At 72.6% G+C, this 55,942-nt stretch carries 54 protein-coding genes and 1 tRNA gene (1 of these 55 cut by a window edge); 21 read left to right on the top strand and 34 right to left on the bottom strand.

The features are described from left to right. Nucleotides 1-140, top strand: partial view of a LysR substrate-binding domain-containing protein gene (locus MNZ29_RS05525; protein WP_242353503.1) — the final stretch only. 805 nt of this gene lie to the left of the window's left edge; only the last 140 of its 945 coding nucleotides appear in the window; its start codon lies beyond the left edge, outside the window; its stop codon occupies nt 138-140. On the opposite strand, the gene MNZ29_RS05520 is transcribed toward MNZ29_RS05525, so the two are convergent. Further along, nucleotides 100-723, bottom strand: coding sequence for a LysE family translocator (locus tag MNZ29_RS05520; RefSeq protein ID WP_242333764.1), 624 nt, complete (start codon nt 721-723; stop codon nt 100-102). The genes MNZ29_RS05525 and MNZ29_RS05520 overlap by 41 nt on opposite strands. Nucleotides 724-830: 107 nt before the next feature. Between MNZ29_RS05520 and MNZ29_RS05515 the strand changes: the two genes are divergently transcribed. Next, entirely contained in the window at nt 831-1,259 is a 429-nt protein-coding gene (locus MNZ29_RS05515) for an OsmC family protein (RefSeq protein WP_242353501.1), read from the top strand. Nucleotides 1,260-1,293: 34 nt separating this feature from the next. Here the strand turns inward: MNZ29_RS05515 and MNZ29_RS05510 are convergent, their stop codons facing one another. Further along, nucleotides 1,294-3,213 (bottom strand): PKD domain-containing protein, encoded by a 1,920-nt coding sequence (locus tag MNZ29_RS05510; protein WP_242353499.1) that lies wholly within the window; start codon nt 3,211-3,213, stop codon nt 1,294-1,296. A gap of 189 nt (nt 3,214-3,402) precedes the next feature. Then, the gene (locus MNZ29_RS05505) at nt 3,403-4,614 is read right to left on the bottom strand and encodes an acetate/propionate family kinase (RefSeq protein ID WP_242333772.1); all 1,212 of its coding nucleotides are present in this window, start codon (nt 4,612-4,614) and stop codon (nt 3,403-3,405) included. A gap of 258 nt (nt 4,615-4,872) precedes the next feature. Between MNZ29_RS05505 and MNZ29_RS05500 the strand changes: the two genes are divergently transcribed. Continuing rightward, on the top strand, nt 4,873-5,364 hold the full coding sequence (locus tag MNZ29_RS05500) for an RsbRD N-terminal domain-containing protein (protein WP_242333775.1): 492 nt from the start codon (nt 4,873-4,875) through the stop codon (nt 5,362-5,364). A 35-nt stretch (nt 5,365-5,399) separates the two neighbouring features. Here the strand turns inward: MNZ29_RS05500 and MNZ29_RS05495 are convergent, their stop codons facing one another. Then, nucleotides 5,400-5,861, bottom strand: a complete 462-nt coding sequence (locus tag MNZ29_RS05495; protein ID WP_242333778.1) for a YiiD C-terminal domain-containing protein — start codon at nt 5,859-5,861, stop codon at nt 5,400-5,402. Between the two features lie 59 nt (nt 5,862-5,920). Continuing rightward, complete coding sequence (locus MNZ29_RS05490; RefSeq protein ID WP_242333781.1) at nt 5,921-6,934, bottom strand: NAD-dependent epimerase/dehydratase family protein; 1,014 nt, start codon at nt 6,932-6,934, stop codon at nt 5,921-5,923. A gap of 92 nt (nt 6,935-7,026) precedes the next feature. Between MNZ29_RS05490 and MNZ29_RS05485 the strand changes: the two genes are divergently transcribed. Continuing rightward, complete coding sequence (locus MNZ29_RS05485) at nt 7,027-7,956, top strand: LysR family transcriptional regulator (RefSeq protein ID WP_242333784.1); 930 nt, start codon at nt 7,027-7,029, stop codon at nt 7,954-7,956. A 113-nt stretch (nt 7,957-8,069) separates the two neighbouring features. After that, nucleotides 8,070-8,987: an NAD(P)-dependent oxidoreductase gene (locus MNZ29_RS05480; protein ID WP_242333787.1), complete on the top strand. Its 918-nt coding sequence runs from the start codon at nt 8,070-8,072 to the stop codon at nt 8,985-8,987. A 101-nt stretch (nt 8,988-9,088) separates the two neighbouring features. On the opposite strand, the gene mdh is transcribed toward MNZ29_RS05480, so the two are convergent. From mdh to MNZ29_RS05450, 6 genes are all read right to left on the bottom strand, one after another. After that, complete coding sequence (gene mdh / locus MNZ29_RS05475; protein ID WP_242333790.1) at nt 9,089-10,039, bottom strand: malate dehydrogenase; 951 nt, start codon at nt 10,037-10,039, stop codon at nt 9,089-9,091. Nucleotides 10,040-10,078: 39 nt separating this feature from the next. Continuing rightward, nucleotides 10,079-12,313: an NADP-dependent isocitrate dehydrogenase gene (locus MNZ29_RS05470; protein ID WP_242333793.1), complete on the bottom strand. Its 2,235-nt coding sequence runs from the start codon at nt 12,311-12,313 to the stop codon at nt 10,079-10,081. A gap of 509 nt (nt 12,314-12,822) precedes the next feature. Continuing rightward, nucleotides 12,823-13,716: a 5'-3' exonuclease H3TH domain-containing protein gene (locus MNZ29_RS05465; RefSeq protein WP_242333796.1), complete on the bottom strand. Its 894-nt coding sequence runs from the start codon at nt 13,714-13,716 to the stop codon at nt 12,823-12,825. Between the two features lie 166 nt (nt 13,717-13,882). Then, the gene (locus MNZ29_RS05460) at nt 13,883-14,872 is read right to left on the bottom strand and encodes a hypothetical protein (RefSeq protein ID WP_242333799.1); all 990 of its coding nucleotides are present in this window, start codon (nt 14,870-14,872) and stop codon (nt 13,883-13,885) included. Nucleotides 14,873-15,271: 399 nt separating this feature from the next. After that, complete coding sequence (locus tag MNZ29_RS05455; protein ID WP_242333802.1) at nt 15,272-15,631, bottom strand: VOC family protein; 360 nt, start codon at nt 15,629-15,631, stop codon at nt 15,272-15,274. Nucleotides 15,632-15,820: 189 nt separating this feature from the next. Further along, nucleotides 15,821-16,510 (bottom strand): NAD-dependent epimerase/dehydratase family protein, encoded by a 690-nt coding sequence (locus MNZ29_RS05450; protein ID WP_242333805.1) that lies wholly within the window; start codon nt 16,508-16,510, stop codon nt 15,821-15,823. 233 nt (nt 16,511-16,743) lie between these two features. Here MNZ29_RS05450 and MNZ29_RS05445 point away from each other — a divergent pair, with 233 nt between their 5' ends. The 3 genes from MNZ29_RS05445 to MNZ29_RS05435 all read left to right on the top strand — a co-directional run bounded on the left by MNZ29_RS05445 (nt 16,744) and on the right by MNZ29_RS05435 (nt 19,325). Next, nucleotides 16,744-18,285 carry a S41 family peptidase gene (locus MNZ29_RS05445; RefSeq protein ID WP_242333808.1) on the top strand — a complete coding sequence of 514 codons (1,542 nt, stop codon included), beginning with the start codon at nt 16,744-16,746 and terminating at the stop codon, nt 18,283-18,285. Nucleotides 18,286-18,290: 5 nt separating this feature from the next. Further along, nucleotides 18,291-18,677: a hypothetical protein gene (locus MNZ29_RS05440; protein ID WP_242333811.1), complete on the top strand. Its 387-nt coding sequence runs from the start codon at nt 18,291-18,293 to the stop codon at nt 18,675-18,677. Nucleotides 18,678-18,788: 111 nt separating this feature from the next. Next, entirely contained in the window at nt 18,789-19,325 is a 537-nt protein-coding gene (locus MNZ29_RS05435) for an SRPBCC family protein (RefSeq protein ID WP_242353496.1), read from the top strand. 79 nt (nt 19,326-19,404) lie between these two features. Here the strand turns inward: MNZ29_RS05435 and MNZ29_RS05430 are convergent, their stop codons facing one another. Beyond that, nucleotides 19,405-20,475, bottom strand: a complete 1,071-nt coding sequence (locus tag MNZ29_RS05430; protein WP_242333817.1) for a PAS domain-containing sensor histidine kinase — start codon at nt 20,473-20,475, stop codon at nt 19,405-19,407. Between the two features lie 210 nt (nt 20,476-20,685). Here MNZ29_RS05430 and MNZ29_RS05425 point away from each other — a divergent pair, with 210 nt between their 5' ends. The 8 genes from MNZ29_RS05425 (at nt 20,686) to MNZ29_RS05390 (ending at nt 27,781) form a co-directional block, all read left to right on the top strand. Continuing rightward, nucleotides 20,686-21,840, top strand: coding sequence for an ABC transporter substrate-binding protein (locus tag MNZ29_RS05425; protein WP_242333820.1), 1,155 nt, complete (start codon nt 20,686-20,688; stop codon nt 21,838-21,840). A 201-nt stretch (nt 21,841-22,041) separates the two neighbouring features. Next, nucleotides 22,042-22,467 carry a DoxX family protein gene (locus MNZ29_RS05420; protein WP_242333823.1) on the top strand — a complete coding sequence of 142 codons (426 nt, stop codon included), beginning with the start codon at nt 22,042-22,044 and terminating at the stop codon, nt 22,465-22,467. A gap of 168 nt (nt 22,468-22,635) precedes the next feature. Then, nucleotides 22,636-22,712 (top strand) — tRNA-Met (locus tag MNZ29_RS05415). Between the two features lie 335 nt (nt 22,713-23,047). Beyond that, nucleotides 23,048-23,200, top strand: coding sequence for a hypothetical protein (locus MNZ29_RS05410; RefSeq protein WP_242333826.1), 153 nt, complete (start codon nt 23,048-23,050; stop codon nt 23,198-23,200). 206 nt (nt 23,201-23,406) lie between these two features. Continuing rightward, complete coding sequence (locus MNZ29_RS05405) at nt 23,407-23,724, top strand: hypothetical protein (protein ID WP_242333829.1); 318 nt, start codon at nt 23,407-23,409, stop codon at nt 23,722-23,724. A gap of 1,282 nt (nt 23,725-25,006) precedes the next feature. Further along, entirely contained in the window at nt 25,007-25,669 is a 663-nt protein-coding gene (locus MNZ29_RS05400; RefSeq protein WP_242333832.1) for a hypothetical protein, read from the top strand. Between the two features lie 153 nt (nt 25,670-25,822). Beyond that, nucleotides 25,823-26,917, top strand: coding sequence for a class I SAM-dependent methyltransferase (locus tag MNZ29_RS05395; RefSeq protein ID WP_242333834.1), 1,095 nt, complete (start codon nt 25,823-25,825; stop codon nt 26,915-26,917). 375 nt (nt 26,918-27,292) lie between these two features. Beyond that, complete coding sequence (locus MNZ29_RS05390) at nt 27,293-27,781, top strand: hypothetical protein (protein ID WP_242333836.1); 489 nt, start codon at nt 27,293-27,295, stop codon at nt 27,779-27,781. 309 nt (nt 27,782-28,090) lie between these two features. On the opposite strand, the gene MNZ29_RS05385 is transcribed toward MNZ29_RS05390, so the two are convergent. Together MNZ29_RS05385 and MNZ29_RS05380 are read right to left on the bottom strand one after the other, a co-directional pair. Beyond that, nucleotides 28,091-28,657 (bottom strand): TMEM165/GDT1 family protein, encoded by a 567-nt coding sequence (locus MNZ29_RS05385; protein WP_242333839.1) that lies wholly within the window; start codon nt 28,655-28,657, stop codon nt 28,091-28,093. 300 nt (nt 28,658-28,957) lie between these two features. Next, on the bottom strand, nt 28,958-29,341 hold the full coding sequence (locus MNZ29_RS05380; RefSeq protein WP_242353494.1) for a hypothetical protein: 384 nt from the start codon (nt 29,339-29,341) through the stop codon (nt 28,958-28,960). Nucleotides 29,342-29,457: 116 nt separating this feature from the next. Here MNZ29_RS05380 and MNZ29_RS05375 point away from each other — a divergent pair, with 116 nt between their 5' ends. The 4 genes from MNZ29_RS05375 to MNZ29_RS05360 all read left to right on the top strand — a co-directional run bounded on the left by MNZ29_RS05375 (nt 29,458) and on the right by MNZ29_RS05360 (nt 33,528). Further along, nucleotides 29,458-29,955 carry a hypothetical protein gene (locus tag MNZ29_RS05375; RefSeq protein ID WP_242353492.1) on the top strand — a complete coding sequence of 166 codons (498 nt, stop codon included), beginning with the start codon at nt 29,458-29,460 and terminating at the stop codon, nt 29,953-29,955. Between the two features lie 111 nt (nt 29,956-30,066). Beyond that, nucleotides 30,067-30,480 carry a DUF1801 domain-containing protein gene (locus MNZ29_RS05370; RefSeq protein WP_242333917.1) on the top strand — a complete coding sequence of 138 codons (414 nt, stop codon included), beginning with the start codon at nt 30,067-30,069 and terminating at the stop codon, nt 30,478-30,480. 327 nt (nt 30,481-30,807) lie between these two features. Beyond that, complete coding sequence (locus MNZ29_RS05365) at nt 30,808-32,094, top strand: Hsp70 family protein (RefSeq protein WP_242333848.1); 1,287 nt, start codon at nt 30,808-30,810, stop codon at nt 32,092-32,094. 255 nt (nt 32,095-32,349) lie between these two features. Beyond that, nucleotides 32,350-33,528 (top strand): sensor histidine kinase KdpD, encoded by a 1,179-nt coding sequence (locus MNZ29_RS05360; RefSeq protein ID WP_242353490.1) that lies wholly within the window; start codon nt 32,350-32,352, stop codon nt 33,526-33,528. On the opposite strand, the gene MNZ29_RS05355 is transcribed toward MNZ29_RS05360, so the two are convergent. The 14 genes from MNZ29_RS05355 to guaB form a co-directional block, all read right to left on the bottom strand. Then, nucleotides 33,529-34,368, bottom strand: coding sequence for a metal ABC transporter permease (locus tag MNZ29_RS05355; protein WP_242353488.1), 840 nt, complete (start codon nt 34,366-34,368; stop codon nt 33,529-33,531). It lies immediately after the preceding gene. Further along, nucleotides 34,365-35,141 carry a metal ABC transporter ATP-binding protein gene (locus MNZ29_RS05350; protein ID WP_242333856.1) on the bottom strand — a complete coding sequence of 259 codons (777 nt, stop codon included), beginning with the start codon at nt 35,139-35,141 and terminating at the stop codon, nt 34,365-34,367. The genes MNZ29_RS05355 and MNZ29_RS05350 overlap by 4 nt, the downstream gene beginning before the upstream one ends. Continuing rightward, nucleotides 35,138-36,037 (bottom strand): metal ABC transporter substrate-binding protein, encoded by a 900-nt coding sequence (locus MNZ29_RS05345; RefSeq protein WP_242333859.1) that lies wholly within the window; start codon nt 36,035-36,037, stop codon nt 35,138-35,140. Before MNZ29_RS05345 ends, MNZ29_RS05350 begins: the two co-directional genes overlap by 4 nt. Nucleotides 36,038-36,046: 9 nt before the next feature. Next, entirely contained in the window at nt 36,047-37,360 is a 1,314-nt protein-coding gene (locus MNZ29_RS05340) for a hypothetical protein (RefSeq protein ID WP_242333861.1), read from the bottom strand. A gap of 103 nt (nt 37,361-37,463) precedes the next feature. Then, a complete protein-coding gene (locus MNZ29_RS05335; protein WP_242333864.1) occupies nt 37,464-37,730 on the bottom strand; it encodes a hypothetical protein in 267 nt (88 codons plus the stop codon). A gap of 80 nt (nt 37,731-37,810) precedes the next feature. Beyond that, the gene (locus tag MNZ29_RS05330; protein WP_242353486.1) at nt 37,811-38,983 is read right to left on the bottom strand and encodes a CaiB/BaiF CoA-transferase family protein; all 1,173 of its coding nucleotides are present in this window, start codon (nt 38,981-38,983) and stop codon (nt 37,811-37,813) included. A 2-nt stretch (nt 38,984-38,985) separates the two neighbouring features. Then, a complete protein-coding gene (locus tag MNZ29_RS05325; protein ID WP_242333870.1) occupies nt 38,986-39,321 on the bottom strand; it encodes an SCP2 sterol-binding domain-containing protein in 336 nt (111 codons plus the stop codon). A gap of 98 nt (nt 39,322-39,419) precedes the next feature. Then, nucleotides 39,420-39,815 (bottom strand): response regulator, encoded by a 396-nt coding sequence (locus MNZ29_RS05320; RefSeq protein WP_242333872.1) that lies wholly within the window; start codon nt 39,813-39,815, stop codon nt 39,420-39,422. Between the two features lie 88 nt (nt 39,816-39,903). Continuing rightward, a complete protein-coding gene (locus tag MNZ29_RS05315) occupies nt 39,904-41,718 on the bottom strand; it encodes a long-chain fatty acid--CoA ligase (RefSeq protein ID WP_242333875.1) in 1,815 nt (604 codons plus the stop codon). Between the two features lie 10 nt (nt 41,719-41,728). Next, on the bottom strand, nt 41,729-42,544 hold the full coding sequence (locus tag MNZ29_RS05310; RefSeq protein WP_242333878.1) for a tetratricopeptide repeat protein: 816 nt from the start codon (nt 42,542-42,544) through the stop codon (nt 41,729-41,731). Between the two features lie 32 nt (nt 42,545-42,576). Continuing rightward, complete coding sequence (locus tag MNZ29_RS05305) at nt 42,577-43,815, bottom strand: hypothetical protein (protein WP_242353484.1); 1,239 nt, start codon at nt 43,813-43,815, stop codon at nt 42,577-42,579. Beyond that, nucleotides 43,803-45,596, bottom strand: a complete 1,794-nt coding sequence (locus tag MNZ29_RS05300) for a hypothetical protein (protein WP_242333884.1) — start codon at nt 45,594-45,596, stop codon at nt 43,803-43,805. The genes MNZ29_RS05305 and MNZ29_RS05300 overlap by 13 nt, the downstream gene beginning before the upstream one ends. 159 nt (nt 45,597-45,755) lie before the next feature. After that, on the bottom strand, nt 45,756-47,312 hold the full coding sequence (gene guaA, locus MNZ29_RS05295) for a glutamine-hydrolyzing GMP synthase (protein WP_242333887.1): 1,557 nt from the start codon (nt 47,310-47,312) through the stop codon (nt 45,756-45,758). A gap of 117 nt (nt 47,313-47,429) precedes the next feature. After that, nucleotides 47,430-48,893: an IMP dehydrogenase gene (gene guaB / locus MNZ29_RS05290; RefSeq protein ID WP_242333890.1), complete on the bottom strand. Its 1,464-nt coding sequence runs from the start codon at nt 48,891-48,893 to the stop codon at nt 47,430-47,432. Nucleotides 48,894-49,130: 237 nt separating this feature from the next. Here guaB and MNZ29_RS05285 point away from each other — a divergent pair, with 237 nt between their 5' ends. Further along, nucleotides 49,131-51,446, top strand: coding sequence for a TIGR02266 family protein (locus tag MNZ29_RS05285; protein ID WP_242333894.1), 2,316 nt, complete (start codon nt 49,131-49,133; stop codon nt 51,444-51,446). A 23-nt stretch (nt 51,447-51,469) separates the two neighbouring features. Here MNZ29_RS05285 and MNZ29_RS05280 read toward each other — a convergent pair whose 3' ends face one another. The 6 genes from MNZ29_RS05280 to MNZ29_RS05255 form a co-directional block, all read right to left on the bottom strand. Further along, complete coding sequence (locus MNZ29_RS05280) at nt 51,470-52,150, bottom strand: DedA family protein (protein ID WP_242333897.1); 681 nt, start codon at nt 52,148-52,150, stop codon at nt 51,470-51,472. 167 nt (nt 52,151-52,317) lie between these two features. After that, nucleotides 52,318-52,776, bottom strand: coding sequence for a cyclic nucleotide-binding domain-containing protein (locus tag MNZ29_RS05275; protein WP_242333899.1), 459 nt, complete (start codon nt 52,774-52,776; stop codon nt 52,318-52,320). Beyond that, on the bottom strand, nt 52,773-53,300 hold the full coding sequence (locus MNZ29_RS05270; protein WP_242333902.1) for a gamma carbonic anhydrase family protein: 528 nt from the start codon (nt 53,298-53,300) through the stop codon (nt 52,773-52,775). The genes MNZ29_RS05275 and MNZ29_RS05270 overlap by 4 nt, the downstream gene beginning before the upstream one ends. Further along, nucleotides 53,300-53,698 carry a VanZ family protein gene (locus MNZ29_RS05265; protein ID WP_242333905.1) on the bottom strand — a complete coding sequence of 133 codons (399 nt, stop codon included), beginning with the start codon at nt 53,696-53,698 and terminating at the stop codon, nt 53,300-53,302. The genes MNZ29_RS05270 and MNZ29_RS05265 overlap by 1 nt, the downstream gene beginning before the upstream one ends. Further along, nucleotides 53,695-55,077, bottom strand: a complete 1,383-nt coding sequence (gene miaB, locus MNZ29_RS05260) for a tRNA (N6-isopentenyl adenosine(37)-C2)-methylthiotransferase MiaB (RefSeq protein WP_242333908.1) — start codon at nt 55,075-55,077, stop codon at nt 53,695-53,697. Before miaB ends, MNZ29_RS05265 begins: the two co-directional genes overlap by 4 nt. 45 nt (nt 55,078-55,122) lie before the next feature. Further along, on the bottom strand, nt 55,123-55,942 hold an 820-nt coding region (locus MNZ29_RS05255; protein WP_242353481.1), incomplete at its 5' end, for a TonB C-terminal domain-containing protein.

Below are 55,942 nucleotides of genomic sequence, written 5' to 3'. Positions count from 1 at the left end.
AGCTCCGATCCACCGCGCGCGTGGCGACGGTGCTGCGCTGGCTCGAGGCGCTCGTCCTCGCGAGCGAGGGGCCGGCGGGGGCGGCGGAGGCGCGCGCGCTCAGCGCCGAGCCATGGCCAGACGCACGCCGAACCCGATGAGCACGAGCCCGGTGAGGCTCTCCAGGGCGCGGGTCGCCCTCGGGTGCGCGAGCGCGCCGCGCATGCGGCCGACGAACAGGGTGACGAGCGACAGCCAGATCATCCCTTCCGTGAAGTGGATGCCGGCGAGGAGGATCGACTTCGCCAGCACCGGGTCGCCCGGGCCGATGAACTGCGGCAGGAACGCGAGGTAGAAGACCGCGACCTTCGGGTTCAGGACGTTGTTGAGCATCCCCTCGACGAAGGCGCGGTGGGCGCCGACGGGCTCGAGGCCGGGCGCCGCCGCGGGGACGCCGCGCACGGCGCTCCAGATCGCCTGGAGCCCCAGGAAGACGAGGTAGGCGGCGCCGGCGAGCTTCACGAGCTCGAAGGCCCTCGCCGAGCGCACGAGGATCACGGAGAGCCCGAGCGCGGAGAGGGTCGCGTGAACGAACAGGCCGGCGCAGACGCCCAGCACCGTGAGCATGCCGGCGCGCCGCCCGCGGACGAGCGCGCTGCGGACGACGAGCAGGGTGTCGGCGCCCGGGGTGAGTGTGACGAGCGCGGCGATGCCGGTGAACGCGAGGACGCGGGCGTCGAGCATCCCTCTGCCATACACCGGCGACCTCGAGCGGGGAAACCCCGCCCCGCGCGGCGCTCGCGCCGGTTAGACTCGCCTTCTGTTTCCAGGCTTCCTACCGAGGAGCGCCCATGTCCGGCGTACCGATGACCGCAGCGATCCAGGGCCTCACCTGCCAGCTCGCCCACGGCCCTTCCGGCTCGAGCCTCACCACCGTGCCGCCCCGCGACAACGGCGGCGACGGCTCGAGCTTCTCGCCGACGGACCTCGTGGGCGCGGCGCTCGCCGCGTGCGCCCTCAGCACGATGGCGCTCGTGGCAAAGCGCGAGGGGCTCGCGTGGGGCGACGCCCGCGCCGCGGTGGAGAAGCGCATGACGCCCCCGCCGCGGCGCATCGGCGAGCTCGTGCTCGCCATCGACATGCCTCGGGAGGCGCGCCCCGAGGAGCGGGCGCGGCTCGAGGAGATCGCGCGCACCTGCCCGGTGGCGCGGAGCCTCCACCCGGACGTGAAGGTGCCGATGGAGTTCCGGTACCCGGCCGGCGACGGCCCCGTCCGCTGAAGCTGGACGAGGCCGTCCCGGGCGAGCGGGCGCGTCAGTACGCGACGACGCCGTACGGCGCGAGCAGCCCCGAGCTCGCGTCCACCTCGAAGAGGACGAAGCGCCGGGTGCCGTCCCTGGAGAAGAACGCGAACCGGCCGTGCGCGAGGAAGCCCTTGCCGCCCACGCCGACGCGCGGGAACGCGACGGTGTCCTGCCTCGCGAGGAAGTCGTCGCCGAAGACGCGGAGCTCCGTATCGCCCGCCGGCTGCGGAGGATACGTCCACGAGTCGACGGCGGGGATGGCGAGGACCTGGCCCGCGGCGAGCGAGTGGTCCACCCAGCGCACGCGCGTGGTGGCCTCCAGGGCGCCGGCGTAGGTCATGTCCGCGCCCGACGTCGAGCCGGTCGTCGTGTTCGAGTGGAAGGAGTTCCCGCAGGCGGTGAAGATCCGCAGCCCGTCCTCGGAGATCCAGAGGTCGCCGCACATGGCGTAGTCGCCGTGGTACGGCGAGTCGTAGAGGTACTTCGCGGTGCCCGCGGCGATGTCGTACTTCTCGATGTCCGCGGGGGAGAGGCCGTTGTCGGCGCCGTAGATGAACGTGCCCCCGGGGTGCAGCTTCGCCTTCGTGCCGGCACGGATGGACCAGCTCGAGCTCAGCGTCTCGGCTCCGGTCGAGACGTTCAGGCAGTGGATCTCGACCCACTGATCGACGCGCGGGAAGGCGTAGACGAAGCCGTTCCCCGCGAGCACCACGTCGAAGACGTCCGAGGTGGTGGGGATGACCTTCTCCACCGCGAGCGGCGCGGGGGAGAGCCGCACGTACGAGACGTAGCCGTTGTGGCCGACGGCGGCGTGGAGCCCGTCCGGCGAGACGCTCACGGCGGTGGGCGCGAGCGAGAGGTCCACCGACTGCTCGGTCCCCGCGACCGGATCGGCGACGTAGAGTCGGTTGGGCGTGGTGCCCACCGTCACCACGCGATCGAGCGACCGCGAGTACTCGGCGTCCACGACGGAGTGCCCCAGCAGCCAGACCTTCTTGTGCACCGTGACCTGGACGGCGTCGGCGGCCGCGCTCTGAAGCGAGCCGTCGCTCACGAGGAGCGAGAAGGCGTAGACGCCCTCCGCGTCGAAGGTGACGGTCGGGGCGCACGCGGTCGGATCGGAGAGCACGGCGGCGCTGCCGGTCGGGCGCGCGGTGAGGGTCCAGGCGCAGGTGAGCGCGTCGCCGTCCGGGTCGGACGAGGCCGCGGCCGAGAGGGCCAGCGTGGCGCCGTCGTTCGACTCCAGGTCCGGGCCGGCGTTCGCCACGGGGGCATGGTTGCGCACCGTGATGGTCACGTCGTCGAAGGAGGACACCACGCCGTCGCTCACCGTCAGCCGGACCACGTAGGTGCCGAAGACGTCGGGGGTGAGCGAGGTGGTGGCGGTGGCCTGGGCGGACAGGGCGGCCGCGCTGCCGATCGGCCGCGTCACGAGGGTCCACCCGAGGACGAGGGGATCGCCGTCGGGGTCGTAGCTCCCCGAGGCCGAGAGCGACAGCTCGAGGCCGCGGCTGCCCTCGCGGTCCGCGCCGGCGCTGGCGACCGGCGCCTGGTTCTCGCAGGTGATGGTCACCTCGTCGTTCACGGGCGAGTTCACGCCGTCCGAGACCTGCAGGCGCACGACGTACGCGCCCGGGACGTCCGCCGTGAACTGGGTGACGTCGGAGGTGGGGCTCTGCAGGCGCGCGCTGCTCCCCGCCGGCCGCGAGACCATCGTCCAGAGGTGCGCGATCGGGAACCCCTCGGGGTCCACGCTCGCCGAGCCGTCGAGCGTGACGACGGCGTTCTTGCCGACCGAGCGATCGAAGCCGGCCTGCGCGATCGGCGGCTGGTTCCCCGGGACGACGGGGGCGGGCTTGCTGTCGCTGCTGCTGCAGGCGACGAGCGTGCAGAGCGCGAGGGCGGCGGCGCCGCGACACGTGACGTTCATGTTCTCTCCCAGGGGAACCGCGGCTCGCGCGTCGGCGCTCCGCGCACGGACGGTTGCTTTCGACCCGCCGTGCATCGTAGCCGAGCCGGTCCGGGCTCGGCGAGCAAACGGCTCCGCGCGCGGAGCGCACGCGATCCCACCCGGACCCACCGGCGCGCACCCTCCGGAGCTCCCGGCGCGCCGGGGACGTCAGCTCGCCCGGCGTCCGCCGGAGGCCTGCGTCCGCTCGATGACCTCGGCGGTGTCCATCGCGATCATGAGCTCCTCGTTCGTCGCGACGACGGCCGCCATGGGCCGCGTGGTCCGCGTGATCCGGCCGCACAGCGCCTTGCCATGGGACGCGTTCGCGTCGGGGTCGAGCACGAGGCCGGTGAAGCCGAGCAGCTCGACCACCTGGGCGCGCACCTGCGCGGCGTTCTCGCCGATGCCCCCCGTGAAGACGAGCGCATCGAGCCGGCCGAGCGCCACGGTCATCCCCGCCGCCGCCTTCGCGACGGAGTGGCAGAACTTGTCGATGGCGAGCGCTGCGCGGGCGTGCCCGCCCTCGGCGGCGCGCTGCAGGGTCAGCATGTCCGCGCTGAGCCCCGAGAGGCCGAGCAGGCCGGAGCTCTTGTTCAGCTCGTCCATCACGTGGTCGGCGTCGCACCCGAGCGACGTCTTCATGTGCGCGATGATCGACGGGTCGATGGAGCCGCTGCGCGTGTCCATGACCACGCCGTCGAGCGGCGTGAGCCCCATCGTCGTGTCGAGGCTCTTGCCGTTGCGGACCGCCGCGAGCGAGCAGCCGTTGCCGAGGTGCGCGGTGACGATGGCGTGGTCGTCCGGATCCAGGCCGAGCTGCGACACCGCTCGCAGCGACACGTAGTGGTGGCTCGTGCCGTGGAACCCGTAGCGCCTCACCTCGTGCTGCTCGAACCACTCGTACGGGACCGCGTAGAGGTACGCGCGCGGCGGCATCGTCTGGTGGAACGCGGTGTCGAACACCGCGACCTGCGGCACCCCCGGGAAGAGCTGCTGCGCGAGCCGGATGCCGAGCAGGTTGGGCGGGTTGTGGAGAGGTCCGAGGTGGACGCACTCCTCGATCTTGGCGACGACCTCGGGGGTGATGAACCTCGACCCCGAGAACCTCGCCCCCCCATGCACGACCCGGTGTCCGATGCCGAGCATCCGGTCGGCGAGCCCCACCTCGCGCAGGACGTCCACCACCGCGCGCAGGGCCGCCTCGTGGTCGCCGCCGGCGAGAGGCCGCGACCGCTTGCGCCCCTCGTGCTGGAGCTCGAGCATCGCCTGAGGGGTCCCCAGGTGCTGCGCCGTGCCCGAGACGTGCTCGTGGCCGTTCGACGAGTGGACGACGGCGAACCTCACCGAGGTGCTGCCGCAGTTCAGGACGAGTACGTTCACCGGCTCTCCATGGGCGTGGCGAGGCGCCACAGTCGCACCCCGGGACGCCGCTTCGCAAGCCACGTCGGCGCGCTCCGTACGGCTGGAATGACACTGCGGGCCTGCGTGCTCGGGTCGGAATCACGGCGTCGCGCAGTCTCTGCGCGACTCATGCGTCGCGGTTATCGTCGCCATAGCCAGAATGACTTTTCCTTATCGGGCGCTGGTCGCTATGTTGCGCCTGTCGCGGGTGGACCCGCGCCGAGGAGAACGGTCGCCATGAACGTCGAGGACCTGCTGATCGCGTACGAGCCCGCGATCGTGGACGAGGCTGTGCACGCGACCGAGGAGAACGAGCGCTACGGGCGCGACGGCGACGAGGCGACGCGGCGGCGCATCGAGGAGCTCTATCACCGGCTGACCGCCGCCGTGCGCGCGCGTGACGTGAGCGAGCTGCTCGCCTACGTGCGGCGGATCGCGCGCGAGCGGTCCGCGGCGGGCTTCGAGCTCTCCGACGTCCAGGCTGCGTTCGACGCGCTCGAGGAGGCGATCTGGCACGGGGCGGTCGTCGAGCTGCCCGCCTACGACCTTCCGTTCGGACACGGCCTCGTCTTCACCGCGCTCGCGCACGGCAAGGAGACGCTGCGGCACGCCTTCGACCCCGCCGCCCCGCACGTCCCGGCGCCCTTCCCCGACCTCACGCCGCTCTACAAGGGCACCGAGGCGGTCCTCGCGCCCTGCCCCGCGGAGGAGATGGTCTTCGCCGCCTGAGCCTCCCGGCTCCGACGGCGAGACGCTCGGGCGGCCTACGCGGCGGGAGCGCCGTCGAGCCGCGCCGCCACGTACACCCCCTCGTACGTACCGCCGACCCCCGACTGCGAGTGAATGGCGCCGCGGACGCGCACGCGCGCCTTCCGCCGCCGCGCGAGCGTCGCGAGGAAGCGCTCCCAGTCGGCGGAGCCCGGCAGGGACGCCGTCGCGGTGAAGTCGCCGTCGACGGGCTCGTCGAAGTCCACCTCGCTGCGCTGGATGACGAGGCGCGCCTCGATGCCGCGCTCGCGGAGGGCGAGGTGCAGCAGCGTCCAGCCCGCGAGGATGGCGAGCGCCGAGAGGCTGCCGCCGAACGCGGTGCTCCGGTGGTTCAGGTTCGGCGCGAGCGGCGCCGCGAGGCGGACGGAGGTCCGGTCGTACGCCTCGACCACGGCCCCGAGGTGGCGCGTGAGGGGGATGTGGTCGTGCAGGTAACGCGTGGTCTCGTCGAGGGTCATGAGCGAGCTCGGAAGCGCGGCGGGCCTCCAGCATAGCGCGCGCCGCGCCCGGTCGCCGCTCAGGCCGCTTTCGCGCCAGCGAGCGAGCGGATCCAGCTCGCGGTCTCGGCCACCGCCTGCTCTCGAGCGGTCGGCTCGACCCCGAAGGCCTCGCGGAAGCGCCGGTCGTCGATGACGTAGGGCACCTTCCACTGGTAGGTCATCTCGGCGGCGGCGCCGAGCACGGGGCTCACGAGGCCCGCTGCGCGCATGACCCAGTCCGGCACTGCCCGCACCCGGCCGCGCCGGCCCAGCGCCGCCCCGATCGCCTCGACGAGGCCGCGCGTGGTGCCGGTCCAGGCCAGCGGCAGGTGCCACACCCGGCCGTCCGCCGCCGGGCTCGTTCCGAGCACCGCGAGGCCCCGGGCCACGTCGGGTCCGTAGCTGTATCCGTGGGGCTGGTCGGGGTCGCCGCCCATCTCGATGGGCTTCCCCGCGAGGATCCGCTCGGCGAACCGGGCGCCGAGGAGCGCCGTCGGCACCTCCGGCCCGAAGTAGTCGGAGGCGCGCCCGGTCGTCGCCCGGACCTCGCCGCGCGCGTGCGCCTCGACGAGCTCGCGCGCCAGCATCGCCCGCAGCTCGCCCTTGTGGCTGCAGGGGTTCATGGGCGTGTCTTCGTCGAAGGGCGCTCGGTCCGGCCGACCGTACATGTACAGGCAGTCGAGCACGACGAGCCGCGCGCCGGCCCGGGCGGCGGCGTCGCGCACGCCGCGCTTCAGCGGGGGGAGCACCTCGTCCCAGCGGTGGTAGTCCGCGGGGTTGGCGCAGTCGTAGACCACCGCCGCGCCGCGGGCGGCCTCGGTCGCGGCCTCGCGATCGGCGGCGTCGGCGCGCCGCCACTCCACGCCAGGGAGCGCGCGACCGGGCTGGCCACGCCGCACCATCCGGACCCGCAGGCCGCGGGAGAGGAGCTCCATCGCGAGGCGCGTACCGATCTGGCCCGCGCCGAAGACGACGTGCAGCGGGGGCGGGGCGAGCTCCACGGGGCCGTCGGCGTGAAGGGGGGACTGCGAGGGGTTCCGGAGGAGCGTCATGGGTGGAGGTCCTTTCGAGGTCCTTTCGTCTCCGATCTGACCTCCGCGCGAACGCATGGCAACGCGCAGTCCTGCGGGCTACCTCTGCATCCATGCAAAGGCTCCGCTGGGACAACGCGCAGGTCCTGCTCGCGCTCCTGCAGGCGCGCTCCTTCTCCGGCGCCGGCGCGCGCCTCGGCGTGAACGCCTCCACCGCCTCGCGCCGGCTCGACGCGCTCGAGGCGGCCCTGGGCGCCCACCTGTTCGATCGGACGCCGGACGGCGTCCTCCCCACCGCGCTCGCAGAGGAGCTGGGGCCACACGCGGAGGCGATGGAGCGGGCCGCCACCGGGCTCGCGCTCGCCGCGCAGGGGCGCGAGGCGCTGGCGGAAGGCGAGGTGCGGCTGACCGCGCCGCCCGGCGTCGTGGAGTTCCTCGTCGCGCCCGCGCTGCCGCGGCTGCTGCGCCGTCACCCGCGCCTGCGGCTCTCCGTCGACGCGAGCGTGACGTACGCGGACCTGACCCGCCGCGAGGCCGACCTGGCGCTGCGGACGACCCGCCCGGCGTCGGGGGACCTCGTCGTGAAGAAGCTCGGCGAGACGCGGGGAGGCGTGTACGGCGCCCCCGCCTACGCGGTCGAGCTGGGCGTGCTGCGCCGGCTCGACGAGGCCCGCTGGATCACCTGGGGCGACGACCTCGGCCACCTGCCGCCCGCCCAGCTCGTCACGCAGCGGGTGCCGCCGGCGGCGATCGTGCTCAGGACCAGCCACATGGGGGCGCAGCTCGCGGCCGCGGCCGCTGGCGCCGGGGTCCTCCTGTCCGATCCGCACACGGCGAAGGTCTGCGGCCTCGTGGAGATCCCGCTCGCGCCGGCGCTCCGGCGCTCGCTGCCGCCGCTGCGCGGGGGCGCGCTCTGGCTCGTGGCGCACCGCGCCTTGCGCGACGTCCCGCGCATCGCGGCGCTGTGGGCGTTCCTCGAGGAGGAGGCGCGCGGGGCCGGGCTCGTCCCGGATCGTGCCGGCGCGGGCACGGTCGGGCCGTAGCGCGGCGCTCCGGCGCCATCCCTCCGGGCGAGCGTCCGGCGACGCGCCTTTCGCTCAGGGTCGCGCGGGCCGGGGCCGGTGCCGGTGGTTAGGGTGAGCGCCGGGGCAATGTCATGGACGTCGGATTCGTCGGGCTGGGCTCGATGGGGCAGCCCATGGCGCGCAACCTCCTGCGCGCCGGTCACCACGTGACGGTCTGGAACAGGACCCGCGCGCGCGCCGAGGCGCTCGCGGGCGACGGGGCGACCGTCGCGGGCACGCCCGCCGAGGCCGCCCGCGGCGGCGTGGTGCTCACGATGGTCTCCGACGACCGCGCGCTCGAGGCGGTGGTCTCCGGCCCGGACGGACTCCTCGCCGGGCTCCCCCGCGGCGGGCTCCACGTGTCGATGAGCACGATCGGCGTCGCCACGGCGGAGCGGCTTTTGCGCGGGCACGAGGAGGCGGGCCGGCGGCTCGTGTCGGCGCCGGTGTTCGGCCGACCCGACGCCGCCGCGGCGGCGAAGCTGTCCATCGTCGCCGCGGGCCGCGAGGCAGACATCACCCTCGCCAGGCCGCTGTTCGAGGCGATGGGCCGGCAGGTGCTCGTGGTCGGCGCGCGCCCGCCCGAGGCGAACCTCGTGAAGCTCGCGGGGAACTTCCTCATCACCGCCGCCATCGAGGGGCTGGCGGAGGCGACCGCCGTCGTCGCGAAGGGGGGCGTCGATCGGCGCAAGTTCCTGGAGGTCCTGCTCGGCACGCTCTTCGATGCGCCGGTCTACCGCGGGTACGGCAGCCTCCTCGTGGAGGAGCGGTTCTCGCCGCCGGGGTTCGCCCTGCCGCTCGGCATCAAGGACAACCGGCTGCTGCTCGAGGCCGGCGAGCGGCTCGCGGTCCCCCTCCCCCTCGCGAGCCTCGTGCGCGATCGCATGCTGGCGGCGCTCGCGCGCGGCTGGGGCGACCTCGACTGGTCGGTCTTCGCCCGGATCTCCGCGGAGGAGGCGGGGCTCTCCGACGCCCCGCGCGCGGCAAGCTCCGGCGCGACCTCGCCCTGAAGCCGCCCTGCCCTCTCCCGCGCAGGCCCGGCCTGAAGCGAAGAGGCCCCGGCCGCCTTTCGGCGACCGGGGCCTCGAGCTTCGTTCGTCGCGGGAGCGCGCTACTTCATGCTGCCGACGAGATCCCGGACCGCCTTCACCGACTTGTCCATCATCGCCTGCTCCTCCGCGTTGAGCTTCAGCTGGAGGATGCGCTCGGCGCCGCCCGCGCCGATGACGACCGGAACGCCGACGTAGAGCCCGTCGACGCCGAACTCGCCCTTGAGGAACGCGCAGGTCGGGAGGACCCGCTTCTGGTCCTTGAGGAACGACTCGGCCATCGCGATGGCGCTGGAGGCCGGCGAGTAGAAGGCGCTGCCCGTCTTGAGCAGGGCGACGACCTCACCGCCCGCGCCACGGGTCCGCTTCACCATCGCGGCCATGACCTCGGCGGCCTTGGCGGCGCCGTACTTCTGCTCGAGGAGCTCCATCACCGGGATGCCGCAGACGCTGGTGTACCGGACGAGCGGCACCATGTCGTCGCCGTGGCCGCCCAGCGTGACCGCCGTGACGTCCTTCACGGAGACGCCGAGCTCCCAGGCGATGAACGCCGCGAAGCGCGCCGAGTCGAGCACGCCGGCCTGGCCGACCACGCGGTGGTGCGGGAACCCGGTGATGCGCTGGCAGAGCGTCACCATCGCGTCGAGCGGGTTCGAGATCACGATGACGAAGGCGTCCGGGGCGTACTGCTTGATGCCCTCGGCCACCGACGTCATGATCTTCGAGTTCACGGCGATGAGGTCGTCGCGGCTCATGCCCGGCTTGCGCGGCAGGCCGGCCGTCACGATGACGACGTTCGAGCCCTTGATGTCCTCGTAGCTGTTCGTGCCCTTGAGGCTCACGTCGAAGCCGTCGACCGGCGCCGCCTCGGCGATGTCGAGCGTCTTGCCCTGGGGCAGCCCCTCGACGATGTCGAAGAGGACCACGTCGCCCAGCTCGCGCAGCGCGGCGAGCTGCGCCAGCACGCCGCCGATCTGACCGCCACCAATCAATGCAATCTTCGGTCTAGCCATTTCTATCTCCTCGAGAAGATCTGGTTCGATTCCCTGCTACTACGCCATAGCGTCAACGATTGCATTCAACGTCGGGCTGGGGCGCATCGCCGCAGCCGTCTTCTTGGGATCCGGCCGGTAGTAGCCGCCCGTGTCCACCGGCTTCCCCTGGGCCGCGATCAGCTCCGCGTCGATCTTCGCGGCGTTCTCCCCGAGCTGCTTCGCCAGCTTGGCGAAGCGCGCCTGGAGGTCCTTGTCCTTCGTCTGCTCCGCGAGCGCCTCCGCCCAGTACAGGGCGAGGTAGAAGTGGCTGCCGCGGTTGTCGATCTGCCCCACCTTGCGGGCCGGCGACTTGTTGTTGTCGAGGAACTTGCCGATCGCCTTGTCGAGCGCCTCGGCGAGGACAGCGGCCTTCTCGTTCTTCGACGTCGCCGCGACGTGCTCCAGCGAGGCGCCCAGCGCGGAGAACTCGCCGAGCGAGTCCCAGCGCAGGTAGCCCTCCTTCACGAACTGCTGCACGTGCTTCGGCGCCGAGCCGCCCGCCCCGGTCTCGAACAGGCCGCCACCGGCGAGGAGCGGGACGATCGAGAGCATCTTCGCGCTGGTGCCGATCTCGAGGATCGGGAACAGGTCCGTGAGGTAGTCGCGGAGGGCGTTGCCCGTGACCGAGATCGTGTCCTGGCCCTGGCGGATCCGCTTCACCGAGAAGCGCATCGCCTCGACGGGCTCGAGGATGCGGATCTCGAGGCCGACCGTGTCGTGGTCCTTCAGGTACTTCTCGACCTTCGCGATGACCTGCGCGTCGTGCGCGCGAGCCTTGTCGAGCCAGAACACCGCCGGCGCGCCGGTGGCCCGGGCGCGGGTGACCGCGAGCTTCACCCAGTCACGGATCGCGGCGTCCTTCGCCTGGCACATGCGGAAGATGTCGCCCTCCTCGACCGACTGCTGGAGCAGCGTCGCGCCCGTCTCGTCGTTCACGACGCGGACGGTGCCGTTGCCCTGGGCGATGAAGGTCTTGTCGTGCGAGCCGTACTCCTCGGCCTGCTGCGCCATGAGGCCGACGTTCGGCACGCTGCCCATGGTCGCCGGGTCGAACGCCCCGTTCTTCCGGCAGTCCTCCATGATCTCCCGGTACATCGTCGCGTAGCAGCGATCCGGGATGACGGCCTTCGTCTCCTTGAGCTTGCCGTCCGGGCCCCACATCTTGCCGGACTCACGGACCACGACCGGCATCGACGCGTCGACGATGATGTCGTTCGGCGCGTGGAGGTTCGTGATGCCCTTGTCGGAGTCGACCATCGCGAGCGCCGGGCGCTTCGCGTAGACGGCCTTGATGTCGGCCTCGATCTCCGCCCGCGTCTCCGCCGGCAGCGCCTGGATCTTCTTGTAGAGGTCGCCGAGGCCGAGGTTCGGGTTGACGCCCGCCTGCTTGAGCGCGGCCGCGTGCTTCTCGAACACGTCCTTGAAGAAGACGGTCACGGCGTGGCCGAACATGACGGGGTCGGAGACCTTCATCATGGTGGCCTTGAGGTGCAGCGAGAAGAGGACGTCGTTCTTCTTCGCGTCCTCGATCTGCTCCTCGTAGAACTTGCGCAGCGCGCGAATGCTCATGACGGTCGAGTCGATGATCTCGCCCGCCTTGAGCGGCGCCTTCTTCTTGAGGACGGTGGCCTTGCCGTCCGCGGAGACGAACTCGATCCGGTAGTCCATCGCCTGCTGGACGGTCATCGAGGTCTCGTGGCCGTAGAAGTCGTCGCTCGTCATGTGCGCGACGTGGGCCTTCGAGTCGGACGTCCAGGCGCCGAGCTTGTGCGGGTGCTTCTTCGAGAACGCCTTCACGGACAGCGGCGAGCGGCGATCGGAGTTGCCCTCACGGAGCACCGGGTTCACGGCGCTGCCGAGGCACTTCGCGTAGCGCGCCTGGATCGCCTTCTCGGCGTCGTCCTTGGGGTTCTCGGGGTAGTCCGGGAGCTTGTAGCCCTTCCCCTGCAGCTCCTTGATCGCCTCCTTGAGCTGGGGGATCGAGGCGCTGATGTTCGGCAGCTTGATGATGTTGGCCTCGGGCGTCCGCGCGAGCTCGCCGAGCTGGGCCAGGTAGTCGGGGATGCGCTGGCTCTCGGTCAGGTTCTCCGGGAAGTTCGCGATGATCCGGCCGGAGAGCGAGATGTCCCGCGTCTCGACGGCGACGCCGGTACCCTGGGTGAAGGCCTGGACGATGGGGAGCAGCGAGTACGTGGCCAGCGCAGGCGCTTCGTCAATATCCGTCCAGATGATCGTGGAGGTCTTCGTCGTCATGTCCTCTTCCTTGGTGCCCCTGCATCTCACGAGCGGGGAACCTTCACTGTTCGTACTCGACTGCTTCTGATCTTCGCCCGGGGCGATTCTTCGGCCCAGAGAGCTGAGGCTCCGGCACCCGCCCCTGGGCTGCTTTCACGTCTGCGCCGGACAGTTCCTGGAAGCCGTGGAAATTACACGATGTGTCAGGCGACTGTCTTCACGTCGGCCGGCGGATGTGGACTTCGCGCGTCCGCGAGCGCCAGCGCGCAGGGGATGCGCCGCCGACGCTGCCCGCCGAGGCCGTCGATCTCCCCGACGACCGCCGGATGGAGCCGATCCGAGGTGCCCGGGCGCCGCGGCGAGCGCAGCTTCTGCGCGATGGACACACCGGTGCCGGGGGCGAGGACTGCTCCTCGACCCCGCACCGGCCGCCGATCGGGAACGGGCCGCCGACCCGGAATAATCCGCCCTCTCGGGTGTGGCGTCCCGTTACGCCCGCGGCGCCCCCTGCCCCGGCGCGGCGGCGATCAGCCGCCGTCCCAGCGTGCGCGGCGCGCGTCCAGCGCCGGGACGAGCGAGCGAGCGCCGAGCTCGTCGCACCACGCCTCGAAGCGCGCCCGCGGGATGCCCTGCCAGCGCACGTCCTCGAGCGACTCTGCGAGCGGCACGTCGCGGACGAGCGTGGCGAGCCGCCGGTAGAGGATGGCCGCCTCCCGTCCCGCGTCCAGCGCGCGCACGAGCGTCGCCGCGCCGCGGATACCGGCGGGCCAGCGCCCCGGGTCGAGGGGGATGTCCTCGAGGTGGACGAACCGTGCGAGCAGCGCCGAGGCGGTCCTCGCCCCGAACCCGGCGAGCCCGGGGATCCCGTCCGCCTCGTCGCCCACGAGCGCCAGGTAGTCGGGGACGCTCTCGGGCCGGATGCCGCGACGGGCGAGGAGCGCCTCCTCGTCGATCTCGCGCTTGCGGATGCGGTCGACCTGCACGACCTGGCGTCCCCACAGGCACTGCCCCAGGTCCTTGTCGGGCGTGAGGATGCGCACCTGGACCGCCGCGTCGCGGAAGCGGGCGGCGCCGGTGGCCAGCGCGTCGTCGGCCTCGAACTCGCGCATCGACCAGACGGTCACGCCCAGCGCACGGACCGCCGCCTCGGCGGCGTCGAATTGCGCGAGCAGCTCCCGCGGCACCCCGTCGTCGGTCTTGTACCCCGGCCAGAGGTCGTTCCGGAAAGAGCGGATGGGATTGTCGAACGCGACCGCGACGTGGGTGACCGCCTCGCCCTCGTCGTGCAGGAGGGCCAGGAGCGAGCTCGCGAGCCCGACGGTGGCCTTCGCGTCCCAGCCCGCCGGCGCGACGTGGCCGGGCCGCTTCGAGTAGTGCGCCCGGAAGAGCTCGAAGGTGCCGTCGACGAGGTGTACCCGCATCGCGGCCGAATATAGGAGCCCACCGGGAGACGCGCGGCCCGACGCCCGCAAGCCTGTCGGGGCGTGCCGCCGCAAAAAACCGTTCACCTGTGAGCGCAAGCTGCTGCTCGAGCGCGCGGCGGCGTGTGAGCGCGCGGCGCGGTGACAGAGGGGGGCGGCGGTCCGGCTACCTCAGGAGCCCGCGCCACCAGCGCCACGCGCAGACGTTCGCCTCGTGGCTCATCGCCATCGCGGTGCCGTCCGCCCCGACGAACGCCCAGGCGCAGCCTTCGAGCGGCAGCTGGATCTTCCCGCACGACGTGCCGGACGGCGTCAGGATCTCGATCTCGGCGGTGGAGGGACACGCGAGCTGGGGCCCGACCACCGCGTTCGCGCGCCCTCCCCGCACCACGTACACCCGCGTCCCCGGCCGATCCGCGAGCCACTGCGGGGCAGGAGACGCCGCCGCGTTCCCCGGCGCGAAGACGTGCGTCCAGACCCCGCTCACGCGCAGCGCCACCGTCCCGTCCGCGAGCGAAGCGGTGTCGTCGCCGACGCTCGTCGCTCCGAGCGGCGGCGTGAGCGGGAACCAGCCCGTGAGCGGGGCGGCGTCCCGCCCGAACCAGCGCGCGCCGTCGAGAGCGACGACGAGCGCCTCGCCGGTGCGGGCGACGCCGAGCTGATAGGGAGCGCGATCGAGCTCCGCCGCTCCGGCGCGCGACCCGTCCTCGCGCACGTACTCGAGCCGCAGGATGGGGCTCCCGTCCGGGTGGCGGTCGTTCGTGATCATGCCCTCCGTGGTCGTGAGGAGCGCGCTCCCGCCTCCCGGGACCGGGTGGAGCTGGCGCACGCGGCCGAGCGGCCCGTCCCCGCCGAGGAGGGCTCCGCGCGCGTCACGACGCTCGAAGAGGCCCGGCAGGTAATCGCCGCCGTGGTTCAGGTGATAGCCGTGCGGCTGCGGCGCGATGGGGAAGCCCTCTGCGAGCAGCGACACCTGGAAGGCGACGGTGTCGTCTCCCGCGCCGGTCGCGGCGTCGAGGAACCGGTACGCGCTCTGCTTGTAGCCGGTGCCGACGCCGATCCAGTCCCCCGTCCCGTCGGTGATCGGCTCGCGGCAGAAGTAGAAGCCGTCGAGCGGCAGGCTGTGCTCGACGGCCTCGCCCAGCGCGGCGGGCACGAGGCCCGCGCACGCGTCGGCGGCCGGCGCCGGCGGAGGGGGCGACTCCGGAGACGACGGCGGCGTCGCGGCGGGAGGCGGCGACGGCTGCGACGCCGGCGGCTCCGGCGTTGCGCTCGGGCCGGGCGCGGTCGGATCCGGGGACGGAGTCGGCTCAGGCGTGGGCTCGCGTGTCGAGGGACCGCCGCCGCACGCGGCGAGGAGGAGAACGACTGCCCAAAGCCCGACGCTCGCCGTGCCCCTCGCCATGCCTGCGCCCCCTCGCCCGAGCCTCCTGCAGCCCCGCGAAGCGAGGCGCCCCAGAGTGAATGTGCGCTCCCGGCGAATCCCGCGCCAGGGGCGCCCGCGGCGGGGCGCGGCGAGGACGGGAGTCGGGTCCGGGAAGTTGGGATCGGTCCTCTACTTCGACTTCCACAGGCCCAGGGCGGCGCCGGTCGGATCGACGATCAGGCTGAACCAGCCGGCGCCGGGCACCTCGGTGACGTCCTTCAGGATGGTGGCGCCGAGCGACTGAGCCTTCTTCGTCGCCGCGGCGACGTCGTCCACGAGGACGTAGGCGAGCCAGGACGAGGGCGCCCCGGGCATCGGGTGCTTCATGAGCCCGCCGCCCGTCCCCTCACCCACGTTGATCATCGTGTACGACCCACCGTGTCCCATCGGGACGTCTTCCAGCTTCCAGTCGAACAGCCTGCCGTAGAACGCCTTCGCCTTCTCGGGATCGGTCGTGTTCAGCTCGACGTGTACGAACGGGTTTCCCATCGCGGTGTCCTCCTCCCCGGCGCCTTGTATGTGCGGTGGCGCGATCACGCCGACGCTTCGCGGGGCCTGCCTCGTGAAGCCGGGCCCATCGCGCGCGGCGACGGTGCGCGAGCGGCGATGCCGGCGCCGGGAGGACCGCGCGCCGTCGGAGCGTCCGGTCCACGAGCGGCGCGGCGCCCACGCCCCCGCTCAGCGCGTCGAGGGAGACGCCGCTCCGCGCGCGAGCGCGTTGATGTCGCGGGTCTCGAGCACCGGGCTCTTCGCCCCGCCCTTCGCGACGGCGAGCATCGCCCGCCCGAGCCGCTCCGTGGTCGTCACGAGGTCCGGGAAGAGCGCGTTCATCACCGGGAAGAGCGGCGACAGCAGCGGGTAGAGCGCACGGTAGAGCCTCGTCCGCGAGGTGATGCCGTGCAGCGCCTGGATGAAGCCCGGCCGGAACATGTACGCCGACGCGAACGGGAGCCGCAGCAGCGCGTTCTCGGTCTCCCCCTTCACCCGCGCCCACATCGACCGCCCGCGCTCGGTGCTGTCCGTCCCCGCCCCCGAAACGTAGACGAACGTCATGCGGGGATTGCACGCCACGAGCGTCCGCGCGACCGCGAGGGTGAGCTCCTTGGTGACGCGCCGGTAGTCGCGCTCCGACATCCCCGCCGACGACACGCCGAGACAGAAGAAGCAGGCGTCGCAGGCGGCGAGCTCGCCCTCGAGACCGGAGAGATCCGAAGGATCCGCCCGGACGACCTCGCGGAGCTTCGCGTCACGCCGACCGGTCGGGCTGCGCCCGATCGCGAGGACGCGCTCGACGTCGGGATCGCGCAGGCACTCCCGGAGCGCACCCTGCCCTACCATCCCGGTCGCCCCGAAGAGAACGATCTTCACGTTGCCCCCTCGTCGCCGGGCCGTCCGCCGACCCGTTCCGGTGGGATGGTACACCCGCGAAGAGATGGCCGACGGCGCGTGGCGCGTGAGGAGTTGCGCGCCCCCGTCACGAGCGCAGCAGAGGGCGGGCAGGACCCACGGTACGTGGAATCCGGTGGGGTCACCTCGCTTGCGGGCTCCGCACGCTCCGTGCAAGCATTCCGCCGCTCGAGCACCTCCGGAGGAGACCTCCCATGCCCAGCTCCCTGGCCCGCGCGCCGCGCCTCCCTGCTCTCCTGCCGATCGCGATTGCGATCCTCGCGGCGACCGCGGCGTGCCACTCGTCCGGCGATGGCGCCTCGCTTCCGCCCTCCACGGAGTTCGCGGCGCGATGTGCCGCGCCGCGAGCCGGAATCGACCCCTCCACCGGCGCGCCGTACGCCGACCGGCAGGGGACGCTCGCCGACGAGAAGGCCTGGCTCCGCTCCTGGATCGACGAGCTCTACCTCTGGTACCGCGAGGTCCCGGACGCGGATCCCGCGCACTACGCGACGGCCGTGAGCTACTTCGACGTGCTGAAGACGCCCGCGTTGACCGAGTCGGGGCGCCCGAAGGACCGGTTCCACTTCACCTATCCGACCGACGCCTGGGTGGCGCTCTCCCAGTCCGGCGTGGAGGCGGGTTACGGCGTGCAGTGGGTGGTCCTGGCGCCCGCCCCGCCGCGCCGGATCGTGGCCGCGTACGTGGAGCCGGGCTCGCCCGCCGCGCTGGCCGGCATCGCGCGCGGCGCCGAGGTCCTCGATGTGGACGGCGTGGATCTCGTCAACGGCAGCGACGTCGCCACGCTGAACGCCGGCCTGTTCCCGGCGGCGGCGGGCGAGACCCACAGCCTGACGTTCGCCGACGCGCTCGGCACGCGCACGGTGTGGATCACCTCGGCGAACGTCGAGAGCGCGCCCGTCCCCACCACCCTCACGATCCCGACCAGCGGCGGCACCGTCGGGTACGTCCTCTTCAACGACCACTTCGCGACCGCCGAGTCGCAGCTCGTCGCGGCGATCGAGCAGCTCCGGGGCGCGGGGGTGGCCGATCTCGTGCTCGACCTCCGGTACAACGGCGGCGGCTATCTCGCCATCGCGAGCGAGCTCGCCTACATGATCGCGGGTCCCACCGCGACGTCCGGAAAGGCGTTCGAGCGCCTCGTGTTCAACGACAAGATCGCCACGCGGGATCCGGCCACGGGGCTGCCGTTCCCCCCCATGCCGTTCCTCGACGCGACGCAGGGCTTCTCGAGCGCGCCTGGCGCCGCCCTGCCCTTCCTCGGGCTCGACCGCGTCTTCGTCCTCACCGGCTCGGGGACGTGCTCGGCGAGCGAGTCCATCATCAACGGCCTCCGCGGCATCGGCGTGAGCGTGATCCAGATCGGCGCCACGACCTGCGGCAAGCCGTACAGCTTCTCGCCGCAGGACAACTGCGGCACGACCTACTTCGCCATCCAGGTCCAGGGCGTGAACGACCAGGGCTTCGGGAGCTACGGCGACGGCTTCGTGCCGGGCGGGAGCGGCGGCGCAGGCGTGCCCGGCTGCGCGGTGTCGGACGACTTCGACCACGCGCTCGGCGACGCCCGCGAGGGTCGCCTCGCGGCGGCGCTCGCGTACCGCGCGACCGGGAGCTGCCCGCTGACGGCGGCTGCGACGACGGCCGCGGCGCGGGCGCTCGTGTCGCAGGAAGCGCTCGCGGGCGAGGGCGAGGTGGTCAAGTCGCCCTGGCGCCAGAACCGGATCGTGACGAGGTGAGCGCGATGCGCGCCCTGACGACTCTCCTCGTGCTCGCGCCCGCGCTCCTCGCGGCCGGCTGCCGGACGGTGCGCTCCGAGCCCCACGAGGTGCCGGCCGTGATCGTCGAGCCGACCCCCGCGAGCCGCGCCGCGCTCGCCGCGGCCGTGAGCGCCGCCCTCCACGGTGCGCCGGTCACGCTCGCGGACGACGCGCTCACGCGGTCGAGCGCCCTCAGCGTCGAGCGAGCGCCGTTGCGCGATCCCTGCGGCCTGCCGGTCTCCGGACGCGAGCTCGGGATGCCCGAACGGTTTCGCCTCGTGATGCGCGGCGACGCGTGCCTGCTCGTGCACGAGGGCACCGGGCAGGCGGTGACGCTCGACTCGACGCGGTGCGTGCCGAGCGGGGACTGACGTTCGCTTCCCGCGCTCCCGCCGTTACGTCTCGAGCGGCGCGAGCGTGGCTCCCTCGCGCAGCCGGGCTCGCTCCGAGGGCGCGCCGCCGAGCGCGCGGGAGGCGTGACGATGCCGAGACGGATGTTCCCGCGCGCGAACGGCGCGCGCTCCGAGCGGCCCGCCGAGGGCGACCCCGAGCTCGGGTCCGGGCGCTCGGGCTCGCCGGTGCGGGTCACGATCTCGACGCACATCGACGCTGCAGCCGAGCAGGTGCTCGCGCTGTACGCGGACCCCGCCCGCTGGCCGACGATCTTCCCGGCGACCATCGTGGCGGCGCGCGTGGTGCGCGCCGAGGGCGGGGAGCTAGTCGTGGAGGTTCAGCACCGGCGCGAGGGCAAGGTGCCGAACCGGCTCCGCCAGGTCTCCCCCACCTGCCTCGCGCTCGAGGAGTCCAAGCGCCGCTACGACGCGACCTTCGTGAGCGAGTTCATCCCCGAGCCAGGCGGGATGCGCTACACGCTCCACGGAGCGGTGCGGATGAAGGGCGCCTACCGCCTCCTCTCCCCGTTCCTGCGGCCCGTCATGCGCGCGCAGATGCGCCGCTACGCGGTCGAGCCGCTCCGCGCCGCGGCCGAGCAGGAGGCGAGCGCCGCTCGCAGGAGCTGACGTTCGTCGGATCGCCCGGAGCCGCTCGATGGTCCGAGCGCGGCGCGGCGCACCCGACCCGGGCGCCGCGCAACCGCGCTCACGATCGCGGCAGCCGGAGCGTGAAGCGGGTCCCCTGCGCGTCGGACTCCGCGGTGAGCGCGCCGCGGTGCGCCTCGGCGATCGACCGCGCGATGTACAGGCCGAGCCCGAGGCCGGAGCGGTGCTCGCGGTCGGGCTGGTGGAACGGCTCGAACAGGCGCGGGAGCGTCTCGGGCGCGATCGGCGGACCGCGGTTCGCGTTCGCCACCACCAGGACGGCGTCGCCGCCGTCCGAGCGGAGCGTCACGCGCGCCGGGGGCGCGCCGTGCTCGATCGCGTTCGCCACGAGGTTGTGGACGAGCTGCTCGAGCCGGTCGCGATCCCAGAAGCCCGTGCACGCCGGACCGAGCGCGAGCTCGAGCGTCGCCGGCGTGTCGGAGACCGCGGCGTCGGTGGCGACCTCCTCGCACACCTCGCGGAGGTCGAACGAGCTCGGGTGGAGCGCCATCGTCCCCGACCGGCTCCGCGCGAAGTCGAGGAGCTGCGAGATGAGGCGTGTCATCCGGCTCACGCTCCGCACGGTCCGAGCGGCGATCCGCTGGACGTCGGGCTGCAGCGCCGCGGACGAGCGGAGGAGGAGATCGGCGCCGGTCCGGATGACGCCGAGGGGGCCGCGCAGGTCGTGGCCCAGCGCGGCGAGGAAGAGGTCGCGGTCCTGCTCGGCGCGCTGGAGCGCCTCGAGCGCGCGCTCGACGTTCACCTGGTCCGTGACCTTCAGCGTGAACGCGACCCCTCCGACGACCTTGCCGTCGTCCGCGATCACCGGCGTGAAGCCCCAGCGGTAATGAACGGTCTCCTCGCCCTCCCGGTGCGTGTAGTCCTGCCACTCGACCGGTCGGCCCGAGCGAAGGCGCTCCAGCTGCTCCCGCTCGGCAGCCACGCTCTCGGGCGTACCCCACACCTCGCTGGCCGTCTTCCCGACGACCTCCGAGGGCGAGCGGCGAGTCTGACGGCACCACTCCGCGTTCACCGCGCGGTGTCGCCCGTCCCGGTCGAGGATGGCGATCCCCACGGGGGCGTTTTGCAGGAGGGCGCGGACGAGCGGTGTGTCGAGGTCCAGGGAGGCCACCGCATGAGTCCTAAGGCCCGGCGGCCCCGCATGCATCGCCCCCGGGCGCTCTCGTGCCCGAGCGGGCAGCGAGGAGGCGGGAGCGAACCGTGGGTGGCCGGCAGCCTCCACGCAGATCCCGCGCGGGGCCCTCCTCGCGAGTGGGGCGGCGCGCGCGCACGGTCCGTCGCATGACTCCTGGTCGGTCTCTCTCTCTGGAGGTTCCTCGTGATGACGAAGCGTGTCGTTCCGCTCCTCGCAGCGCTCACCGCCGCCGCGCCCGCGGCGGCCGCGAACTCGGTGACGCTCGGGTTCGTGAACTCCGTGACCGGGCCTGAGGCACCCATCGGCGAGGCGCTCACGAACGGCGCCGACCTCGCGATCTCCGACCTCAAGGCGAAGGGCATCGACGTGAAGGCCATCCGCCAGGACGACACGGGGAAGCCTCAGGTCGCGATGAGCGCGACCGAGCAGCTCGTGTCCGGCGACGAGGTGCCCGCCATCGTCGGCCCGTACTCGTCGGCGCCCGCGAACGCGATGGCGAAGCTCGCGCAGCAGTACAAGGTTCCGCTCCTCATCCCGGTGGCGTCCAAGGAGGACATCACGCGGCAGGGGTACGACTGGGTGTTCCGGCTCTGCGCCCCCGCGCACGAGTACGCGGAGACGCTCCTCGACGCGGTCCTCGCGGCCGGGAAGCCCAAGACGATCGCCTTCATCTACGAGTCGACCGACTTCGGCACGTCCGTGAGCACGCTCGGCAAGGACCTGGCGCAGAAGAAGGGGCTCAAGGTCGTGGCGGACGAGGCCTACCAGAAGGGCGCGCCCGACTACCGCTCCACGCTCACGAAGATCAGGGCGCAGAACCCGGACCTCGTCTTCATGGTCTCGTACGTGGCCGACGCCATCCTGCTCATGCGCCAGTCGCGCGAGGTGGGCCTGAAGCCCCAGGCGTTCCTCGGCGGCGGCGCCGGGTTCGACACCGCGCAGTTCGAGAGCGAGAAGGACATCTCGACGAACGTGTTCTCCGTGACGCAGTGGACGCCGGACACCGGCTGGCCGGGGGCCGCCGACTTCGCGAAGCGCTACGAGGCGCGGTTCAAGAAGCGGCCGACCTACCACGCGGCGACCGCGTACGCAGCGATGACCATCATGGCGGAGACCGTCGCGAAGGTCGGACCCGACCGGAAGAAGATCCGCGACGCCCTCGCGACGGGCACCTGGTCGAGCATCATGGGCGACGTGAAGTTCCAGACGTACGAGGGCTTCACGAACCAGAACCAGCACAAGATGCCGGTCATCCAGTACCAGGGCGGCAAGGCCGTCACGGTCTACCCGCCGCAGATCGCGAAGGCGAAGCCGGTCTACCCGTTCCCGGGCTGGAAGTGAGGCGGCGCCCCGGCGCGTGAGCTCCGTCGTTCGCGGCGCCGTCGCCTCGCGCGCACGGCGCCGCGGACCGGAGGCTCCACCTTTCGCCGCCCGGGCGTGATCCTCTCGATGCGGCTCATCGAGAGGCGCCGGCGGCCCGTGTCGATCTTCAGGCCTCGCGTTCGTCGCGAGGGTGAACCTCGGTGAGCCGCGGAGGACCCCTTGAACGTTCCCGGTCCGGACACGCGCTGGCGATCCTGGACGCCGCAGTTGCTCAGCGTCCTCAGGATCGTCACCGCCTTTCTCTTCATTCAGGTGGGGACGGCCAAGCTGTTCGCGTTCCCGGGCGCCATCATGCCGGAGGGGGGAACGGCGCCGGTCGCGTCGCTGGCGGGCATCGCCGGCGTGCTGGAGACGTTCGGCGGCCTCCTGCTGCTCGTCGGGCTCTACACCCGGCCCGTCGCGTTCCTGCTCTCCGGTGAGATGGCGGTCGCGTACTTCTACGCGCACGCCCCGCAGGGCTTCTGGCCGGTGCTCAACCAGGGCGCGCCCGCAGCCCTGTATGCGTTCCTGTTCCTGTACCTCTCCGCGGCCGGCGGCGGACCCTGGAGCCTCGACGCGTTTCGCCGCCGCGAAGGGAAGGCCTAGCGAGATCATCGCGCCGCCCGCAGGGCTCGACGAGAGAGCGCCCGCTGCGGGCGCCCGCTCTCTCCGCCGCAGCCGCGGGCGCAGCGCCGCGAGCACGCCGCTCGAAAACTCTTGACCCCACCCCGGTTCGCCAGTAGAAACGCGCCTCGTTTCGACCTTCCCAACTGACGCGGGGTGGAGCAGCCAGGTAGCTCGTCGGGCTCATAACCCGAAGGTCGCAGGTTCAAATCCTGCCCCCGCAACCAACCGAACGCCGGTCCAGCTCACTGGGCCGGCGTTCTCGTTTTGGGACGCGCGGCGGCGCTCGCGCAGGCGCTCCCGGGACCCGGCGACGGACTCGCGCGTGCTCGCCGTCTGCGGCACCGGCGCGCTGCTCGTCGCGGCGATCGGGCTGAACCTCGTGCTCGCGGGGATCGGCGTCGAGGACCGGCGCCGGTCGGGGCGATGCTGCCCGCACTGGTGATCGCTCCGTTACTGCAGGTCGTGCTCGCCGGCGGGTGACGGTCGGTCCAACACGGGCAAGATCATCATCGCGTCCGATGCCCTGTACACGGCGACGAAGTACGGCCCTCCCCTCCGCATGCCGGGGATCGTCTACGACACGCTTGGTTACGTCCGTACCGCGAAGCGACTCAGGGAGCTGGCCAACCGCGAGAAGGCGACGATCTGGTTCGGCCACGGGAAGGCCCAGTTTGCGACGCTGATGAAGTCGCACCAGGGCTTCTACGACTGAACACGCGCCAGCTGTCGCCGTCGCGGTGCAGTCGGGGAACACCGAGCGAGCTGACAGTTCCCGATGTGCGCGCGTACGCACCCGCCGCGACGCCGATTCGCATCGCGAGGGGAATGGCCGAGCGCACTCCGCGTTGCAAGCTGGGCAGGCGTCGCGCCGAGCCGAAGAGACGCGACCTTCAACCCCCATCCTCGAGGAGTCCACACGTGACCAAGACGATCTCGGCGGCTGCGCTTCTGACGATGATCTCGCTCGGATCCCCCGCTCTCGCCCAGGAGCCGGCCAAGGCGGAGGCGCCGGCCGCCGCGCCTGCGCAGGCGGAACCCGGCGCCGTCCAGCCCGACGCCGCTCAGCCCGGCGAAGCCGCGCGCGCCGACGCCGCGCCGGACGTGAAGCCTGCGGAGGCAGCCCCGGTCGCGCCCGCGAAGGAGGCGAAGCCGGCGAAGACGACGAACCAGTCGAAGAAGAAGGCCCCGAAGAAGGCCCAGGCCAAGCCGGCCGAGGCGGTCCCGTCGGCGAAGTAGTCGCGGACACGCATCGTGGCGGGGCGGTGCAGCGGCTGCCGATTGCAGCACCGCGACCATCCAGGCGCCGGCCCAGTTCGCTGGGCCGGCGTTCTTCTTTTGGGCGACGTCGTACTCGATTCAGTCGCGAGACTCGAGCTCGTCGGCGCGCGAGAGCTCTCCGCGGTCGCGCGCACATCGGGCGCGTCGCGACACGATTGGATGTCAGCGCGCCGTGTCCGCCGGCGACGGACGTGTTGCCCTGAAACGCCGCGCTCGTCGCTCCAGCTCGCGCTTGCCGAGCGGGTGACGGACGGTCGCTCCCGCCGCCGTATCACCCGACTCGCGCGAGCGACGCGGCGGGCAGCCGGGGTAAGCGTGTGGCACTTGAAATCGTCCTCGGACCGGCGTGGCGCGCGGGCTCACTCGGGAAGGACATCGAGCTGACCACATACCAAGGTCGCGTTACGTTCCGTTCGATCGGTGCTGACAGCGATGCGCTTCTCCAGACACTTGACGAGCTCTACGGCACGAACTTGAGCCTGTCTTCCTCCGGAGCGGGCACCGACGGGCGCTCATCGCTCTCGCGCGAAGGTCGCGCCGATTCGCAGGCGCCGATATCAAGGGAAACCCCATCTCCCCCGCAGGTGTGGCGCGCGCGCTGCGACTGCCGCTGCCGGGTCATTTCGGCGCCGCAGCCGCTGGCCACCTTGCGTGCCCTCACCCGGAGGGCGGCTCGAAAGCGAGGTCAGCCCGCCGGTTCGGGCAGCGCCGCGTCGGCTCGCAACCGCCAGCGTCCAGCCGTGCCGCGTTTCCGGACCACGAGATGGCGTTCGGTAGGCGTTGGCCGGGGACTCCGCCTGCCTGGACGATGACCTGTTCGGCCCGCGTGACTTCCCGCGACGAATGCCGCGTCTGGCATTTTTGAAATTGAAGACGGTCGCGGCTGCGCATTGGCCGCCCCTATGGCGCGCGCGAACTTCGCCGCTCCCCGACGCCAGCGTGACCGCGGGCGGGGCCGCTCCAGGAGCTTCACACAGCGAAGAACTCTGCTGAGCGAGGCCTTACTCGTCCTCGATGGCTTCGGGGTTTTGCTCCGAGCTCCGGGGTTGGCCCGGAGGCGCGGGAGGGCACCGGGTTTCCGGGGCGCGCCCTGCGGTGGTGGCGTATCATCGCGTCACGTGGTGTGAACGCGCGGCTCCGCTCGCCCGAGGGCCGCGCCCGTTTACGAAGGGGACACGGCATGAACGGGATGAGGGTCGCTCGCGCTCTCCGCGCTCGCACGCACGGGCCAGAATCCAGGATGAGCCGCGCCCTGTCACTGTCGATCCTGCTCGCGCTCGTGCTCGGCTGCGCGGAGCCCCCTCGCAGCGAGGCGACGGTCCCGGCGGTGTGCGCTCCGCAGGCGAGCCTGAGCTGCGTCGACGACCACCTTTACGACGTCGATTCCTGCGGGAAGGTGGATGCCGCGCCGGCGTCGACGTGCATCTGCCCCTGCGCTCAAGGCGGGACCGGGTGCCCGCGATGGATCGAGCCGGCACTCCTCACGCCCTGGGCGTCGTGCAACGTCGCCACGTCGTGCCTGCACGTGGAGGACGTGCACTGCGGCGAGCTCTCCGGCGAGTGGGTGCACGGGTATCGTATGGTGAACGTCTGCGACTTCCCGATCCGGTGTTACGCGTACCAGCGGACCGACACGACGATGAGGATGCTCGACGGCGGGCTCCTGGAAGAGGTCTGGAGGCAGTACTCCGGTCCGCCGTGGGTGCCGGAGCTCGATCCCGGGCAGCAGGAGTTCGGGCTGCGGTTCAGCTTCGCCACCGAGGAAGCGTGCCGAACTGTGTGGGACGCTCCGACGGTGACGGAGCTCAGCTACCACGTGTGCGTGCGGGCCGACGATCCGGTCGCGACGTGCCTGCCGGACCTCAGCGATCCCCTCGTCGACCTCTCGCCGGTCTGCCCGTAGGCCCAAACGCGAACGGCGCAGCGACGTGGCCCCCGGGTCAAGCCTGGTTGGCTTCGATATGGCGTCCGAGGCGGCGCTCGACCGACCTCCTGCCGGCACCGTCATGGCTGTGGCGTTGCGCCGCGCCTAGATCCCGCGGCTAGGAGGGCGGCCATGGAGCAGCAGCATGCGGCATCCACGCGGGCCACACCGGACCCGCAGGCGGTGGAGGCGTTCGGGAGCCGACTCGTCGCCATGCTCGACGACGCCGGGACGGCGCTCATGACCTCGATCGGCCACCGCACGGGGCTCTTCGACGCGATGGCGCGCCTGCCGCCCGCGACGAGCGAGGAGCTCGCGCGCGAGGCGCGGCTGGACGAGCGGTACGTTCGCGAGTGGCTCGGCGCGATGACGACGGCGAGGATGGTCGAGTACGAGCCGCGAGGCGGACGGTACCGCCTGCCCGCCGCGCACGCGGCGCTCCTCACGCGCGCCGCCACGCCCAACAACGTCGCGGTCTACGCCCAGTACGTGGCGCTGCTCGGGTCCGTCGAGGACAGGATCGTCGAATGCTTCCGCAGAGGGAGCGGCGTCCCGTACTCCGCGTTCGACCGCTTCCACGAGGTGATGGCGGAGGACAGCGGGCAGAGCGTCGTGGGCGCGATCGAAGCGATCGTCGCCCTCGTGCCCGGGCTCGAGGAGGACCTGCGGAGCGGGATCTCCGTCCTCGACGTGGGCTGCGGCTCAGGGCGGGCGCTCGTCGCGCTCGCGCGGGCGTACCCGCGGAGCCGGTTCACGGGGCACGACTTCTCAGAGGAGGCGATCCGCGCTGCGCGCGCAGCCGCCGCCGAGCAGGGGCTCACCAACGTCGCGTTCGAGGTGCGGGACGCCGCCGGGGCGGTCGGCGACGAGCGGTACGAGCTCGTCACCGCGTTCGACGCGATCCACGACCAGGCCGATCCCGCCGGCGCACTGCGCGCGATCCAGCGGCGTCTCGCGCCGGACGGGATCTTCCTGATGCAGGACATCCGCGCGTCGAGCGCCCTCGAGCGGAACGTCGATCACCCGCTCGCGCCGTTCCTCTATGCCGTGTCGGTCATGCACTGCATGACCGTCTCGCTCGCGCAGGGCGGGGCCGGGCTCGGGACGATGTGGGGCGAGGAGCGCGCCCGGGCGATGCTTGCGGATGCCGGCTTCGGCGAGGTGTCGGTCCACACGCTGCCGCACGACATCCAGAACTGTTTCTTCGTGGTGCACGCGGCTGGGTGACGGACGCGCCCAAGGGTTCAGTCGTCAAAAGTGGGAAGTGGAAGGTCTTGACCCTCGGTCGACTCGCATCGAGCAGTGTAGGGGGCCTAACCAGCCGACCGCCTGAACCCGACCCGCGCGAACGTCTTCCAACTCGTCGAACACCGGGCGGTCCTTCGCTCTCCGACCTCCTCGTATACGGGTGGGCTCGTAAGTAGCCCGCGCGCCACGACGAGGCGCTTCACGAGGGCCCGCCGGTGCCTAGCGGATGAGCCGGCGAGGTCTCGCTACCAGCACGGACAGGCGTACAAGGCACGGTGCCGCAACCCCAGATGATCGATACCCCGCTGCGACGGAGCCGCGCGTAATTCGTAGGGCCAAACGCGGAGGTGACCGATGAGGCGCGTGATCTGGGCGATGGGGGCTGCGCTCCTGCTCGTTGCTTGCGGACAGGAGGTGGCGCAGGAACAGGGCGTGGGGCTGGATCAGCAATCAGAAGCGCTGACGGTCGAGCCGGCCGGTATCGCAACGAATCCGCATTGCGCGAAGGTGGGTCACATCTACTGGTGCTACGACCCGGACTACAGCACCGCCTCAACGGTCGGGTGCACGGACATGTGTGCATCGATCGGACAGCGCCTGATGCGCAATGACTCGAAGTGGTTCAACGCGCAAAACTCGTTGGCTGAATGCAACGCGATTGCGACCGCTCTCGGGCTCACGACGGACGTCGCCAATTCCTACAGCAGCTATGCGTACGCATGCGCCGAGTACCTCCCTACGCTGGGCGCCCGGATGCTGCAGTGCTCTTCGGATTCGACCTGCCCGGACAGCGTGAAGACCGCTCACGACGGCGGCCAGGGGCTGGTCTGTCCTTGCCATTGACGGGTCTCGTCACGACGGAACACCGTGTGTTGCACTCGCGGCGCAACCTCGTGCTGCGGGTGCAGCCGCTGCCGGCCCAAACGGCCCGCCTCGCGTTCGACGCCGAGCACCTGTGATTGCGCGCCACCTGAGCCCACGACAGGCCCTGCTCGGGCAGCCGCTGGACGTGGATGCGCGCCAGACGCAAGTGGCGGTTGCGTCATCATCGGCCTCAAGAACAAGCTCCGCACGCGTGGCGTGCAGGCGGCTCCAGACGACGGCCGCCGATTCGACGGCCCCTCGGCGAGGAGGGAGGGCGCGTGCGTCGAGTCACGCGCCCTGGGTCGCCGTCCACGCGGAGGCGGCGCCGAACGCGAAGAACAGGCCGGCGGCTCCGATTCGGATCCACCTCATGGGCGCGCGCTCCGCGAGCCGCTCTCCGAGGAACACGGCGAGACCGTCCGACGCGAGCATCCCGAGCGTCGTGCCCGTGGTGACGAGCAGGACTGACCCGAACCGCGCGGCCAGGGCGACGGTCGCGAGCTGCGTCTTGTCCCCCATCTCCGCGAGGAAGAACAGGAACGTCGTCGTGAGAAACGGGCCGAAGCGATCCGGCCGCGCGTTCTCCTCGAGCGTGTCCGGCTTCAAGGTCCAGAGCCCGAACGCGATGAACGTCGCTGCGAGGATCCCCGCCATGACCCGCGGCGGGACGTGCGCCGACGCCCACGTCCCCACGGTCGACGCGAGCGCGTGGTTGAGGAGGGTCGCCGCGAGGATCCCGCCCATCACGACCCACGGCCGGCGGTACTTGGTCGCGAGCGAAAACGCGAGGAGCTGAGTCTTGTCGCCCATCTCGCTGATGGCGACCAGGAAGAAGGAGCTGACGATCGCTTCCAAGTACGACTCCCGGCGGGCGTGCCCGCGTAAAGTGGCTGGCCGGGGTCGGATGCGGCGGACGAACGACCTCGGCCAGGGTGTGGTTACCCCGTCCGAAGGTCTCGTTCGTCTCGCGCGTGGCGAGGTGGGGGACCGGCCCGAAGGCGGTGTGTCGATCACCCCTCCGCCGCTCGTGCGGCGGGAACTACTCCCCTTGCGACCGCGGAACGTAACAGCGGTCGGGGCGTGACGGCAACCGCTTCGTTCCGACGCTCCCGGATGAAGTCGCGTCGCTCATCAGGCCTGGTGCGGAACGCCCGATCATCCAACCAGCGGCTGGGTCGCGTTCCGCGCGTGGCTCCGGAGCGCTGCGGCGGTCCAGAGCGCGCCGGCGAAGTCGATCACGCCGACCAGGATGAGGATCGGCTTGGCGAGCCCGGCGAGTACGAACGCGACCAGGAAGACGAGCACCGCCATGCGCGCGTGAACGGTGAGCCGCGCATGGGGGAGGAACTCCTCGCGCCCGAGCCGGACATTGAAGTAGGCGATGACGAGCACCAGCACCCCGACGACGCGGATCCAGACCTCCTCGGTTGGCGGCAGGCCGAAGATCCCGAGCAGGATGTTCGGAATGAGGACGAGCCCAATTCCGAAGCCCGCGAGATACCAGCCGAAGACGATGAGTGAACGAGCGACTCCGGACATGTACGCCTCCCATGGACGAACACGACACGCTAGCAGGAGAGCGCACGATGTGCCGCATCGGGGCGGATCGAGCAGGACTCCGGGCGCCAGCACCGACTCGACCGCGAGCCTGGAAGATGGTCCGCAGTGGGTCTGGAAGTTTCCTGGCTGGTGACCTCGCCGCCGCGAAGGCGACGTGTGAAGCCTGGCTCAAGGCCGTCGAAGGCCACACGCGAGCCGAAGGTCACAAATGCCTCGCGAACGTCGAGGTCGGGCTCGCAGCGCGCGCGGCCGGTGACGCGAAGGCGGATGGCCGGGGCGGCGCGGACCAGGAGCTCGCGGGCTTCCGTCGCGCCGTGAAGCACCTCGACGCGGCCATCGAGCTCGCGCCCGGCGACCTGAGCATCCATCAAGGGAGGCTCCACCTGCTCCGGATGGCGGGGCTGATGGCAGAGATGACGACCGCGCTGGAGGACAGCATCCGGCGTCATCCGGGATCGGATTGGCTCGGCGTGGAAAGCCTATCCGCGCGAGTACTACCAGAGCGTGGCGACCGCAAGCGCGCGTGCGAGCTCCAGCGGAAGGCGTCGTGTCCGTCGCAGACGGCGTGCGTGGTGTTGCCGGCGAGTCGCTGACGCGGAGGCGCCCGCAAAGATGTCGTGTCTCACGACGTCGCCCATTATGAGGAGGCGTTCATCCGGCCGCTCCACGGGCAACGCGGCCTGTCGCGAACGAAGGGCGGGACGATGAAGAGTCATTCACAGGCAGCAGGCGAGGCGGCCTCGAGACTCATCAGCGAAAGGATCGCCGAGCTGGGTGACTGGAGAGGCGATACGCTTGCGAGGATGCGTGCCCTCATCAGGGAGGCCGACCCTGAGGTCGTGGAAGAGTGGAAGTGGATGGGGACCCCGGTGTGGTCCCATGACGGGGGCATCTGCACGGGAGAGTCGTACAAGTCGACGGTGAAGCTGACCTTCTTCAAGGGCGCTTCGTTGAAAGATCCTGCCAAGCTCTTCAACTCGAGCCTCGACGGGAACGCAAGGCGCGCCATCGACATTCACGAGGGTGAGGAGGTCGACGCGAATGCGTTCAAGGCGCTCATCCGCGCGGCCGTCGCTCTCAATGGTTCTGGCGGAAAGAAGTCCCCCCGACGCAAGTGAGCATCTCGGGGAGTCCCACCCTGAACAGGTCCGGTGTCGGGCCCGGCAGAAGAAGCTCGCGGAGCTCCTCCAGCCAGCGAGTCCAGCTCGCGCACGACAACGGTTGGCGGCGTCGCCGGCGACGGGTTATCAAGTGCGACCCGCGCCACGAATCCCTCAGAGAAGGTCACCTCGCGCCCCCGCACCCCCTCTCGATCGGCACGGTCACGTCGCTGGCCGGGCAGCCGCTCTCGCGCCTCGGAACGTGCTCGCCCCTGCTGGCCGGGCGTCCGGCGGACGCGGGTCGGAAGAGACGAGGTCGCCGCGGCGGGCGCGCCGGAGAGCCGCATGCCCCATCTTCCGACGCTCTACGCCATCGACTTCGGCACGAGCAACTCGCTCCTCGCCGCCGCGAACGGGGATCGGGTGTTCGACCCGGTGCCGCTCGATCCCGACGCGTCCGATCCGACGATCCTGCGGAGCATCCTCTGCTTCCCCGACGCCGGCGGGGTGTTCGTAGGCGGCGAGGCGCTTCGCCAGTTCGTCGAGCACGGCGGCGAAGCCCGCCTGCTGCGCTCCATCAAGCACCACCTCGGCTCGCGATCCTTCCGCGGGACGATCCTCCGCGGGCGCCTCGTCTCCGCGGAGGAGCTGGTCGCCGCCCTGCTGCGCCACATGCGCGTGCGGGCCGACGCGCACTTCGGGACGGAGGTGCGGCGGGCGCTCCTGGGGCGCCCGGTCCACTTCGACGGAGAGGACGACGCCTTCGCCGAGGCCCGGCTCCGCAAGGCGGCGGAGCTCGCCGGCTTCGAGGAGGTCCACTTCCTGCCCGAGCCGGTCGCCGCGGCGCGCGCGTTCGGCGCCGCCGCGCAGCGCGAGGAGCTGGCGCTGATCGGCGACTTCGGCGGCGGCACCTCGGACTTCACCGTGCTCCGCATCGGGCCCCGCGCGCTCGAGCGAGGCGACGTGCTCGCCGTGGGCGGCGTGGCGGTCGCGGGCGACGCGCTCGACGCTTCGCTGATGCGGGCACAGGTCGGCCGGCACTTCGGCGCGGAGGTGCAGTACCGGGCGCCGTTCGGGAACAACGTCCTGCGGATGCCTCGGGGGATCGTGCAGCACCTCTGCTCCCCCGCGCACCTGTCGATCCTCCAGCGGCGCGACATCGCCAGCTTCCTCGCCGACGTGCGGCGGTGGTCGCTCTCCGAGGACGATCGCCGCTCCATGGATCAGCTCGCGATCCTCGTGGAGGACACGCAGGGCTTCCATCTGTTCGAGGCGATCGAGCGCGCGAAGCGCACGCTCTCCTCGGCGACGAAGTCCGAGATCGTGTTCTCCTACCCTGGCATCGAGGTGCGGGAGCGGGTCACGCGCGCGGGCTTCGAGGAGGCGAGCGGCCGGGAGGTGGACGCGATCCTGGGCAGCCTGGACGAGACGGTGCGCGCGGCCGGGGTGGAGCCCGCGGACATCGGCGTCGTCTGCTGCACCGGCGGCACCGCGAAGGTCCCCCGGATCGCCGCCGAGATCCGCCGCCGGCTGCCCGCGGCGCGCATGGAGCAGTTCAAGGGCTTCCACTCCGTGGTGGAGGGTCTCGCGCAGGAGGCGCGTGAGGTGGCGCGGCGCGGCCGCGACGCCTGAGCACGCTTCTCCATCCGCTACAGAGGTGACCGGAGACCGCCAGGGTAGCGCCACCGCCATTTCGCCGCGTACCGCAGGCTCCGCGCATCGCCGGCACGCTCGTCCGGTCCTCCGCCGGGGGCAGACCTCTCAAGGGATCGGTCATGACCCCCGACGGACCGCATAGGACCGCGGTGCCCTCCGAGCTCTGCGACCTCCGCCCCTCCGAGCGCTCGGCCGCCGCAGCGAGCCGCGAGTACGTCCGGGAGTGATCGCGTGCTCGCCGAGTTCCGCGCCATCGCAGAGCTCTTGCCGGACGCGCTCCTGCTCGTCTCGCGCGCGGGGGTGGTGCTCGGGGCCAACGAGGCCGCGGGCGAGCGGCTCGGCGCACCCGTCGCGGCGCTCGAGGGGCGAGCGCTCGTGGAGCTCGCCGGCGATCCCTCGCTCGCCGAGCTCGTGGCAAGCTGGCTGCGATCGACCGGACCGCTCCCCGGCGCGTTCACGCTCGCGGGGCGCGCCGAGCGGGTGCGCTGCGAGGGAGCGCGGCTGCCCGGGCCAGAGGCGCTCCTCCTCCTCCGCCTCGTCGCCCCGGAGCAGCCCGGCAACTTCGCCCTTCCGTCGGAGAAGCTCGCCGCGCTGAACCGCGAGGCGCTCCACCGCCACACCGCCGAGGCGCAGCGCGAGCGGCTCATCGACGAGCTGAACCGCGCGGTCCGGCTCTCCGAGACGTTCGTCGCCGTGCTCGGCCATGATCTCCGCAACCCGCTCGGCGCGGTCGTCGCCGGCGCGACGCTCGCGCTCAGGCGCAGCGAGGACGCGAAGGTGCGCGGCCACCTCGAGCGCGTGCTCCGCAGCGCCCGGCGCATGGCGCGCATGGTCGAGCAGCTCCTCGACGTCTCCCGCGTCCGGCTCGGCCGCGGGATCCCGCTCACGCGGGCCGAGATCGACCTCTGCGAGCTCGTCCGGCAGGCGGCGGCCGAGACCGAGCCCTCCCACCGGCAGCACCGCTTCGACCTGCGGCTCCCCCCGCGGTGCGAGGGAGACTGGGATCGCGATAGGCTCGCCCAGGTCCTCTCGAACCTGCTCGCCAACGCGTGCGAGCACTCGGAGGCGGAAGCCGTCGTGACGGTCGAGCTTCGCGCCAGCTCGACGAGCGCCTCGGTGGCGGTCCACAACCCCGGGCCGGCGATCCCGCCCGAGCTCCTCCCCTCCGTCTTCGACGCCTTCGCGAGCGGCGCGGAGGGCCGTGGCCTCGGCCTCGGGCTCCACATCGCGCGCGAGATCGCGCAGGCGCACGGCGGCGACATCGCGGTCGAGTCGGCGCCCGACCGCGGCACCACCTTCACGGTCACCCTGCCCCGCCGCTCCGCCGGGGCCACGGCGCGCACGATGACGCCGCTGCCCCAGCTCCTCGACGACGCGGCCGGCCCGGGCCGCGCCGGCGGGGCCCGCTGATCACCGCGCGAGGCGCCGCAGCGCGGCGGGCGCCGCGAGGAACGCGGCGAGCGCGACCATCGTCGCGCCGGTGGGGAGCTCCCAGATCCAGGAGAGGACGTACCCTCCCGCCGCCGCCACCACGCCGAGCGCCGCCGCGAGCGGGAAGGCGACGCGGAAGCGCGCCCCGAGGAGCAGCGCCCCCGCCGCGGGCAGCGTGAGGAACGCGAAGACCGGCAGCGCCCCGAGCGCCCTCGCCGTGACCGGGATGGCGAGGCCGATGGTGAGGAACAGCACCGAGTCCCACAGCTGCACGCGCATCCCCACCGCCTGCGCCGTCTCCGCGTCGAACGACGTGAACGCGAGCTCCTTCGCGAAGAGCTGGTGGACCACGGTGCAGAGCACCGCCACCCCGGCGATGACCGCGAGGTCGCTCGCCGGCACCGCCACCGCGTTGCCGAAGACCATCCCGCCGAGATCGTGCGCGGCGTGCACGAGGCGGCTCGCGCCGAGGACCACGAGCGCCGACGACACCACCCAGGCCGTGCCGACGGTCGCCTCGGCGGGGAGCCGGCGCGACCGGAGCGCGCCGAGCACGAGCGCGCCCACCACCGAGAACGTGATCGCGACGAGCAGCTGCTCGGAGGCGTGCTCGGTCTCGATGTGGAACCGCTCCTCGGCGAGGAGCGTCGCGACGAGGCCCAGCGTCGAGAGCTGCGTGAGGGCCGCCGAGACGAACACCGTGCGCCGGAGGACGACGTACACCCCGAGCGCGCCGAGGAGCGCGCCCGCGACGACGGACGCGGCGAGCGGGACCTGCCAGATCTCGCGCGCGGCGAGGAACTCCTGGAGCGCGCTCACGGGAGCACCTCCTCGCCGTTCGAGGAGAGCGGGTACACGAGCCGCCGCCCCGCCTCCTCGCGCACCGCCACCGCGCGGCCGTAGAGCGCGCCGAGCGCGTCCGGGCGGAGCATCTCGTCGAGGCTGCCCACCCGGAACAGCCTCCGGTCCTTGTCCACGAACGCGAGCGCGCGGGCGTAGTTGGCCACCGCCTCGAGGCGGTGCGAGACCATCACGATCGTGAGCGCGCCGTTGCGCTGCAGCTCCCGCAGCAGGTCCATGAGGCCCAGCTCGGCGGCGGGATCCATGCCGCTCGTGGGCTCGTCGAGCGCGAGGAGCTCGGGATCGGCGACCAGCGCCCGCGCGATGAGCGTGCGCTGGCGCTGTCCGCCCGAGAGCTCGCCGAAGCGCTTCTCCGCGAGGTGCTCCACGCCCACGCGGGAGAGCGCGCGCCGGGCCTCTTCCCGGTCGGCGCGGCGGGGCCGCCGCCAGGGCCCGAGGACCGGCACGCGGCCCATCAGCGTCACCTCCCCCGCGGTGAAGGGCCAGATGGTGTCCACGTGCTCGCGCTGCGGCACGTAGCCGACGCGCAGCCCCTCCCGCCGCACCACGCGGCCCGCCACCGGAGCGTGGGCGCCGAGCAGGGTCCGGAGGAGCGTCGTCTTCCCGCCGCCGTTCGGGCCGACCACCGCCAGGAACTCGCCCGGTCCGACGGCGAGGTCGAGCCCCTGGAGGAGCGGCCGGCGGCCGTACCCGATGGCCGCGCCCTCGAGGCGCACGAGCGCGCCGCTCATCGCGCCGCCCCGGCCACGCGCGTGACGAGCATGTCCACGTACTTCTCGTAGCCGTCGAGCCCGGGCTCGCCCCCGACGTCGCCGGGGATCTGCACCACCTTGGCGCCGGAGTACTTCGCCACGACGTCCGCCGACCGCCGGTCGTAGTAGTTCTCGAGCACGATCGCCTTCACCCCCTCGCGCTTCGCCAGGCCGACGAGGTCGGCGAGGTGCGCGGGCGGCGGCGGGACGCCGGGGCGGGGCTCGAGCTCGCCCACCGACTGCAGCCCCGTCCACTCGAGGAAGTAGGGCAGCGTCCGGTGCTGGGTGATGATCTTCCGCCCCTTCACGGGCGCGAGCGCCGCCTGCCAGCGCGGGATCGCCGCCTCGATCCTGCCGCGGAACGCGGCGAGGTTCTTCTGGTAGCGATCGGCACCGCCGGGATCCAGCGCCGCGAGCCGCCCGGCGATCGCCTCCGCGACCTTCAGCGCGCGGCGCGGGTCGGTGAGGAAGTGCGGGTTGCCGCCGGGGTGGAGGTCGCCGCGGCTGCGGTCGACGACGCCGGTCGGCACGTCGAGCACCTGGATCACGCTCGCGGCGGTGAGCCGCCGCGGGCCGCCGGGCTGGATCTGGGCGTTCCGGGACTGGTTCACGAGCGGCGGCAGCCAGCCGATCTCGAGGTCGAGGCCGACGTCCACGAGGAGGTCGGCGTTCCTGAGCTTCACCGCGAGGATCGGGTTCGCGTCCACGAAGTGCGGGTCCTGCACGCCGCGGGAGAGGCTCTCCACGCGGGCGCGATCGCCGCCGACCTCGCGCGCGAGCGCGGCGAGCCCCTCGGTGGTGGTGACGACCTTGGGCTCGGCGGCGGCGAGCGCGGGCAGGAGCAGGGCGAGCGATGCGAGCAGCGAGGTGCGCATGGTGATCTCCTAGAACGGGTGCGCGCCGTGCGCGCCGATGCCGAACTCGAGCTGGACGAGCGTCTCGAGGCCGTCCTGTCCGCCCGGCCGCCGGTCGTACGCGACCTGCAGCCGGAGCCGCTGGAACTCCGAGGGGAGCCACGCCGCGAGCGCGGCCACGCGCTGCTCGGTCCCGGGCTCCGCCTCCCCTGCCGACGGCGCCCACTCGTAGCGCGCGCCGTAGCCGAAGTAGCTCCCCTGCCGCCAGAACGCCTGCGCCCAGCCGCCGGTGTCCGTGCCGCGCGGCGCGTCCGGGACGCCGCGAAAGCGGCGCGCGTACAGCTCGCCGGAGAGCGCGAGGTAGGACCGGCTCTCGAGCGGGCGGAAGCGCAGGTACAGATCCACACCGCCGAGGTCGCGGAACGCTCCGCCGCCCGGCTCGTCCCGGCGCGCCGCGGAGAGCCCGAGGCCGAGCGTCGCCGTCGCCGCGAGCGGGAAGAACTGCTCGAGGCGCGCGATGCCGGTGAGCGCCTCGGCCTCCCCCGCCCCGGGCGCCGTGCTCTGGGCCGCGAGGTGGAGCGTCGCGAACCAGGGCAGGGGCGCGAGCCAGCTCGCGTCCACGCCCGGGCCCGAGAGCACCTCGTCGGCGAGGAGCCGCGAGCGCGCGAGGGGCGCGTCCACGAACTCCCAGACGTGCGGGTGCTGCTGGTTCTGGCGGCCGAAGGGGCTGAAGAGCTTCCCCGCGCGGAGCTGCAGGCCGGCGGGGAGCGAGAGCGTCGTCAGGTACGCCTCCTCCACGTCGGCGCCGTCCGGCGTGAACGAGACGAACGCGTCGGCGCGCGCGTAGGGATCCACGACGGCCTGGAGCCCGAGCTCGAGCTCCTGGAACTGGAAGCCCGGCTTGTCCGCCGGGCCGAAGGGCCCCGAGCGCGGGGAGAGCTTCCCGATGTCGTAGGTCCCGAAGGTCGCGGCGCCGCTGCCGATGGCGCTCACGTCGGGCAGGAGCAGCACGCGCGCGTAGCGGGCCGCGTCGGAGGGCGCGGCGCCCGCCGTACCCGGGGCGGCCGCCCCGCCCTGGCCCGGGGTCTCCCCGCCGCCGGCCGCCGGCTGCCCGCTCGAAGCGGGCGCACCGCCCAGCTCGCGCGTGATGTCCTCCTCGAGCTTCTTCTTCTCCGCCTCGGACTGCTCGGCGGGTGCTCCGGGAGGCCCCTGCGGCGCGCGCGCCGGCGGACTCGCCTCACCGCTCGCCGCGCCGGTCGAAGCTGCCGGCGTCTCCTGCGCGCCGCCTTGCTGCGGCAGCGCGAGGACTGCGGCGAGCACGCTCGCCGCGATCGTCGTTCTCATGTCGTCCTGCTCCCGGGCGCGCGAGGCGCCCCTGGCCCGTCGTCACGGCTGCGCGACGCACCCCTGGTGAATGGGGCGGCCGCGGTTCGCGAAAGGCAACCGGCTACGCGGGGACGGGAGGGGACTGACCGGGGACTGCGCCGAGCGGAGCGCCGGCCAGAGGCGGGAGCCCGGGCGGGAGGATCACCTCGCCCGTGACCAGCGGCGAGGGCCTGAGCTCGGGGGTGGCGCGGGTCGCGACGTCGCCGATGCGCGAGACGCACACCGCGCACGGGTGCCCGCCGCTCCCGGGGTCCTCGAGGTGGACGTGCGGCGCGATCGCCGTGAGCGCCAGGTAGGCCGCGAGGGCCGCGGCGATGAGCGCGCGCATCGGCGGGAGAGGATGTTCGGGCGACCGGGGTGCTGTCAAGCCAATCGCCCGGACGCCCGGACGGGCCGCGGGCAGTGTCGTCACGGACCGAGCGCGCCGGCCGCCCGCAACGACGCGAGCTCCTCCTCGGAGAAGCCGGCCTCGCGCAGCACCGCCTCGCCGTGCTCGCCCATCCGCGGCGCCGGCCTCCGGGGCGCCTCCTCACCGCGGAGCCGCACCGGCGTCGCGACGCCGCGGATCGCCCTGCCCTCCCACGGCGTCGCCACCTCGACGAACGCGCCGCGCGCGGCGAGGTGCGGATCGGAGCAGGGCTCGTCGCCCTCCAGCACCGGCGCGACGCACACGTCGTGCGCCGCCGCGAAGGCCGCCCACTCGTCGCGCGTCCGCGCCGCGAAGATCGCCTCCAGCTCGGCGCGCGGGCCCGCGCCGCCGCCCTCGAGCTGGCGCGGCGCGAGCTCCGGCCGCCCGACCGCCTCGCAGAACGCCGCGAAGAACTTCGGCTCGAGCGCGCCGAGCGCCACGAAGCGCCCGTCCTTCGTGCGGTACACGCCGTACGTGGCCGCGCCGCCGGAGAGCAGCTCCCGCCCCCGGACGGTCGGCGCGCCGCGCGCCCAGGCCAGGGCGAGCGGGAGCGTCATGAGGGCGAGCGCGCCCTCCGCCATCGAAACGTCCACGTGAGCGCCCTCCCCGGTCGCCGCGCGCCGGACGAGCGCCGCGAGGATGCCCGCCACCGCGGGCCAGGCCCCGCCGGCGAGATCGGCGATCTGCACACCCGGCAGGACGGGCCGCTCCGGCTCGCCGTTCAGCCCGAGCACGCCCGCGAGGGCGCAGTAGTCCACGTCGTGCCCGGCCCGCCCGGCGTACGGGCCGTCCTGGCCGTAGCCGGTGATCGAGCACAGCACGAGGCGCGGGCTCGCGGCGCGGAGCGCGGCGTAGCCGAGGCCCATGCGGTCGAGGACGCCGGGGCGGTAGGACTCGACCACCACGTCGGCGCGGGCCGCGAGCCGCAGGAACGCGGCCACGCCCTCGGGGCGGCGCAGGTCGAGGGCGAGCGAACGCTTGTTGCGGTTGAGCGCGTGGAACGCGCCGGAGGCCTCGCCGGCGAGCGGCGGGAGCGAGCGGAGGGCGTCGCCGTCCGGCGGGGCCTCGATCTTCACCACGTCGGCGCCGAGATCCGCGAGGACGAGCGTCGCGAACGGCCCCGGGAGCAGCCGGGACAGATCGAGAACGCGGAGTCCCTCGAGCGGCGGCACCGCTACAGGATCTGCTGGAGCTTCATCGCGAGGCCCATGTCGCCCTGGATCTTGAGCTTGCCGGACATGAAGGCCATCTGCGCGTTGAGCTTGCCGTTCACGATGTTCAGGAAGTCGGCGTCGGTGGCGGCCACCGTGCACTTCGCGTTCGGTGCGTGCCCCTCGGCGACCCGGCCGCCCGGCGCCGTGCAGTCCACCGTCCAGACGCCACCGCCCGGGCCCGAGATGTTGAACTGGTACACGGCGCTGATCTTCTGCACCACGTCCGGCTTCGCCTGGAAGCGACCCGGGATGTGGCGCTCGAACACGTCCTTCACGCTCGTCACTTGCTCGGCCATCGGGCGGGGCCTCCTCGGCGCGCACCGATTCGGAAATCGGCGCGGCGTCGATGATACGTATTGGCCCGCGGAAGGGCTGTCAAGCGAGGGCTGCAGCGCTACGGGCGAGGGCGGGCGCGGAGCACGTCGGCCACGGCGGAGGTGAGCGCGTCGGGATCGACGGGCTTGATGAGCACCGCGTCGACCTCCCGCCCGCGCGCTCTCGCGATGTCGTCGCGCTCCGCCCAGCCCGTGACGATCACCACCGGGACCGTGGGGGCGATGGACTTCGCGGCCTTCGCCATCTCGAGCCCGCCCATCCCGGGCATGCCGACGTCGGTGACGACGACGTCGATCGAGTGCTCGGAGAGCGTCTTCAGCCCTTCCTGACCGCTCGCGGCCGGAAGCACCACGTAGCCCGACGCCTCGAGGACCTCGGCCATCAGCTCCCGGTTGTCGTCGTCGTCCTCGACGAGGAGGACTCGAAGGCCGCTCTGGTCCACCTGGCCCCCCATGGGTTGGCTCGGCCCCCGCTGACCTGGTGCCGGCGACAGTAGAGCAATGCTCCCCCCGGGCGCGAGCGCCCGTGGGGGGGAGCCCCGGCTACTCCAAGTAGAACGAGTCGAGGAGGTCCTTGTAGTTCTGCGTGACGACCTTGCGCTTGACCTTGAGCGTGGGCGTCAGCTCCCCCGACTCCTGCGTGAAGTCCCGCGGCACGATCGCGAACTTCTTGATGGTGGAGTAGCTCGCCTGCTTGGCGTTGAGCGCGTCGATCGCCTTCTGGATCTGGGCGCGCACGCGCGGGTCCTCGTGGAGCGCGGCGCCCGCCGGGACGCCGGCGTCGGTCGCCCACTTGCGGGCGTTCTCCTCGTTGAGCGCGACGAGCGCCGAGAGGAACTTCCGCTTGTCGCCGTGCACCATCACCTGCGAGACGAGCGGCTCCGTCTTGAGCTCGTTCTCGAGGTTCTGCGGCGCGACGTTCTTCCCGCCCGCCGTGACGATGATGTCCTTCTTGCGGTCGGTGATCCGGAGGTGGCCCGCCTCGTCGAGGTAGCCGATGTCCCCCGTGTACAGCCAGCCATCCCGCAGCACCTCCGCGGTCGCCGCCGGGGCGTTGTAGTACCCCTTCATCACGCCGGCGCCCTTCACGAGGATCTCGCCGTCGTCCGCGATCCGCACCTCGGTCCCGGGCACCGGCGGCCCGACCGTGCCGATCCGGTTCTCGCCCGGGCGGTTCACGAACGTGCCGGCGGACGACTCGGTGAGGCCGTAGCCCTCGAGGATGGTGAAGCCGAGCACGCCGAAGAAGTGGGCGATCTTCGGGGAGAGCGGCGCGCCGCCGGACACGAAGAGGCGCATGCGCCCGCCGAACTTCTCGTTGAGCGCGTGCGTGAGCTTCGGGAACACCAGCTTCTTGCCCACGAGGAAGCCGAAGGACGAGTAGCTCTTCCCCTGCTCGGCCGCGGTCGCGTACTGCTCGAAGCTCTCCATGGCGAGCTGGAAGAGCTTGCCCTTGAGGCCCGGCGTCGCGAGGCCCTTCGAGATGACCGTGTTGTAGGCCTTCTCGAAGATGCGCGGCACGGAGGGCATCACCGTCGGCCGCACCTCCGAGGCGTTGTCGAGGATCTTCTCGAGCGACTCCACGAACGCGCAGGTCGCGCCCGTGGCGAACCAGACGGCCTCGATGACCTTCGCGAACGAGTGCGCCATCGGCAGGAACATGAGGACGAGGTCGTCCGGGCCGATGAGCCGGATCTGCTCGATCGCATACCCCTCGTAGACCCAGTTGCCGTGGGTGAGGACGACGCCCTTCGGGTTGCCGGTCGTGCCGGAGGTGTAGATGAAGCTCGCCGGCGCGTCCGGGCCGACCACCGCGAGGCGGGCGGCGTGCGCGTCGGGGTTCGCGCGCCGCCACTCCGCGCCCGAGCGCTCCAGGTCCGCGAGCGTGCGCTCGAACGGATCCGCCGCGATCCCGGTCGCGCGGATGATGCCCTCGAGGGCGGGCAGCTTGCCCCGCACGTCGCGGATCTTCGCGACCTGCACGTCGGTGTCGCAGAAGACGAAGCGCGCCCCGGAGTCGGCCAGGATGTACTGGCACTCGGCGGCCTTGTTCGACTGGTAGATCGTGACCGTGATCCCCGCGGCGCCGAGGATGCCCAGATCGGCGAGGATCCACTCGATGTTGGTCTCGCCGATGATCGCCACCCGGTCTCCGGGGTGGAGCCCGATGGCGGCGAGGCCGTCGGCGACGTCGCGTGCCCGGCGGGCGAGGTCCGCCCAGGAGACCTCCTGCCAGCGCCCCTCGCGCTTCATCTTCACGGCGGTGCGATCGGCGCGCGCCTTCGCCTGCGCCTCGAACAGCGCGACCAGGTTGCGCGCGGCGGGCGACCCCGTCTTCAGCTCGGCCTCGGCGATCATCGCGTTCTCCTCACTCGGCGAGCTTGCGGCGGGCGATCCCCTGCCAGCGCCGCTCCTCGGCTTCGTCATAGCGTCCGGGCGCGTCCGCGGCAGCCTTCTCGAGCTGCTCGCGCGCCTCGCGCTTCCGCCCCTGCTTGCGGTAGGTGTCCGCGAGGTAGACGCGCGCGCGGACGTTGTCCGGGTTGCGCCCGAGCGCGTCCTTGAGCGCCCGCTCGGACTTTCGCGCGTCGTACTTGGGCCAGGGCAGCTCGTACCAGAAGCGGCCCCAGGCGGTCTGGATGGCGCCTCCCCCGAACCCGGGGTCGATCTTCTCGGCGTGCGAGAGCCGGTCCTTGAACTTCCCCTCCAGGCCCTCGCGCAGCGCGCGCAGGATGCCGAGCCCCAGCGCGTACTGCCCCATGCCCGCGGCCGCGTAGTTCCATCCCTCGACGCGCGCCGGGTTCGCCCGGATCGCCCGCTCGCCGTAGTCCCAGGCGCGCTTGCCGAGCCGCGTCTGCTCGTCCTTCGGCAGCGAGGGATCGTCCGCGAGCCAGACCTCGAGGCGCGCCCGCCGCCAGAGCACCTCGTAGTCCTCGGGCCCGAGGCGCTCCGCCTCGTCGAGCGCGGCGCCCACGGCCGCGAGCTCGGCGGGATCCGCGCGGCGGACGTACGCGGCGTCGGCGCGCGCGACGAGCGACGCGAGCGTCTGACTCGACGCAGCGGCCGCCGGTCCTGCCGGGGCGGCCGAGGAGAGCGCGGTCGCGAGAACGAGCGCGAGGGCGGGGACCATGAACGAGTTGTTGCACACCCGCGCCCGGCCGCGCAGGCTCCGGACGGAGGTCTTCACGATCCGTCACCCGGCGGGTGCGGATGACCCGGTCAGCCGGCGCAGATCAGCTGGAGCTGCACGCGATCGCCCTGCTGGAGCCGGCACGCGTTCTGGAACGTGACGGTCGCGGGGCGCCCCGAGAGGGGGGGCGTGTAGACCGCGCCGGCAGTGGCCGCCTCGGCCGTACCGTCGAGCGCGACCGTGCAAGGGATGGTCTCGAGCCCCGCGCGATCCACTCCGACCGCGAGCATGCGCCAGTCCGCGGGGGTCCCCTGGAGCGGCACCGACTGGGCGACGAGCAGGCCGGCGATGTCCTCGAGGATGCTCTTGAAGCTCGCGTCGCAGATGGAGCCGGTCCGGGTCCGCACGCTCCCGAGCGCGCTCGCGAGCTCCGTGAAGCGGAGCCCGCCGTCGAGCGCGGTCCCGCACACGTCGTTCGCGCAGGTGGCGCACGACGGCTCACCGCTCGCCGGGTCCACGCCGACGATGGATGCGACCACGACCTCCCGGCGCTCTCCGTCGATCGGGTCGCGGAGGAAGGTCACGACGTCGCCGATCGAGTCGAGGCTCGAGGCCTTGAAGCCCGGGTTGTGGCAGTCGACGTCGTCGACGGCGAAGGGCGCGGCCGTGTCGGAGCAGTCGTCCTCGTCGGAGACGAAGACGACCGCGAGCCGCGCCCCGCTCCGCAGGAACCCGGCGTTCGTGCCGTCCGCGATGCGATCGGAGAGCGCCAGGCGCGCCGCGCGGAACGGCTGCTCCTTGAACGTGCCGTAGGTGCCGACCCGCACGTTCGCCTTGAAGTCGTCGACGAGCGAGGGCGAGGAGGCGGTGAGGATGCGCGTCCCCTCGAAGCCCGTGCCGGACTTCCAGAGGATGTCGCCCGGCACCGCCACCCCGGGGGAGCTCTGCTGGATGGCGATGAGCGCGCCGTCCGGGAACGGCTTCCCCGTGGCCGGGCCGCTCGTGTACGCCTGGCCGCTGGTGGCGGTGGCGCCGTAGTCCTCGACCGACGTGGAGGTGATCCCGATCTGGAACTCGTTCGCCACGGGCGCGGCGACGAGCGCGGTGATGAACGCGTTCAGGTTGTCGCGCAGGTTCGCCTGCTCCTCGTCCATCGAGATCGAGTCGTCGATGACGAAGAGGATGTCCGTCTTCACCGCCGCCGGAACGACCTGCGTCGACTCGCAGCGGGTGACCGCCTGCGAGGGCACCTGCTCGCAGGCGGCGAGCGCGAGCGCGCCCACCGCGAGGAGCGAGCCGGCGCGGGCCGCCCGGCTCACGGCTGGCACTCCAGCGCCGTCGAGCCAGGCGCGCAGCACACGCAGGTGCCGCGGCCGGTCCCGGGCGGCGTGTAGCAGCCCCAGTCCTCGACCCGACCGCCGAGCGCCTGTTGGCATTCGGTGCGGGTCGTGCAGCCGCTCCGCGGGTTCAGGGCGATGTAGTCGGCGGAGTAGGTCTCGCCCGGATCGGCCTCGCAGTTGTTCGTCGCATGGTTGATGTAGATGAACGTCGAGACCGCGACCGCGTCGCCGGCGTCCTTGGTGGCGGTGAACCACCAGTCGCACCGCACCGCGGCGCCGGTCGCGTCCTTGCAGAGGTTCTGGTCCTGCGCCGCGGCGAACGCCGTGCCGGCAGGCGCGGGCCCGTTGCAGGTCTTCCTCGGCTGGCCGTTCGCCTTGGCGATCCGGAGCAGCGCGATCTGGCCCTCGGCGGGCTCGGTATTCAGCTCCAGGCCTGCGGGCGGCTTCAGGATGTCGGCGACCGACTCGAGGAGCGTGCCGAAGTCCGGGTCGCACACCGAGCCCGTGATGACGTCCGCGCCCTTGCCGCGCAGCGCGTGGGCGGCGTCGAGGAGCCGGTTGCCGGGAGCCTGGGCGCCGCAGTTCGCAGAGCCGCAGGCGCAGTCGGTCTGGCAGCAGAGCCCCGCGGTGCACGAGTCCCCCGAGCAGGAGGTCTGCGCCGCCGGCAGGATGAACGCCGCGCCGAGCGGGCGGCCGAGGCTCGCGAAGTAGTCCACGATCTCGCCGACCCCGAACTCCTTCTTCTTGGTCGGGTCCGTCGACTCGTAGTCGCGCACGCAGGCGTCGGCGCCGGTCGGATCCGCGCGCATGACGATGCCCGCGCTGGCGTCGTTGGGGGAAGAGCAGTCGTCCTCGTCGCCGACGAACACGAGCACGAGCTTCGAGTCCTTGCGCGGCCACTCCGCCGGCGCCGTCGCGTTCGTCCCGTCCCACGCCGGGGCGCCCGACATCGTGTACGCGTCCTTCTGCTGTCCCCCGAGCGCCTTCTGCAGCGCGAGCCGCGCCGCCTGGAGCGCTTGCTCCTGGCCGGAGCCGCAGGTGCCGACGATCACGTTTCCGCCGACGCTCGTGCCGCCGACGAACCAGTCGATGAGCTGCTGCCGCGTGAAGCCCTGGCGGTTCTTCGCTCCCGCGCCGTAGAGCTCCTTGTCGAAGTGCAGGACGCGCGGGTTGCCGTGCCAGCCCACGAAGTCGCCCTGCGGGTAGCGGGCGCCCTCCACCGCGACTCCGACCGGGCTCTGCTGGCTCGTGCAGAAGGAGAAGTCGTAGGTGTGCGTGAGCTGCCCGCAGCCCGCGGCGCCGTTGGCGCCGAGCTGGTCGGCGAGCACGCTCGTCTCGCGGGTGCACTTCACCACCTGCCCGTCGTCCCCGAGCAACGGGGTGCCCGACGAGTTCACGCAGGTCCCCGCCTGGCACGTGTACGCGAAGGAGCTCCCGTACTCCGGGTTCCAGAACACCGACGTCGTGGTGACCGCGATGTGGAAGTCGATCGGCAAGCGCCCGGCCGCCGCGCGCTCCGCGTTGAACTGATCGATCCTGGAGACGAACCGGGTGAAGTTCTGGGCGAGCTTCGCCTGCTCGGCTGCCATCGACCCGGAGTCGTCCACGACGAACAGGATGTCCGCCGACGAGAGATCCGAGAGCGTGACGCGCTCGTTGCCGGGCTGCACCAGGCAGTGGCCGACGGGGTTGAAGTTGTAGTCCTGACACCCGGCCGCCGCGAGCATTGCCAGCGGGGCGAGCGCGCGGACCGCGGACGATCGCGCCATCTTGGAAGCCTCCGATCCGGCGGGATGATAGCCCTCTGCCGCCAGCCGGCAAACTAAGGAAGCGAGCAACCTCGCGCCTACACCGGCGACCGGGTGGGCGCGCCGCGCCTCCTCTGCGAGGCGAGGCCCCGGCGGTGCCGGGGCGCTTCCCGGCGCGCGCTACTCCCACTCGATCGTGGCGGGCGGCTTCGAGGAGATGTCGTACACGACGCGGTTGATGCCGCGGACCTCGTTGATGATGCGCGAGGACATGCGCCCGAGGAGGTCGTAGGGCAGGCGAGCCCAGTCGCCGGTCATGCCGTCCGTCGACTCGATGGCGCGGATGGCGCAGGTGGCCTCGTAGGTGCGCTCGTCGCCCATGACGCCGACGCTGCGCACCGGGAGGAGCACCGCGAACCCCTGCCAGAGCTTCTCGTAGAGGCCGGCCGCGCGGATCTCCTCCTGGACGATGGTGTCCGCCCTGCGGAGCACGGCGAGCCGCTCCTCGGTGACCTCGCCGAGCACGCGGATGGCGAGCCCCGGGCCGGGGAACGGCTGGCGCTGGACGATGTGCGGCGGCAGCCCGAGCTCGATCCCGAGCCGGCGCACCTCGTCCTTGAAGAGCTCGCGCAGGGGCTCGACGAGCCCGAGCTTCATCACCTCGGGGAGGCCGCCGACGTTGTGGTGGCTCTTGATGGTGGCGGACGGTCCCTTGAAGGAGACCGACTCGATGACGTCGGGGTAGAGCGTGCCCTGGACGAGGAACTGGGCGCGCTCGCCGCCGGCGGCGAGGCCCTCCACCTGCTCCTCGAACACCGCGATGAACTCGCGGCCGATGATCTTGCGCTTTTGCTCGGGGTCGGTGACGCCGGCGAGCTTCGCGAGGAAGCGCTCGGAGGCGTCCACGGTCACGAGCGGCAGGTGGAACATCCGCCCGAAGACCTCCTCGACCTGGGCGCGCTCGCCGGCGCGGAGCACGCCGTTGTCCACGAAGATGCAGCGGAGCCGGTCGCCGATGGCGCGGTGGACGAGGAGCGCCGCGACGGCGGAGTCCACGCCGCCCGAGAGCGCGCAGAGGACGTGGCCGTCCTTCACCTGGGCGCGGATCTGCTCGACCGCGATCTCCACGTAGGCCCGCATCGACCAGCTGCCGGAGCAGCCGCACACGCGGTAGGCGAAGTTGCGGAGGATGTCCTTGCCGAGCGGCGTGTGGACCACCTCGGGGTGGAACTGCACGCCGAAGAAGCGCCGGCGGCGGTCCTCGACGGCGGCGAACGGCGCCGAGGACGTCGCGGCGATGGGCTCGAACCCGGGCGGCAGCGCCTCGACGCGGTCGCCGTGGCTCATCCAGACGTCGAGCTTGCGCGGCAGCCCCTCGAACAGCTCCGCGCCCTCGCGCGTCTCGATGGTCGCCGGGCCGAACTCGCGGTGCGCGGCCTTGTCCACGCGCCCGCCCAGCTCATGGGCGAGGAGCTGGAGGCCGTAGCAGATCCCGAGGACGGGGACGCCCAGCTCGAAGGCGAGCCGGTCGGCGCGCGGGCTGCCCTCGGCGAGCACCGACATCGGCCCGCCGGAGAGGACCACGCCCCGGGGCGCGAACGCGCGCATCGCCTCGGGCTTCATCGTGCACGGGTGGATCTCGCAGTAGACGCCGAGCTCGCGCAGCCTGCGCGCGATGAGCTGCGTGTACTGCGACCCGAAGTCGAGGATGAGGATCTTCTCTGCGTGGATGTCCAACGCGGGCCTCCGGCTCCGACGTCAAAGACCGCTCGCCTCGCCGCCTGTCGGGTGCGAGCGGCAAAAGCCGCGCTGCGCCGGCTCGTGGTCCGACAGGCTCACCACGAGCGGAGGGAATCAGTCCGCCCGGTAGTTCGGCGCTTCCTTCTCGATGATGACGTCGTGCACGTGGCTCTCGCGCAGGCCGGAGGTGGAGATCCGCACGAAGCGCGGCTTCACCCGCAGCTCCGCGATCGCCTTGCAGCCGAGGTAGCCCATGCCGCTGCGCAGGCCGCCCACGAGCTGGAAGAGCGTCATCTCGACGGTGCCCTTGTACGGCACCCGCCCCTCGATGCCCTCGGGCACGAGCTTGTCGGCGTCCGAGACCTCGGCCTGGAAGTAGCGGTCCTTGGAGCCCTGCTTCATCGCGCCGAGCGAGCCCATGCCCCGGTACGACTTGTAGCTGCGGCCCTGGTAGAGGATCACGTCGCCGGGCGCCTCCTCGGTGCCCGCGAGCAGGGACCCGATCATCACGCTCGACGCGCCGGCCGCGATGGCCTTCACGAGGTCGCCCGAGAACTTCACGCCGCCGTCGGAGATGACCGGCACGCCGTACTTCTCGGCGGCGCGGGTGCAGTCGTCCACCGCGGTGATCTGGGGGACGCCGACGCCGGAGACCACGCGCGTCGTGCAGATGGAGCCGGGGCCCACGCCGACCTTCACCGCGTCCACCCCCGCCTTGCAGAGCGCCTCGGCGGCCTCGGCGGTCGCCACGTTGCCGGCGACGAGCTCGACGTTCTTGAAGTTCGTCTTGGTCGCCCGCACCGCCTCGAGGACGTCCCGGTGCGCGCCGTGGGCGGTGTCGATGGCGATGACGTCCACGCCCGCCTTGAGGAGGGCCTGGATCCGCTGCTCGCGATCGGCCCCCACCCCCACCGCCGCGCCGCAGAGGAGCCGGCCGAGCTTGTCCTTGGCGGCGTTCGGGTGCTTCTGGATCTTCTCGATGTCCTTGATGGTGACGAGGCCGCGCAGCTCGAACGCCTCGTTCACGACGAGGAGCTTCTCGATCCGGTGCCGGTGGAGGAGCTCCTTCGCCTCCTCGATCGTCACGCCCTCGCGGGCGGTGACGAGGTCCTTCGTCATCACCTGCTCGACGCGCTGCTCGAGGTTCTTCTCGAAGCGGAGGTCGCGGTTCGTGAGGATGCCGACCAGCCGGCCCTTCTGGACGACGGGGATGCCGCTGATCCCGTTCTCGCGCATGAGCGCGACGGCGCGGTGGATGGGCGCCTCGGGCTCGATCGTGATCGGGTCCCCGACCACCGCCGACTCGTACTTCTTGACCTTGTGGACCTCGGCCGCCTGCTGCTCGACGGTGAGGTTCTTGTGGACGAAGCCGAGCCCGCCCGAGGAGGCCATCGCGATGGCCATCCGCGCCTCGGTCACCGTGTCCATGGCGGCCGAGACGATCGGGATGTTGAGCTGGAGGTTGCGGGTGAAGCGCGTCGACGTCTCGACCGACTTCGGGAGGACGTCGGATTCCGCGGGGAGCAGCAGGACGTCGTCGAACGTCAGCGCGAGGCGGAGGTCGTCGCGGTTGAGCATGGGGACGTATAATCGAGCGCGCTCGGACCGGTCAAGACGCCCGGTTCCCCTACGGATCCGGCGGGAGCGGGCCGGGCGCGGGTCACCCCGGCGCGAGGGGCCGGCGCTCGACGCCCGCGCGCCTCGCCCCCAGCGCCTCGGGAGGTGCGCGGGGGCCCACACACGCCGCGCGGACGCTGCGCCGCAGGGTGAACACCCGCTTGCCCGCCCGTCCGCCGGAAGACGATAATCGCCGCGGTGGAGGGGCCACACGACAAGCGCGGCGGGGGCCGCACGCCGGTGGGCCTCGCCGTCCGGCTCTCCTACGGCACCATCGACGAGCTCGTGGAGCGCTTCGCGGTGAACATCTCCCGCGGCGGCGTGTTCATCCGCACGCGCGCGCCCAGGCCGGTCGGCACCCGGCTCGCCCTGGAGCTCCGGCTCTCCGGCGGCGAGGCGGCGATCCGGGGCGAGGGCGTCGTGCGCTGGATCCAGGCCGAGGATCCGGCGGCTCATCCGCGCCGCGCGCCGGGCATGGGCGTGCAGTTCACGAGGCTCGACGACGCCTCGCGGGCGCTCGTCGAGCGGATGGTGGAGCTGAAGGAGCGCCGCGGCGTCGCCCCCGGCGTGATCGCCCCCGCGCCCATCGCCGCCCGGCCGGACGGGACCCCCGCCCCCACGCGCGCGCCCGATGCGGCGCTCCCGACGGCGCTCCCCACGCCGCCCCCACCGTCCGCGCCGCCGGTGCTCACGCCCCTCCCCGCCGCGCCCTCGCCCGCCCAGGCGGACCTCGCCGCGAGCCACCGGGTGGAGCAGCTCCAGGCCGGACCGGCGCGCATCGACCTCGGCCTCCCGGACGCGCCGCGGCCGGTCACCCGCCCCTCGCGCGCGATCATCGGGATCGACCTCGGGACGTCCAACTCGTGCGCGGCGGTCGTGAAGGACGGGCGGCCGTACGTGATCCCCTCGCGCGAGGGGCACGCCACCGTGCCTTCGATCGTCGGGCTCAACGCGCGCCAGCGCGTCGTCGTCGGTCACCTGGCGAGGTCGCAGCTCCTCACGAACCCCAAGACGACCGTCTCGGGCGCGAAGCGCCTCATCGGGCGGGCCTGGGACACGCCGCTCGTGCAGGAGATCCGCGAGAAGTACCCCTACGAGATCGTGCCCGGCGACGAGGGCCTCGCGGCGGTGCGGCTCGGGCCCGAGACCGTCTCGCTCGAGCAGATCTCCGCGCTCGTGCTGGGAGAGGTCCGCGACGTCGCGCAGAACCACCTCCGCGAGGAGGTGAACCGCGCGGTCGTCACCGTGCCCGCGTACTACAACGAGCGGCAGCGCGCTGCGGTCCGCCACGCGGCGGCGCTCGCGGGGATCCAGGTCGAGCGCATCCTGAACGAGCCGACCGCGGCCGCGCTCGCGTACGCCTACGGCCGTCACCTGAACCAGCGCGTCCTCGTCTACGACCTCGGCGGCGGGACGTTCGACGCCTCCGTGCTCGAGCTGTCCGACAACGTCTACGAGGTCGTCTCGACCGGCGGCGACACCTTCCTCGGAGGGGTGGACTTCGACGACCGGATCGTCGAGCGGCTCCTCGCGATCTGGGAGGAGCGGACGGGTGCGCCCTTCCCGGACGACCGCGTCGCGCTCTCCCGCCTCGTCGACGCCGCCGAGCGCGCCAAGTGCGCGCTCTCCGAGCGCGCCGAGTTCCCGGTGAGCCTGCCCTTCCTCGCCCTGCGCGACGGCGCGCCCGTCGCGCTCGAGGCGGTGCTCACCCGCGACGAGATCGTCGCGCTGGTCGAGCCGCTCGTCGACCGCACCCTCGACGTGTGCCGGGAGGTGCTCCTCGCGAAGGGGCTCGGGACGAAGGACATCGACGAGGTGCTGCTCGTCGGCGGGCAGTCGCGGATGCCGCTCGTGCACCGGAAGGTGGCGGCGTTCTTCGGCCGCCCGCCCTCGCACGCGGTCCACCCCGACGAGGCCGTCGCCCTCGGCGCGGCGCTCCTCGCCCACTCGCTCGGCAGCGCCGAGGGGGTGGTCCTCATCGACGTGCTGCCGATGTCGATCGGCATCGGCCTGCCCGGCGGCCGCGTGAAGACCATCATCGAGCGGAACACGCCCCTCCCCGCCCGCAAGCAGTACGGGCTCACGACGACGCGCGACGGGCAGACCGAGTTCGAGCTCGCCGTCTTCCAGGGCGAGAGCCGCGCGGCGTCGGAGTGCGAGTACCTGGGGACCCTCCGGCTCGAGGGGCTCCCGCCCGGCCCGCGCGGCATGGTCAAGATCGCGGTCAGCTTCGAGCTCGGGCCGGAGTGCCTGCTCACCGTCACCGCGCGCGAGCTCAACACCGGCCGCGAGGTGCAGGCGGTGATGTCGGCGGGCGAGGGGGCGGAGGCGGCGCGGCGCAAGCTCGAGCAGGGCGGCGGGGCGGACGCGGCGCGGGCGCAGACCGGGAACTTCCCGGCGCCCGGGAGCCTGGCCGCGGGCGCTGCGGATCCCGCCGTCGCGGCGGCGAGCGCCGGCGGCGCGCTCGGCGGCCTCTTCCGGAGGATCTTCGGCCGGCGCCCGGAAGCGCGCTAGAGCCTCGCGTCCGGTCGGTTCCGCTACTCCCGCTCCGCCTCGGACGCCAGGGCGGGCGGGGCGGAGCGACGTCCTTGCGCCCATCGGAAGACGAGGGCGAGGAGCACGACGAGGACGCCGAGCAGGATGTAGTTCGAGAATCTCCCGGCGACGCGGGTCGCGGCGTGCAGGTCGGAGCCGAACCAGAAGCCGACGCAGACCCACAGCGGCGCGGAGACGAGCGCCGCGACGCCGTCGAAGAGCAGGAACTCCCAGTACGGCATGCGGGCGTGGCCGACGGTGAAGAAGGTCGGCGCGCGCAGGCCGGGCAGGAAGCGCGCGAACATCACGACCACGTTGCCGCGCGTCCGCACCTTCCGCTCCACGAGCTGGAGCTTCTCCGGCGTGATGAGCCGGCGGAGCGGGCGGAAGTCGGCGATGCGCGCCCCGAACCGCCGCCCCGCGAAGAAGATCACCGAGTCGCCGGCGAGGATGCCGCCGAGCCCCATCACGATCATCGTGAGGAGGCCCTCGTCGTGGAGCATCCCGGAGAAGGTCGCGTGGCTCAGATCGGACGCGAGCCAGGCGAGGACGCCGGCGGTCACGAGGACCACGTCCTCGGGCATCGGCAGGCCGAACCCGCAGAGGACCAGCATGACGAAGACGACGCCGTAGCCGACGTGGAGGGAGTGGCCTCCCAGGATGGCGACCAGGCGTTCGAGCATGCGGCCTTCCGTTCTCCCCGAATTACCCCGAAACCGCCCGAGCGTCACGCGCTAGCCGCGCGGCGCGCGCCTCGATATCGCGGGACCCCCGACGAGAACGATGCGCGCGCCCCGGCGCTTCCCGCCCGCTCGCCCGGAGGGCGGGCAGGGAGGCAGCCCGCGCGTCCCTAGCTCATACGACGGGCGGCGAGCTCCCGGAGGGCGTCGCGGTTCTCCGCGACCTTCTCGGCGAGATCGCCGCCGATGGCCAGCGCGAGCTTCAGGCAGGCCTGCGGCTTCTGGGGCTGGAGCCGCACGAAGTCGCGCTGCGTGATCTCCACCACCTCGCAGGCGGTCCCGGCGACCGCGGACACGAGCCGGACGCTCCGGCCGAGCAGCGCGAGCTCCCCGAGGTGCTCGCCCGCGCCGAGCACGGCGAGCTCCTTCTCGCCCTCGGGCGTGCGCTGCGTGACGCGGACGGTGCCGGACTTCACGATGAAGAGCGACTCGCCGACCATGTTCTCGACGAAGAGCGGCGTGCCCGCCGGGATCGCCTTCTCGAGCGCGATGCCGGCGAAGATCCTGAGGCCCGTCTCGGTGAAGTCCTTGAAGAGCGCCGCGCGCCGGAGCGCCTCGAACGCCGTCATCCCCCACCCCCCTCGCCGCGGTAGCGCGCGGCGTACCCCGCGTACCGCTCCGCAGAGGTCCGGAGGAAGGCGCGCTCCTCCGGCGTGAGCTCGCGGCGCGGCCGCGCCGGCGAGCCCAGCACGAGCGTGCCCGGCGGCACGATGGTCCCGGGCGAGACGAGCGCCCCCGCGCCGACCATCGCGTCGGGGCCCACCACCGCGCCGTCCATGACGATCGCGCCGATGCCGACGAGGCAGCGCTCGCGGATGGTGCACCCGTGCAGCACCGCGCGGTGACCCACGGTCACGTCGTCGCCGATGACGGTCGGGTGCGTCCCCGAGGTGACGTGGACGACGGTGAGGTCCTGCAGGTTGGTGCGCGCGCCGATGCGCACGTGGTTCACGTCGCCGCGGACCACCGTGCCGAACCAGATCGACGAGCCCTCGCCGATCTCCACGTCCCCGACCACGACCGCGTTCTCCGCCACGAACACGGATCCGTGCAGGCGGGGCGCCCGCCCGGCGTACGGCGCGATGATCGGCATCAGCCGTCGATGCTAGCCCGCGCACCTACACGCCGCAAGATGACCGCCGCCACCGCCGCGCCTGCCGCGACGCCGAGCGCGTCGGCCGCGAGGTCGAGGAGATCGGGCGAGCGGTTCGGCACGAAGGCCTGGTGCCACTCGTCGGACGCCCCGTACGCGGTCCCCAGCGCGATGGCGAGCCCGAGCGGCACCCAGGCCGGGAGCCGCCACCCGCCGAGCGCCGCGCGCACGAGCGCGCCGAGCACCGCGTACGCGGAGGCGTGCAGGAGCTTGTCGTGCTCGAAGAGGCCCTGCGGCAGCTCGGGGAACGGGTGCGACTGGGAGGACGCCCAGAAGATGAGCGCGGCCCAGGCGACCGCCCCCGCGGCGAACAGCGCCGTGCGCGGGCGCGCGGTCACGCGAGCGTACCGGAGAGCGAGCTCCCGCCGGCGCGCGTGATGCGCGCGTGGACGAGCGCGCCGGTCGGCGCGGCCTGCTCGTCGGCAGCGAGGTGGACGACGGTGTTCTCGGGCGTGCGTCCGAGGCGCTCGCCCGGCTCGTCGGAGGGTCCCTCGACGAGGACCTCGACCACCTTCCCGAGCGCGGCCGCGAGCGCCTCCGCGGCGATGCGGCGCTGCGCGCCCTGGAGCCGCTCGAGCCGCTCGACCGCCACCGCGCGCGGGACCTCCTGCCACTCGGGCCCGGAGCCGAGGCGCAGGCCCGCGACCGTCTTCGGGCGCGGGCTGAAGAGGAAGCTGAAGCTCTGCTCGAAGCGCGCGCGCTCGAGGAGCGCGAGCGAGCCCTCGAAGTCCGCGTCGGTCTCGCCGGGGAAGCCGACGATGAAGTCGGTGGTGACGGCGATGCCGGGGCGGGCGGCGCGCAGACGATCGAAGCGGTCGAGGTACTCCGCGACCGTGTAGTCGCGGCGCATGCGGGCGAGGACGGGATCCGAGCCCGCCTGCACCGGCAGGTGGAAGTGGGGCATGACCTTGGGCTCGTCGCGGAACACCTCCACGAGCGCGTCGGAGAGGTCGTGCGGGTGACTCGTGGTGAAGCGGATCCGCGCGATCCCCGGCACGGCCGCCACGCGGCGGAGCAGCTCCGCGAAGGTGCAGCCGCCCGCGTAGGAGTTCACGTTCTGGCCGATGAGCGTCACCTCGCGCACGCCCACCTCGGCGAGCGCCGCGCACTCGGCCACGATCTCCGGGAACGCGCGCGACACCTCGCGGCCGCGGGTGTGCGGCACGATGCAGAACGCGCAGACGTTGTCGCAGCCCTTCATGGCGGTGACGAACGCGGTGGGCCGGCCGCGCGCGGCCTCGGGGTCCGCCTGCGGGAACACGTAGTCGTGCGAGTCCATCCAGCCCGTCTCGGCGAACCGCTCGCGCTCCGCCCGGGCGACCATCTCCGGGAGCTTGCCGATGTTGTCCGGGCCGAAGACGAAGTCCACGTACGGCACGCGCGCGAGGAGCCGGTCCTTCTCCTGCTGCGCGACGCAGCCGGACACCGCGATGAGCGCGCCGCGCCGCGCCTTCACCTCGCGGTAGCGCCCCAGGGCCGACAGGAGCTTCTGCTCCGCCTTCTCGCGCACCGCGCAGGTGTTGAGGAGGATGAGGTCCGCGTCTTCCGCGGTGTCGGCGCGCTCGAACGCGTGGCGGCCGAGGAGCTCGACCATCCGGTCGGAGTCCGACGCGTTCATCTGGCAGCCGAAGGTGTGGACGTACACCTTGCGGGGGGCGGCCGGGCGATCGCCGGGCGCGGAGGGGGCCTTGCGGGAGAGCGAGACGAGGTCGGACACGCGGGCGGAAACTAAGGAAGACCGGGGCGCGGAGTCAACCGGCGGCTATCCGCCCTCGCGCACCGCGACGAGCTCGATCCGGCTCTTCGCCTTCCGCTTCAGGGGGTAGACGAAGCCCTTCGGCTTGAAGTTCGCGTCGAAGGCCACGCCCGCGACGGGGACGGGCGGGATGACCGAGAGCTCGGTGACGAACGCCCACTCCGTCGTCGTGCCCGCGAGCCGGCGCGAGGGCGAGCGGCCGATGAGCCCCCGCGCCTGCGCGAGCGCGAGGCGGTCGTGGGCGGGGTTCCCGCTCGACGCGACGACCCTCGCCTCCGTGACGACGCCGTCGCCGTCCTCGGTCACCGCGACCACCGTGACGAGCGCCTTCGACCACGCGAGCCCCTTGCCGCCCGTCGCGGCGAGCGCGTCGATCCCCGCGACGAGGGACTCGCGCTCCCGGTCGCCCTCCGCCGCGGCGTGCACCGTGGCGTCCGTCCCCGGCGCGACGCCCCCGGGGGCGTCGGGTCCGTTCTCGAACGGCCGCCCCGAGCGGCCGTAGGCCTCGGCGGCGCCGAGGTAGGCGCCGGCGGTGTCCGCGAGGAGGTCGCGAGTCCCCTGCCCGCCTCCGCGCAGCACGCCGAAGTCCGGCGCGAACCCGCCAGCGAGCGCGTCCCGGAGGTCCATCCACGACGCGTCGGGGTAGCGCGCGAGATCGCGCGCGCGCATCTCGGCGAGCATGCCGTCCACGCGCCGCTTCGCGCGCGCGGCGGGCGCCTCCTCGCCGTCGCCGCCGCCCGGGGAGAAGAGCGACGCCGGGGGCGAGACCGCGAGCGCCTCCCGCCCGGCCGGCGCGCGCTCCGCGCCGAGCCCCTGCGCCTCGAAC

Origin of the sequence: Anaeromyxobacter sp. SG64, assembly GCF_022690745.1 — a bacterium.
Lineage (GTDB): Bacteria > Myxococcota > Myxococcia > Myxococcales > Anaeromyxobacteraceae > Anaeromyxobacter > Anaeromyxobacter soli.
This window is presented reverse-complemented; position numbering and strand designations above follow the sequence as displayed.

Coding starts and splice junctions, on each gene's coding strand:
- MNZ29_RS05520 (WP_242333764.1), bottom strand. CDS start 723: ATGCTCGACGCCCGCGTCCTCGCGTTCACCGGCATCGCCGCGCTCGTC.
- MNZ29_RS05515 (WP_242353501.1), top strand. CDS start 831: ATGTCCGGCGTACCGATGACCGCAGCGATCCAGGGCCTCACCTGCCAG.
- MNZ29_RS05510 (WP_242353499.1), bottom strand. CDS start 3,213: ATGAACGTCACGTGTCGCGGCGCCGCCGCCCTCGCGCTCTGCACGCTC.
- MNZ29_RS05500 (WP_242333775.1), top strand. CDS start 4,873: ATGAACGTCGAGGACCTGCTGATCGCGTACGAGCCCGCGATCGTGGAC.
- MNZ29_RS05495 (WP_242333778.1), bottom strand. CDS start 5,861: ATGACCCTCGACGAGACCACGCGTTACCTGCACGACCACATCCCCCTC.
- MNZ29_RS05490 (WP_242333781.1), bottom strand. CDS start 6,934: ATGACGCTCCTCCGGAACCCCTCGCAGTCCCCCCTTCACGCCGACGGC.
- MNZ29_RS05485 (WP_242333784.1), top strand. CDS start 7,027: ATGCAAAGGCTCCGCTGGGACAACGCGCAGGTCCTGCTCGCGCTCCTG.
- MNZ29_RS05480 (WP_242333787.1), top strand. CDS start 8,070: ATGGACGTCGGATTCGTCGGGCTGGGCTCGATGGGGCAGCCCATGGCG.
- mdh (WP_242333790.1), bottom strand. CDS start 10,039: ATGGCTAGACCGAAGATTGCATTGATTGGTGGCGGTCAGATCGGCGGC.
- MNZ29_RS05470 (WP_242333793.1), bottom strand. CDS start 12,313: ATGACGACGAAGACCTCCACGATCATCTGGACGGATATTGACGAAGCG.
- MNZ29_RS05465 (WP_242333796.1), bottom strand. CDS start 13,716: ATGCGGGTACACCTCGTCGACGGCACCTTCGAGCTCTTCCGGGCGCAC.
- MNZ29_RS05455 (WP_242333802.1), bottom strand. CDS start 15,631: ATGGGAAACCCGTTCGTACACGTCGAGCTGAACACGACCGATCCCGAG.
- MNZ29_RS05445 (WP_242333808.1), top strand. CDS start 16,744: ATGCCCAGCTCCCTGGCCCGCGCGCCGCGCCTCCCTGCTCTCCTGCCG.
- MNZ29_RS05440 (WP_242333811.1), top strand. CDS start 18,291: ATGCGCGCCCTGACGACTCTCCTCGTGCTCGCGCCCGCGCTCCTCGCG.
- MNZ29_RS05435 (WP_242353496.1), top strand. CDS start 18,789: ATGCCGAGACGGATGTTCCCGCGCGCGAACGGCGCGCGCTCCGAGCGG.
- MNZ29_RS05425 (WP_242333820.1), top strand. CDS start 20,686: ATGACGAAGCGTGTCGTTCCGCTCCTCGCAGCGCTCACCGCCGCCGCG.
- MNZ29_RS05410 (WP_242333826.1), top strand. CDS start 23,048: ATGCCGGGGATCGTCTACGACACGCTTGGTTACGTCCGTACCGCGAAG.
- MNZ29_RS05400 (WP_242333832.1), top strand. CDS start 25,007: ATGAGCCGCGCCCTGTCACTGTCGATCCTGCTCGCGCTCGTGCTCGGC.
- MNZ29_RS05395 (WP_242333834.1), top strand. CDS start 25,823: ATGGAGCAGCAGCATGCGGCATCCACGCGGGCCACACCGGACCCGCAG.
- MNZ29_RS05390 (WP_242333836.1), top strand. CDS start 27,293: ATGAGGCGCGTGATCTGGGCGATGGGGGCTGCGCTCCTGCTCGTTGCT.
- MNZ29_RS05380 (WP_242353494.1), bottom strand. CDS start 29,341: ATGTCCGGAGTCGCTCGTTCACTCATCGTCTTCGGCTGGTATCTCGCG.
- MNZ29_RS05375 (WP_242353492.1), top strand. CDS start 29,458: ATGGTCCGCAGTGGGTCTGGAAGTTTCCTGGCTGGTGACCTCGCCGCC.
- MNZ29_RS05370 (WP_242333917.1), top strand. CDS start 30,067: ATGAAGAGTCATTCACAGGCAGCAGGCGAGGCGGCCTCGAGACTCATC.
- MNZ29_RS05365 (WP_242333848.1), top strand. CDS start 30,808: ATGCCCCATCTTCCGACGCTCTACGCCATCGACTTCGGCACGAGCAAC.
- MNZ29_RS05350 (WP_242333856.1), bottom strand. CDS start 35,141: ATGAGCGGCGCGCTCGTGCGCCTCGAGGGCGCGGCCATCGGGTACGGC.
- MNZ29_RS05345 (WP_242333859.1), bottom strand. CDS start 36,037: ATGCGCACCTCGCTGCTCGCATCGCTCGCCCTGCTCCTGCCCGCGCTC.
- MNZ29_RS05340 (WP_242333861.1), bottom strand. CDS start 37,360: ATGAGAACGACGATCGCGGCGAGCGTGCTCGCCGCAGTCCTCGCGCTG.
- MNZ29_RS05335 (WP_242333864.1), bottom strand. CDS start 37,730: ATGCGCGCGCTCATCGCCGCGGCCCTCGCGGCCTACCTGGCGCTCACG.
- MNZ29_RS05325 (WP_242333870.1), bottom strand. CDS start 39,321: ATGGCCGAGCAAGTGACGAGCGTGAAGGACGTGTTCGAGCGCCACATC.
- MNZ29_RS05320 (WP_242333872.1), bottom strand. CDS start 39,815: ATGGGGGGCCAGGTGGACCAGAGCGGCCTTCGAGTCCTCCTCGTCGAG.
- MNZ29_RS05315 (WP_242333875.1), bottom strand. CDS start 41,718: ATGATCGCCGAGGCCGAGCTGAAGACGGGGTCGCCCGCCGCGCGCAAC.
- MNZ29_RS05300 (WP_242333884.1), bottom strand. CDS start 45,596: ATGGCGCGATCGTCCGCGGTCCGCGCGCTCGCCCCGCTGGCAATGCTC.
- guaB (WP_242333890.1), bottom strand. CDS start 48,893: ATGCTCAACCGCGACGACCTCCGCCTCGCGCTGACGTTCGACGACGTC.
- MNZ29_RS05280 (WP_242333897.1), bottom strand. CDS start 52,150: ATGCTCGAACGCCTGGTCGCCATCCTGGGAGGCCACTCCCTCCACGTC.
- MNZ29_RS05275 (WP_242333899.1), bottom strand. CDS start 52,776: ATGACGGCGTTCGAGGCGCTCCGGCGCGCGGCGCTCTTCAAGGACTTC.
- MNZ29_RS05270 (WP_242333902.1), bottom strand. CDS start 53,300: ATGCCGATCATCGCGCCGTACGCCGGGCGGGCGCCCCGCCTGCACGGA.